The sequence below is a fragment of the Streptomyces sp. DvalAA-14 genome (genome assembly GCF_900091855.1).
In the GTDB taxonomy this organism is placed as follows: Bacteria; Actinomycetota; Actinomycetes; order Streptomycetales; family Streptomycetaceae; genus Actinacidiphila.
Window position 1 is genome coordinate 57,672 of the sequence record NZ_FMCH01000388.1, and the last position, 57,671, is coordinate 115,342.

Below are 57,671 nucleotides of genomic sequence, written 5' to 3' on the forward strand. Positions count from 1 at the left end.
TTGAACCCACGGCCTGTTCGTCCCGAATTCTCGGCGGGGCGGTCGGTGAGGTCATCTACGCAGGTCAGCGGTGTTAATGGGGTCGTTGAGGACCGCTGTCGACCAGGCCGGTTGCTGTACTTCGCTGCTGTACGGCGACGGCGTGGGCTGCCCGGCTCAGCCAGGTAGGTGCGACCAACAGCCCGTCTGGGTAATCTCGTCCGGGTGTACGACGACTGGTTCGAGGAAGACGAACTGGACAGCCAACAGCGGGCGTTCGTTGACGTTGTGAGGGATTCCGCCCCCTCCTGGCCGCACTGCCCGCCCAGTTCCGCCTTCGTGCTCGTGTTCGGGCCGGATGAAGGCGATGAGGAGGACGTACATGTGGCCGGACAGGAGCCGCGGTGGGAGCCTCCGGCCGAACATGCAGAGTACCTCACGGCATTGCACGATGCCGTCACCCGGGGAGAGGTGGTTCTCACCCTGATAGCGGACCTGCTCGATCAGGAGAAAAACCTGATCTACGGGACGCTGGGCGCGACGGTCCTCGGTGACAGGCTCTTCTGCAGCGAACGGCACAGCCAGAACTACCAGACGCCCGAGCCGATCCGAGACATCGAGCCGCTCAGTGCCGCCGGGCCTCCCGAACAGCTCGGGCGGATCGCCGCGGACTGGTTCGGGGAGATCCTGCGCCGCCCCGTGATCGGCACCCTCGGCCTGGGCGGAGGCTCGTTCGTCCCTCCGGGCACCGCACTTCCTCCCGGACACCGCTGGGTCCGCAACGCCCCCAGCGCCCAATGACGAAGCCGCCATGGGGACTTCCGCCGATCCCGCTGGGAGCGCGGAGGTGACGCGGCGGTTCCCTGAGGCGGGCCCGGTGGGGACCAGTCCTGCGGCCCGCGGATCGTTGGTCAACGGCCGTCAGCATCGGTCGCCGACGTGCGGCCCGGGCGGCCCCCGGATGCCCCAATGCGAGGTCGGCGGCCACCTCGCCGGAGAGCGTTGCGAGATGGTCGGGCCGTGCCGACATGGGTTTGCCGCTCAGCATCACCTGGGGCCGGGGGCGGACTTTCGGGGCCGGCCGCAGCCCGTGCCATTCTTCCCGGCGGGCCCCCGCCGGTCCGTGATCCGCCCGACCTCTCCTGGCAGCGGGAGTGTGCTCGGGGCGGCAGCCCGAGCCAACAACTCGAGCCGACGTGGCCGGGGCTCAGGACCGTGGTGAAAGATGTGGTTGTGCAGCTCCCTTACGTCTACCGCGTGACCAAGTACGACCCCGCCGACCGTGACGAACGCGGCTATTACGTCGGTTCCGAGGACGTCTTCAGCGACCATGGTGAGGTCGAGGCTGCCTATCTTCAGGCGGTCGCGGCCTTCGCCGGGGACACTGGCATCGATCACCTGGCTGTACGGGAACCGCAGGTCCCGTCCTTCGCGCATTTCGGCGTCGAGCCTGCGGTGGACGGCTTTGGGTTGGACGGACTCTTCCCTGACGGCCTGGCCGGTTTCCACGACGGGGCACGGGTACCACTGCCCATCGGGCTGGAGTTGGTGCGGGCCATGCTGCGTGACAACGGCGCCTGGTGCCGGCTGGAGACGGAGACCACGTTCGCGGTACATGTGGGATGGGACCAGTATGTCTACGTCGGCAGCAGTCGGCCGTGCGAGGAGGCACTGTCCCGAACCCGCGCGCTGGGGCTGTTCCCGGAACGCCTGGACTCCTCTCCGTACGACATGGAGACCGATGGCGAAGTTGTCCAGCGGCCTGGCGACGACGAATTCTGGGCCGGTATGCGCTGGGCCGTCGCCATCGGCCGCGCCGGACTCCTGGAAGAGATCTACCTCGAAGGCGCTTCCCGATGGCACCGCCTCTCCCGCGACACCATCGACACGGTCCGTACCAGCGTTACTCCCCGTGCCCGGCTGGCCGTGTGGCCGGACCTGTCCTCCGACATCGAAGCGGTCCTCGGTGCTCTCCCTGTCGAGGGTCTCATCGAAGGTGTCTGGCAGGACGAGGACGGCCGGATCCACAGCGCTGTCGCCGACGAGGACGATCTCCCGGAGTTGGCCGCCCGCATATCCAGCGCCCGCGCCGCAGCGCTCCTGCCGGTGTACGCCGACGACCGTGCGCCCTTGTTCACCGCTGTCATGCCTGACGGGGACGGCGTTGTACGGGCTCGTTGGCAGACCGAGCCGACGCCGAGTGACCGCAACTGGGCCTTCCTCAAGACCCTTCACCGAGGTGAGATCGTCACCGGCACGGTGACCCGCATCGCCGGCTTCGGCGTCACCTTCGTGGTTATTGACGGCTTCGAAGCAACGATCAACATCCCCGAGCTGTCATGGCGGCACGTCGACCACCCGTCCGATGTCGTCTCGGTCGGTCAGGAGGTGAACGCCGAAATTCTCGACGTCGACCTCATCCGTGAGCGCGTATCACTGTCCCTCAAGGCCCTGCAGGAAGATCCGGAGCGCTGCTGACCGTTCAGGGAGGGAGACTCTGAGGGCATCCAGGTCGGTGAGGCTGTCCTGGTCAGGGTCCTGGAACCGGGACAACTCTGGTGCAGGGCCCGGTGAGTCTGGGGCCCTGACCCGTCGCTCCAGATTTGGTTCGGGCGGGATTTGAACCCACGGCTCCTTTGTCCCGAATGAGGCCCTGATCGTTCCCTGACCTGCGGGATTCGGGAAACCGCAGGTCAGGGGGTGGGTGAGGGTTGGTCTGGATGGGTCTCGGGGGGCGGGTTTTTCATGATCGTCTCCCAATTTTCTCCCAGAGCTCTGGGGTCTGACCTGCCCGTAGCGCTGCCCGCAGAGGTAGGGCCTGCGCGCCGCGACGGCGTACCTGAGCACCAGGCGTCAGAGCTTCACGACCACGACGCGGTCTCCGCAGAGCTTGCGCATGTCGTCCTCGTCCGAGGTGAAGATGGTGACCCGGCCGGGCTGCCGCAGAGCTACAGCGGCCAGGGCAGCGTCGATCGCGTACTTGTGGCCGTGCAGTCCGGCATCCTGGAGAAGGTCGATGGCGTCGTTGGCGATCTGTTCGGTCACCGGCTCCACCCGCCGCGACAGAGCCCAGCGCCAGGCCGGCCGATGGAGCTTCGCGTGGTAGGCCTCGATGAGGGTCATCGACGTCGTGACCACGGGGATGTCGGAGCGGTCGGCGTCCTTGAGGCGGGCACCCATGCGACGGTCTCCCCGTACCCACTGGGACAGGCCTTCGCTGTCGAGCAGGTAGACCTGTCCGTCGCTCACGCGGCCTCTCCGGGCGAATGGGCCGTCTTACGGGCTCGCTCCTCGCGTTCGGCGTGGGCTCGCTCGATGTCTCTGCGCTCCGCCTCCGCCTCCGCCAGTTCCTCCGCAGTGACGGGGCCGTATTCGGTCTCCCACCAGTCGACGGCCTCGTGCAGTCGTTCACGCTCGCGCTGGCGCTCGACGGCTTGTGTGACGTAGCGGCTGAAACCGCCGGGGCCGACCTCGGAGCGGATCTCCTCGGCGAGCTCCTCTGGCAAGGTCACGGTGTACTTCTTCGTTGCCATACCATCGACCATACCGCCGGTGTGGCTGCGACGCCAGCATGAACCGACGTGCCCTCGGGTGAAGGAAGTCCCTCGAGCCCCGAGGACTCCATGCCGCCCAGGGGGCCGTGTGTGCCCAGGTGGGGGTCTCCGGCCGGTCTAGTCCAGCCAGATCATCATCGCGTCGCCGTCACGAGATGCGGCCTCGAAGAACGGCACGAGCGTTTGATAGTGGTGGATGACGTACTTCACCCACTGCTCGGCCTCGTCTTCCGCGATGCCCGGATACAGGTCGGCACGGGCGAGGTCTGCCGCGGTGACGTCCCGGCCGAGCACGTCGCTCGGTGTGCCGGCCAGCGCTGCGGCAGCGGCGCGGACCTGCTCGGGGGTGAGGTAGCGAGGCGGCCCGTACCCCCAGTCGTCGGCTCCTGGGATCCCCTCCTCGCCATGCACGATGTCGACGGGGAAGCCAATCCGCCGCAGCATCAAAGCAAGGGCGTCCCACGCCTTGCCGATGTCGAGGCAGCGGGGCTGGGAGGCGCCAGGCTCGTCCATCTCGGCATCGATCAGCTCCTCGATGAATTCCAGGGCCCAGCCTGGATCCGCGACCGCGCGTTCAAGTTCGGCCGGCGTCAGGCGGGCGTACTCACCGATCATGCTCATGGCCCGGATCGTAGAGGTTGGGACTGACACCGAGCCCTCGCTCAGCGGCTCGGCCTCTCCACGTCCCGCTGCGGCCGACACCGGGTCTGCAGAGTGCCGGGCCCTGCAGAACTCGTCGGACCCCGGCGTCGGGTCCACCTTTCTGCGACGCATCGGGAAGTCGTGCGGAATCGGAGGGTGGGCGGGATCTGCCCCTGGAAAGGGACCTTGGGTACTGGTCATCTGGCGCCGCCTCGACCTCGTCGTCGTCGCCAGGCAGCCGGCGCTCTCCTGGCGCCATCACCGGCTCACCGGGCTGGTCGGCCCCAGAGCACTCGCCGCCCAACGCAGCTTCGAGTCCGCAGCGACGGTGCCCCATGGCGCCCGTAATCGGCCCTTCGCATTGGCCGAGCAGCTCCTGTCCGACCTCGGGACAACGCAGGCGCAGCCGCCGGAGTGCGAGGGGCCAGGTGTCCCAACACCTTGAGGAGGAGTCGGCCGGATGCTCGCCGCGGACTGGTTCGGCGCCGCAGTGGGATCGGGCTGTGCGGCCACCTGACCTGCGAGTTGACCGGTGCTCCGCCCAATCAGCCCGAAGCGGGCGGTTCCAGCACCGGTTCAGCGGTCCTCGTAGGGAAGGTCCTCCTGGCGCACTGCGAGATAGGTTTCGGGTGTGGCCGATTCGAGCAGCCCGGGATGCTCCTCAAGGTCCAGCGTGGGCTCCTGCCCGCTGGGCAGCAGCTCTCGCCAGGTACGTTCGGCGCCTCGCTCGTAGGCGTTGCGAACGCGGGGTTCGATGCGGGTGCGGAGTTGCTCCTGCTGGTCGCGGAAAATGTGCCGTTCGCTGCGGCGGCGTTCCTCCTGGATGTACTCGTCGGCCGGTTCGTCAGCGACTCGCCGGTCTTCGGCGCGCAGGCCAGGAGTGCGTTCGGCGATAAGAGCGTCCTCTCGGTGGAGTTGGGCGCATGCAGCGAACAGCCGCCGGGACATGCCCAGACGCAACTCAGTGCCGGGGATGCGGTAGCTGAGGAAGTCGTCCAATCCCATGCTGCGGGAGAGGGCGCGGCGGCTGTCCTCGTCGTCGGTTCTGGCGCGTGCGGCCCGGCGTATCTCCTGGGTGGATGCGTCGTGCTCCAGTGGGGTGGTGAGGCCGCCGAACTGGGCGCGGCGGGTGGATCGGTCGGCACTCACACCCACGGCTCCCAGTCTCGGCGGAGGCGCGGAGCGCATGGCCAGATACATAAGCATCTGGGCGCGAGCGGCTCCCATGAGCGCGTCATCGCTGTCGCCGATGTGGTCCTCGGGCATTCCGGCCGGCTGTGAGCCGGTTCTGCGCTCTCCGCGCGCCGCGGAGGGCGGTTTGCCACCGTGCCGATCGTGATCGATGGTCAGGAAGAGGTCCCCTTGGCGTTGAACCGAGGCACCGCACAGGATCAGTCTGTGCTCGTAGGCGTGGAGGATCTTGCTGCCCTCCTTCAGTTGGTGCCAGCCCTCGTCCAGTGACTTCTTTCGGACGTTGCCTCCCTTGGCCTCGATCAGCCAGTAGGCATCCTCGCCGGCGTGCAGGCCCCACAGGTCCGGCAGGGTCCGAGCCGGGTCCTTGAAGAGATCGCGCAGGGCGGGATCGGGGTCGGGGCCGCCGTCCTCGATGTGCCAGGTCTGGCCCAGGCCCATGAGGTAACGGCAGGCCCACTCCGTCATCGTCATGCCCAGGCGGTAGCCCAGAGCACCCTTGGCGGTGCGCTCGGTCCCGTGCTCGTAGATCGCGTTGACGGTCAACCGGCGGCCCGCGTTGTCGGCGTGCTGGCCGGCGTAGGCGTGGATGCCGAGATACGCGTAGAGCGGGGCGACCCTGGCCACAAGTTCGCCCCGCGCCAGTTGCTCGGCCCGATGCAGCCAGGGTGTGACGTCGCGGCCCACTTCTGTGGCTGCCTTGACGATCTCCCGCCACGTTGTCGTAGGGAGATACCAGCCGTCCGACTCAGGGAACGTACCGGGCGACGACCAGGCGCCGTGGGCAGCCGTGCGCCACTGTCTGTACGGTCGTTTGGCCGGACCGTCGCGGAAGAGCACGGGGATGTCAACGCTGTCGGCATAGACCATCGGTGGGGCGTCTCTGACGTCACGGGGTATCACGCAACTACCTTGTCAGCGCGGCGCTTCCTGCGAGACGAGATCGCGAATCGGGCTGGCTCCCGCTTCCCACCCATGTGGCCCTTGCCATCCATCAGACCCTCCGAGCAGTCAGCGAGGGAGACAGGCAAACGACGTCAGTGACCGTCAATCTCCGAATGCCGTTGGTTCGGTATGAGGGCTGCGACGGCAGAGTGCACTGCCTCCGCTGCGCCGACGACGCTGGGGATAGCAGTGCCAGGTCGGTCACGCCGCCTCCTTGGAGATGCGATGCCAGGGCCAGGTCGTCGTGCGCATCGGATCGCCCGCGAGGCTTCGGTCATCGGAGGCCGTAGCCGTGTCAGAGCCTTCGGATAGCGTCCAGGGCGTTGGAACGATGCAGGGGAGTGGGGCGGCGTCATGGGTGCCAAGACAGGTCTGCTGATCTTTTCGGACGGGGAAGCGCCGCCCGCCCTGCGGGGTGCCCGCGTGGTTGACGGCGAGGCGACGGCCGAGCTGCTTCAGCGCCTCTACCCGGGCTGGGTGGTAGAGCCCGACGACGGCATGGCTCTGGGGGAGGCGACGTATCCGGCCGATGGGGTTTGCTACGCGGCCAGTTTCCCTGGCGTGGATGTCATCTGCGATCGGCGTCTGATGAGCCTCCGCCCGTCGGTCATGCCCGAGCACCTACTGGAAGCGAGCGGCGGGCGCCGAGTCTTCTTCCACGCGATGCACAGCGTCTCTGACGCCCTCACCTTCGCGGTCTGGGAGAACGGCGAGCTGGTGCGGTCGCTCAGCCTCTCGCCGGATGACGGGATCGTCGAGAACATCGGCGCCCCGTACGACTTCGAAGCCCCGTATTGGGCGGGAGAGCACCCCGTCGAGCCGGATCCGGACTGGGGTGACGGCCAGCCGGCGTATCCACTGGCTTTCCACCCCCTCGAACTGGGTGAGGAGGCGCTGCGGATGTTCGCCGGGTTCATCTTGGAGGGACGACGATCGCCTGCCGACGTGGACCCGGACGCGGTCCCTCTGAACGGCTACCGGGTCACCAACCCGAGCGGGCCCGACCCCCCCAGGGCCAGAGCGGAGATGCAAGAGCGAGTGGCCGCCATGCATCGACACCGGGTGCTGCGGGTCAACGCGGACGGCACCATCACCGCGGTGTAGCCGCCGTTCGACGGACCTCCGGGAAGCCAGCTGCCTCAGTTCGCGTGTCGCCGGCAAGCTGATATCGGCTTGGCGCACGTCTTACCCGGCATCGCCGACCGTGGCCTCGGAGCCACGGTTCTGTCCGGAGCAGCGATCAGGGGCTTGTTGGCGGGCGTATTCGAGGGCGCGACCGCCCGCTATGGGAAGGAATCCTTGCGCGTGACAGGCGACCGGGCGGGGATGGCCAAAGTTACCGCGCGTGCCGCTGCCTGACTGATGTCTCAAGGGCCGCTCTGGGGGCGTCCCCAACAGGTTCTGCTTGGTGCGGGCATTATCGTAGGTCGTCCACCAACAGATCGAGCGTGGCCTCCTCGTGGAGGGCGATGCTCAATGCTTCCATCGTCGGCGCGAGGTCGGCATCCCAGTCGGCATCGACGGGCTGTCCTGTCAGTGGGAGTTGCGGGACACCACGGGCCTGAGTGCGGGCGGCGAGTCGTTCGTAGTCCTCGGCGCTCATCCGCCATGGGCGAGCCCCGTAGCGCCGGATGATTCGGTTGGCCAACGCGATGCCGGGCCAGTCGAAGTCGCCGTGATAGGCGAAGCGGCAGTCCGTGGCGACGAGGGCGTCGAGGAGGGTGAGGACTGCGGTGGAGGCGCTGCCTGACGTGCAGACCAGCGGCTGCGTGCAGGCGGCGTCGGCCGCGGCCTCCAGCACGCGGGGATTTTCGCAGATGCGGACGAGCGTGCCAGGCGCCATGGTCAGGTCCAGGGTGTGCAGATCGCGCAGGGTGAGATGACTCTCGGAATGGTGGTCGGCCCGGTCTCGCAGGGCTCGTTCGCGCCAGTCGGCGCCGTCCGGGCGCAGGCCGTAGACGAGGACGGTGCTGGAGACCTCGTCCGGAGTGACGCCGGCCAGCCGCCACAGGGCGCGTCGTCCGGCGGCGTTCTCCGGGAGTTCCGCTCCATGGGCGAGTGCGATGCCCCGCTGGACGAGCCGGGCGAGCCACGTGCCGTCGTCCAGGCCGTGCGCCGACCCGGTCGCCTCCGTGGCGATCTCGCCCCGGCCGCGTGCGACGGATCCCGCTGGGCCGTGCAGCAGGACGAGGATCCCGGTGGCTTGGTGGAGGCTGCGTACCGCGTCGTCGAGGGACACGCCTCGGGGTACGCCCGAGCGTCGGAGCCCGTCGTACCACTGCGCCGCCCACGCCTCCTCGGCCAACGGGGATGCGTTGAGCGCGTCTGAGACCGACGACCACACCTGGTCACGTCGGGACAAGGCGTTGGCTCGAACCGCCCGGCGGTCGATGAGCGGCTGCCCGAGGGCTTGGACGGTGGCCACCAGCCCGGCCTCAGCAGCCGAAGTGCGCAGCCGTGCGTCCAACTCCTGCAGTCGCACGGTCACGCTCGTACCAGTGAGTGTCTTTCCCAGCAGTTGTGACACGGCGGTCCGTTCCTCCGCATCAAGGCCGGTCAGCCTCAGCGAGCCGGTTGCCCGGAGTCCGTTGGCTTCCAGACGCTTGCGCAGGCTCTCCCACAACCGCTGGAGGCCGGGGCGGCGGAGCCAATCCCGCGTCTCCGCCGGCAGCGTGCTCATACGGACACCAGCCGCCGGTTTCGGCCGTTCCAGGTGTAGTGGAGGGTGGCCACGCCGCGGACGTGGGGATCGCGCAGGCATTCGTAAATGTGCAGCGACGGCACCTCGGCCCAATTGCCCATCAGCCGTTCGCTCGTGAGCACGAAGTCGAGATCCAGATCGACCAGGATGTGGCCGAGCCGCCCATGGGTGGGTTCGTCGACCTTCGCGAAGGCGTCGTCCAGGAGGATCAACCGAGGAGCGTGCGGGGCAGATTCCCCGAGGGTGGTGAAGTGGGACGCGGCGGCGGCGAACAGGATGAGATAGGACAGCACACGTTGCTCGCCCTGGCTGAGTCCGGTACGACCGGTCAGGCGCCGCCTGCGCCCGGGGTGGGCGTCCTCGACGACGAAGGTGTGGAAGCGGAACCAGTCCCGGTAGTCGAGGGCGGTCCGCAGGTGTGCGGCGTAGCCGGCCGAGGGATCAGCCCGGCGGGCATCTTCGATCTGCCGTTGCAGTACCTCGCGGAGCTGCTCTGTCTGTTCGCGCGTCCGCAGTCCGGAGGGGCTTTTCAATAGCTCGACGGCTGCGCGCACATCGGCATCCACGTCCTCGTTCAGCTTCCACTGCAGTTCCACACCCAGGCCGTGGGAGGTTCGGACGGTCCGCAGCGTGTCGTTGAGGGCGGTGACCAGGTTGGCGGCGGCGATGACCTGCGTCGACAGATGGTCACCGAGTTCGCCGGTGAGGAAGCGCTGGAACACCTCGCTTTCGCGTTCGGTCAGCCGGCCGCGTGCCTCGGTGGCCTGGGCGGCGATACGTTCTCCGACCATGGCGACGTCATGCGAACCGTGGTCGTCCAGAAGCCGGCAGACCTTGATTCCGTTGTCTTCAACGAGCTGCGCGTCGTAACCACCGGCAAGGGCGTCGCGCAGCGTGGTGTGCCGTTTCATGAGCGTGTTGTCAGAGACGTCGCCGGCGGACCGGTCGAGTCGACTGTCAACGGCTTCGGACAACTCCCGCAGCAGCCTGATTCTGCTGCGGACGTCGTCCGCGGGCGCATCCGCGGTCCGGTCCGGAAGCGCTGCCCTGTCCAGCCCCGCTCCGCGCAGGACTTCCGGGCGGTCGACGGCCCTGCGCAACGTACTGCCGGCGCTGACGACCGCCGACTCCTGGAGCGTCAGTTCTTCGCGGAGATGCTTCTCCGCCTCCTCGGCGCGGACTCGCGCCTCCCGTGCGCTGTCCATCTCGCTTCTCGCATGCGGCAATTCACCGGCGGATGCCTCGATCAGTTCCTTCACGGCGTCCTCGCGCGCCAGGATCTCTTCCTCCCCGGAACCGATTGACTCCACCAACGTCGCCAATTGCTGGCGGGCAGGTCTGAGTTCGTCGAGCCGGGAGCGGTAATTCCCTTCGGATCCCAGACGGCCCTGGTGAGCTCTCTCGTATGCGTCCCGGGTCGACCCGCCGTTGTCGAGTGCGGAGCGGCTGCGATGGACGGCCTTCGCCAGACGTACCAGGCCGGTGTGGACGGCGGTGAGGGAGGCAGCGATACCGGCGAGGGTTTCAGAGTCGGTGGGAAGGTCGTGGGCGGTGGCGGCGGCTTCCGCCACATGACGAGCCGCTACGGCGGCGGTGCGCGCGTCAACCGCCGCCCTCGCGGCCGACGATGCTTTACCGGTCAGCTCCCTTACCGAGCTTTCTTTGCCGGTGCTCTCGGCCCAGGCGTGGGACAGGAGCCGAGAAGACGGGAACCGCCGCAGGGCGGCACTCAGGCCGTCCCGGCGGATATCAAGGTCAACCAGCTTTGCCCGCTCGTCGGTGAGCCGCCCCCCGACGTCCGCCAACTGCTCCTCAAGTTCGCCCAGCTTCCGGCGCCTTGTCTCGGCGCGAACGGCAGCGCCCACGAACTCGGCGGTCGGCTTGCTGCTCCGTCCTGTCAGCGCGCCAAGGCGCCAGCTGCCGTCGACGTACACAGTGCTGGGGCTGTCGGTGTCCGTTCCTGGTGCCAGGGCGATGGACGACAGAACATGGTGGACGCGTTCGGTTGAGACAACTGCGCCGGCCCTCTCCACCGGGCGTAGGGCCGCTGCCAGCGTCGGGCCTTCCGGCGCGGCCGAGCCAGGGTCGAGCAGGGTGTCGAGCGTGCGCGGATCGAGAACGCTGCCATCAGCACTTACCCACGCGTCCAGCAGTCCACTGGCTTGCAGCGCTGCTTCGAGGTGGGCCCGCTGTGTGTCGGACAGGCCGTCCGCGAAGTCCACCAACTGGTAGAAGGGCGCCCCGGTTCCGGCGGAGCGCGCGGCCGAGCGGGAGGAAGGCGCCGGGGGTTCCGGATCGGTCCGTCCCTCCCACTCCTGCCGCTGCCGCTGCAGTTCGGCAAATGCCGTCTGGAGTTCCCGAACCGAGAGGGCGACGTGGTCGCGCATTGCTGACAAATCCTGCTCGTGCGGATTGAGGACAAGGTGTGCGGCCTGCGCTGCCTCGGCGTCGACGTCGGCGGGGAGCGTCCTCTCCGCCAGCGGTGCGTCGAGCCCCGGCTCAAGGGCGGCGACTGCCAGGACCGGGGCCAGATCAGGACCGCCGGGGGCCAAGATCGCCGTCACGCGCTTCACCCAGTCCGAGACGCTCGCCCCGTAGGAGGTGCTCTCTTCCACCACGCGAGCTCGCGCGGTCTCAAGGAGAACCACAGCCTCCTCCAGGTCCAGCTCCAACCGCTCCCGCTCGGTGTCCGCGCCGACGGCCTCCGTGAGTGCCTTGCGAGCGAGACCGGAGAGGCGCTGGACTTCAGCGACGGCGCGCGAGCGGTTCTTGGCGACGCTCTGGCCGGCCTCCAACTGGCGGGCCCAGGATTCCAGCGCTTGCGCTGTCGCTGCGGTGTCAACGCTCACGACGTGATGGTGGCGCACGGTTTGCGGCACGTCGTCCGGGTCCGGCACCTCAATGTCGCATGGGCCGGCGAGTTCGGTCTGCTGCGCGATAACAGCATCACCGAGATGAGCCGTGGGCAGGCCGACTTTCTCGGCTTCCGATCGCAGGTCCCCGTGCTCTGCGGCCAGGCCGGCAAGGCGTTCTGCCAACTGCCCGAGGTCGCCGGACAGCCGCCCCGCCGCGCCTTGCTCGGCTTCGTGTGCGGTCAGCAGTGCCGAGTGGGCTGATACCGCTGCCTTGTGCAGTGCCTGGACTGTCGTGCGGCGTTCCGACAGCTCCTGCACGCCGCGGTAGCTGTCACTGACATGAAGGGCATTGAGTTCCGCACGGGCCGATTCGAGCGTCTCCGAGACAGCGGTGTGACGCTCGACTGCCTCCCCTTCGGCCTTCCGCCAGCGACTGACCTCCTTCGCGGCATCCCCGGCTTTCCTGCGTCCCTCGGTGAGCCGACCCAGTTCGTCACCCACGCCAACTGACGCCCTGCGCAGAACTCCGGTCAGATAGTGGTGGTAATCGACGAGGAAGTCGCGCAGTGCGCGGTCGGTCTTCTCCAGCCGACCCAGTTCACTGCGGACCGCGTCCAGGTCGTGCAGGTTCCGGGCCACCTTGTCCACGACCTCGTCGTCCAGACCGGGCAGGGTTTCGCTCAACAGGAGCGCGAGACCCCCGGATTCGATGCGATCGCCGACGGTGGGCCGACGCAGCCGGTGGAGGAGCTGGGTGACGTTGCGGAAGCGGGTGACGTCGGTGATGCCGAACAGCTCGCGGGCGACGCGAGCGCGGTGGTCCACGGCCCTTTCGGAGACGTTCGCTTCGCCGATCCTGTCCTTGAGTTTGTCCACGGACAAGGGGCGACCCGCTTCGACGAGTTGCAGGTCCTCGCCGACTCTGAGCGGGGTCACGAAGAAAGCCGGCACTGCCCTGTTGGTGGATTTGGACGCCCGGATCGCGGCGCCGAGAGTGAGGTACTGGTGCCCGCCTTCGTCCTCGGACGGCCGGCGGAACTCGACCCAGAGGTAGCCCAGCCGGTTGGTCTGCTCGAAGCCGTCCAGCATCAGCCAGACGAGCGTGGTGCGGCCGGTGCCTGTCGCGTCGAGCGCCCGGGAGTCCCCGTCGAGCAGATAGGGCAGCAGCATTTCCAGGGCCTTGGACTTGCCTGCCCCGTTCTTGCCGCGCAGCAGCAGGCGGCCGTCCCCGAAGGCGAACTCCTGCTCGTCGTACTGCCACACGTTGCGGATCCCTGCCCGGTGGAGCCGGAACCGGGTCGTGGCCGGTGCAGTGGCGCGCTGCAGCGGGATGGCGGTGGTGGTCTCGGCGATCATGAGGGCAGCTCCTGCGGTTCGCCGCTTTCACTGGCGGGTCGTCGGGCGGTGCGTACAGTGACCTGTGTGGCGTATCTGGCTGCGGCGGCCAGCAGGATCAATCGGCTGCCGGAGGCTCGAGCCTCGGCGACATCGGTGACGGTCCGCCCTTCGGGGGCTGCTCCGTCGTGGCCTTCGGGCAGCCCCGCGCCTTTGGACCGCAGAGGGCCGTCTCGGGCCACGAGGCGCATGCGAACGAGCAGGTCGATCGCCGCTTCTCTCAGGGCATCCGGATCATCTACGAGTTCACGCTTCCAGTTGCTCCGAGACCCGTAGGCGCTGACGAGTTCCGCGAGGATCGCGTCCACCAAGCCGTCCGGGACGGGCACCCCGATCACGAGGCGTCCGCCGGTGGCGGGGTGACCGGGATCGTCGGGCCGTAGTCGTTCCACCAAGCGCTCCAGCAGCAGGAGCGCGGCTTGTGCCAGCGTCCCGCTGCCGGGCAGGTGCAGGTCCGACAGTTCGTCCTCCGGATCGATCAGGGCGGCGCCCTCAGCTCGAATCTCCATTTCCAGGCCCAGAAGCTCGGAGAACGCCTGGGACTCGCGGCGCTGCCGGGTGCGGAGCCAGTCGCGTTCGGCGTCGGTCAGTTCGTCGAGGTAGAGGACCGGCGTCTCCACGAGCATCCGCCGTACATAGGTGCGCGGTCCGGCAAATCCCGGGTCGGCGGCCCGCCGCACGAGATCGGCGCCGTTCATGCTCTGCGAGAGGGGACCGGCGACCACTGCCCGAGCGATTTCCCGGTCCACCGAGATCAGTGCCTCACCGCTGTCGTCCTGCTCCACGGCCGCCACACTGCCCTCGGTCTCGGTGAGCACACCCCACTCGACCAGTTGCCGGAGCGCGGCGCTCAGCGTCCGCTTCTGGGTCACCCTGCCACCGGCTTCCCACTCCATACGGGCGTCGGCCGCTGCTGCCTTGATGTCGGCAACCAGCTGGGAGAGCAGTATCTGCTCGGGCGCCGTCACCAGCACGGACAGGGCGAGGGCCAGGCACGCATAGGTGCGTGGCGTGAAGGCGGCGCCGCTCGAACGCTCCAGGCGGCGACCTGAGCCGACGCCCAGGCCGGCTTTGAACAGGCGCGCGTGGGAGGTGTCGACCAGGAGGCGGTATCCGAGGACCTGCTGAAACCGCCCGGTGAGCCAGTCGGCATGCCGGCGGATGAGCGGGAAGAGTTCGGCATAGGGGCCGTCGGAAGTCACCAAAGGGCGGGCAAGGAGCAGGCGGCCCGCGGTGCGGCGCACCGCTGCAAGGGCGACGTCGTGGGCCGAAGGCAAGGTCACGACGCGCTCACCCTCGTCTCCTCGGCCGGGACCTGTTCCCCGATGCCTACCAGCGTGATCTCCAGGTCGTCCAGTGTCAGGTCGCCGTCTGTTGAATGCAGCACGGTGGCGGCGCCTTCCACCCGCCGGACCGTCAGACGGATCCCCAGCTCTACTTCCTCGCTGCAGGCGGCCTCCACGGTGAAGCCCGGACTGTGCTCCGGGTCACGACCCGCGGTGCGCCGAAGCTGCGCGTTCCCCAGAGCCGTGGCAAGCAGCTCCAGTAGCAGCGACAGGGCAGGGGACGTCAGCCGTATCTGGGTAAAGCGGCCGGACCCACTACGGAGCTCGTCCGCCGCGGCGCGTCTGGCTTCCGCCTCGGCCCGGGCCGTCCCCTGCAGCCGTCGCTTCTGGTCGGAGTGGTCCTCGACCACGCTTGCCCTGCCTCGCTGGGCACGGCTGCCCCGTTCACGGAGTGACACAGGTACTTCGACCACCGGACCTGTCCACCAACTGGTGTAGGCGGGAACGGCCGTATCCGTCACCGGCGGGATGCCCACATGGCGCGCGCTGTACAGACCGAAGGCGGCCACGGCGATGTCGTGGGCGTCCTCAGGAGTAGCTTCATCGAGCCACTGGGCGAGCCGCAGCAGGTCCTTCCGCCGCGACATCTCTCCCGATGCCGACCGCAGCATCCGCTTCGCGTTGGCCAGCAGCGACTGCAGCGCCCGCATCGTGGCGTCGCGCAGCTGATCGACCTGGCTGCCGCGGCCCTCCGTATCGGCGAACCAGCCACGCAGCCCTTCCCAGTCGGCAAGCTCGCGGCCGCGGCTGCGCTGCACTCTCGTGGCCAACTGCCCGTCCGCGCCCAGCGGACCGCCGGACAGGCCCCGGCTGTGAGAGTCGAGGAGGCTCAGCAAGCTCGGCAGCTGGGGCCACAGGGTGTTCAAGATCGATGCGATCCGGGGAGCCCGGAAGGACACGTCCTCCGTGATCGCCTCGACGTAGTCGAGAAGGAGTTCTTTGAAGCCCTGGTACTCGGCGCTGTCCAGGTCGTACCGCGCCAGGACCTGCCCCAGATAGGCGTAGAAGTCCCGGATGGAATCGGCGAACTCGGTGAACTGGACGAAGATCGTACTGACCCGCTCCAGCGCCTCCTGCGGCTCCGCCCCGCCCGGCTGGGCCACCAACTCGCCGAGCTCACGCAACCCGCGCTCGACCAGCGCCAGCAGCTCGCTGCTCACCTCACGAGCCGCGTCCGCTCCGGCGAGCACCTCGTCCGCGTCGCGCTGGATGCGCTCACCCAGCTTGGACAGTTGGTACCGGGACCGGGCGCGCTGGTACTCGCTGATGCTTGAGGCTTTCACCGTGTGCGTGCTGGGCAGCAGGTTCCCCCACTTCACCAGCTGGTTCAGCCGCGCAGACAGCGTGTCGGCGTCCCATCGCGCCGCCGGGCCGGCGGATCCCGCGAGCTTGTCCAGCACGTCGGGCACGGCCAGGTCCGCCAGCAGAGTCCCGCAGAAGACGCGCATGATCGCGATGTGCTCAAGCCGCTCCGGTGCACTGAGGTAGGCGTAGGCGGTTAGCCGCTGCCAGGATGCGTCGCGTTCGGCCTGCATCGAAGGCTCTTGTGCCGATTCCTCCATGGGGATGAGGCTACGCAGGACCACTGACAATGGCGGGGCTTTGACTGAAGGCCTATCACTAATCGAACATATGAACTATGAGTTCTTCCGCTTTTTCTACCTGGCCGAGAGCCACGCCTCCTTGGCTCGACACATCGATCCGGGCACTCGGGCGGCCCAAGTCCCTTTGCTCGTCTCCATGTGCGTCTCATGGAAACCTGAACGCTCCCCGGCACGTGGGAGGAAGCGACACGATTGCCCTGTCGCATTCACCCTTCGCTGAAATGGGAGACGCTATGACTGGGTACGGCCGGACTGACGAAGACTGGGAACTGCTGACCCGGGTCGGGCTGGAGTTCCTGAAGGAGCGGGCGCGGCTCGCCAGACTCACCTCGTACACCGAGCTCAATGTGAGTCTCGAGAGCAGAACCGGCTTGGCGCGGTTCGACTTCGAGCAGGCCAGTGAACGGGCGGCGCTGGGCCACCTGCTGGGCCTCATGGTCGAGGAGGACTATCCGACGTCAGGGTTGATGATCTCCGCCCTCGTCCAATACCTCGACGCCAACGACGCGGGCCCCGGTTTCTACATCCTGGCCCGCCAGCTCGGCTTGCTCGCTCCTAGTACCTCCAAGCAGGCACAGTGGGATTTTTGGTGGCAGCAGGTCAAGGCGTTGCATCAGCGCTATCAGGCCCCCTCGCGCCCGACTCCCGCCTGACGCGGTCTTCACGCCGTGCCGTTGTGACCTTACATTCAGTAATGGGCGTGTGCCGGGGATGAGCCGCGGCACCCTCGAAGGCAAGGTGCGGCCGACAGGTCCGTACGGATGCCTCCGGCCGTCTTTGCCCGTCAGGGGGCGGGATGGTGTCACGGGCGGGGCAGCGCGGCACGTACGAAGAGGCCGTTCTCGCTGCCGTTTCGGCTTTCGGTGGCGAAGTGACCCCGAAGTTGAAAGGCAGCGGTTGGAAGGAAGACCAACTACGTGGCCCGCTCGAAGGCTTGATCCGAGCTGCCGGCCGGAATCTGGGACTCGACCTCACGCTGATCGGTGAGGTGCCGCTCGTCGATCTGCGCGCGCGACTCGACTACGGGGTCTCGGTGGACGGCGCGCTGGTCGGGTACATCGAACTGAAGCGACCGGGCTACGGCGCAGATCCGACGACCTTCACCGGGGAGAACGCCGCACAGTGGCAGAAGCTGCGGTTGCTCCCCAACGTCCTCTACTGCGACGGCAACGAGTTCGCCCTGTACCGCAGCGGTCGGCTGGTCGGCGGGATCGCCCGGATGAAGGGTTCGATTCTCTCCGCCGGGGTCCGGCTGGCCCCGGTGGACGGGGCCTTGGCCCGAATCCTGCATGACTTCCTCTCCTGGCAGCCGCAGCCTCCCCGCAGTACCGCCCAGCTGGTCCGGTCGGTTGCGAAGCTCTGCCGGCTCCTCTGCGACGAGGTGACCGAGGCCATCGCGCTGGAGAAGGCAGGCCGACGGCGACGCGTCTTCCTCGAGATCGCCGAGGAGTGGCGCCGACTGCTCTTCCCAGAGACGACCGAGGAGGAGTTCATCGAGCAGTTCGGCCAGACCGTGGTGTTCGCGCTGCTGTTGGCCAGAGTCGAAGGCATCGCCTTCGAGGGCGAGTCGGTGCACGGCATCGCCCTGAAGCTCGGGAAAAGACACTCGCTGATGGGCAAGGCCCTCGACGTCCTCACCGAGGAGTCCGCGGCGGTCGGGTTGTCCACCACACTGGACACCCTCCTGCGGGTGATCGGAGCCGTCGACTGGGGCCGGCTCGACGACGGTTCAGGCGACTCGTACCTGCTTCTCTACGAGGACTTCCTCCAGATCTACGACCGGGATCTGCGCAAGCGGACCGGCTCGTACTACACGCCGCACGGCATCGTCGAGGCGATGGTCCGGCTGACCGAGGTCATCCTGGAGCGATCCTTCGGTATCGCCTCTGGCTTCGCGTCACCCGAAGTGGTCGTTGTCGACCCCGCCATGGGCACCGGCACCTTCCTGCTGTCCGTACTGAAGCGAGCAGCGGCCACGATCGCCGAGGACGAAGGCCCCGGGGCGCTCGGTCCCCAGCTGCGGCAGATGGTCGGACAACGACTCATCGGCTTCGAGCGGCAGATCGGCCCCTATGCCGTGGCCGACCTCCGCATGCACGCGCTTCTGAAGGACTACCGATCCGCGGCCCCCAAGGAGGGGCTGCGGCTCCTGGTGGCGGACACCCTCGACAATCCGAGGGCCGAGTTCAACTGGATTCCCCATACCTACAGGCCGCTCGCGGAGTCCCGTCGGCAGGCCAACAAAGTCAAGCGGGACGAGCGCGTCATGGTGGTCATCGGCAACCCACCGCACGACGCCGTCTCCCGAGGCGCCGGCAAGTGGATCGAAACCGGCGACCCCAACGTCGGGGAGCCGGCCCCCCTCGACGCTTTCCGCCTGGCCGGCAACGGAACCTATGAGTCGAAGATGACCAACCTGTACGTCTACTTCTGGCGCTGGGGCACCTGGAAGGTGTTCGACGCCCACGAAGATGCCCCGTTCGGCGTGGTCGCCTACCTCACACCCAAAGCGTGGCTGAAGGGGCGTGCCTTCGCCGGCATGCGCCGCTATCTCCGGCGGTCCGCAGACGAGGGCTGGATCATTGACCTGTCCCCGGAAGGACAGCGACCAGACAACGCGACCCGCCTCTTCCCGGATGTCGCGCAGGAGTTGTGCATCGCCGTCTTCGTACGTCGCCGGGACAGCCGAGGCAGTACTCCAGCCGCCGTGCACTACTTGCAAGTCCACGGGCACCGCGACGAGAAGACCCAGCGCCTGCTGACCGTTGCTCTGGATGATCCGCAATGGCGGGACTGCGCTGGCGGCCTCACGGACCCCTTCCTGCCCGAGGGCAGTGATCTGTGGGAGAGCTCACCGCAGCTCAAAGACCTGATGCCGTGGTCTTCCCGCGGTGTCACGCCGGGACGGGTCTGGGTGTACGCGCCCGACAAGGCGACGCTCCGCGAGAGATGGCGCCTCTTCCTCGGCGCCGACGGCGAAGAGCGCAGAGGACTGTTGGGCGAGGCTCGAGATCGTACGGTCGACACCCGCGTGGTGCCGCTACCGGGGACGACGGGATACGACACGACGCCGCTGAGGACGGAACAGAGGGAGCAACCCGAACCGGTCGAGGTGGGCTACCGCTCCTTCGACCGCCAGCTGATCATCCCGGACCACCGACTCATGGTGGTCGGCCGCCCGGACCTCTGGGCGGTACGGGGACCCGGCCAGATGTTTACCGTGGAGCAGAACGCTCACGCAGTGGTGAGCGGCCCGGCCTTGCTGTTCAGCGCTCTCATCCCGGACATGGACTACTTCAATGGGCGCAGCGGATGCGTCCGGCCGTTGTACCGCGACAGTCGGGGAGAGATGCCGAATGTCGCACCGGGCTTGCTCGACCTGCTCTCGCAGCGTTTGTCCATGGCGGTCATCCCGGAGGACTTCCTGGCCTACGTGGCGGCCGTAGCCTCTCATCCCGCCTACACGCTCCGTTTCCTCGACGATCTCAAGGACCCGGGCGTCCGTATCCCCCTCAGCGCCGAGGCCGACCTGTGGCGGGAAGCGATCCGCATCGGTCGCCGCATCCTGTGGCTGCACAGCTACGGCGAGAGGTACGCGGACCCTGCCCAGGGCCGGCGAGCCGAACGTCCCCGCCTCATCTCGAATCGTCCGCAATGCATCGACGAGATCCCGGACACCGTTGAAGGCATGCCCGAGGCGCTGCGCTACGACCCGGAGGCCGAGCAGCTTTGGGTAGGCTCTGGCTGCATCGCTCCGGTGCCTCGGTCGACGCGGGAGTACGAGGTCTCCGGCATGAATGTGCTCGATAAGTGGTTCGGTTACCGCCGGCGTAAGCCCGCAGGAAAGCGTCGCTTGGAACTGGACGGCGTAGTGGCCCAAAGCTGGTCCCCAGACTGGACCACCCAACTTCTCGAGCTCCTCAACGTCCTGGGCCTTCTCGTACAAGAAGAACCAGGCCAGAGGGAGCTGCTGGACGCCATCTGCGCAGGTCCACTCGTGCCGGTGGGGAAGTTGACGGAATTGGGCATCCTTCCTGTGTCCGCGAGTGAACGGCGCCCGATCAAAGTCCGGCCTCCAAACGAGGGCGATCTATCCCAGTTTTGACCCTTCGGCCGGATCCGAACTGGTAGGGCTGACGAACTTCGCCACCGCTCACGCATCGGTGTCTACTGAGAGAAGCGCTGGCCGTCCGCAAGCTGGTTCTCGGAGCTGGTCTGGTCAATGGACGCACTGGACCGGATTGCCTGCACCGCACGAGATGATTCAGAAAAACCTGTGTAGGCTGTCAACGGGTTCTGACCTGTAGGAATAGTTGCGGTCCGTGTACGCTGGGACTATGACGGACAAGGTTGCTTCTTCTATCGGCCCTCTTGTCACCGGCTCCGAGATCGCTCGGCTGGCCGGAGTCACTCGGGCTGCTGTCTCCAACTGGCGTCGGCGCTACGACGACTTCCCCGCGCCGGCGGGAGGAGCCGCCAACAGTCCGCTGTACGCGCTCGCCGAGGTTCAAGCATGGCTGGACCGGCAGCGCAAAGGCCAGGAGGTATCACTTGAGGTCGAGTTGTGGCAGGCCATGCGGGCTGCTTACGGGGAACAGATGATCGCAGGTCTGGCAGAGGTGGCCGGGGTGCTGGCCGGTGAGCATGGGTCTGGACTGCCGGATGATGTCGCCGGCCGCGTGCAGGGGCTTGCCCAGACCGAGGCGCCCGTCGACCTCGTAAATGGTCTGACGGGACGTTTCATGGACTCCGCTCGGCGCGCGGGGTCGGACCAGGTGACTTCCGAGCGCGTGGTGCGTGCTGTGTGCCACTTCGCTCCCGAGCTGTCGGCCAATGCCACGGTATTTGATCCCGCCTGCGGAATCGGGGTGCTACTCCTGTCTGTGGCCCCCGAGGGGGGGAGTTGCTGGGGCCAGGACGTGGATGCTGACAGTGTCCGCTTTGCGCAGCACCGCGCGGGAATCACGGGGCAATCAGGTGTGCGCGTTGCACAAGGTGACTCCCTGCGCGCGGATAAATGGCCGGATCTGAAGGCGGATCTAGTCGTCTGCGATCCCCCAGTCGGCCTGACCGAGTGGGGACGAGAGGAGCTGTTGCTCGACTCTCGTTGGGAATTCGGTGCCCCGTCCAAGGCCGAAGGAGAACTCGCCTGGCTCCAACATGCGTACGCGCACACCGAGCCCGGCGGTCAGGTCCTCATGGTCATGCCGGCGTCAGTTGCTTACCGCAAGGCAGGCCGACGCATTCGAGCAGAACTCGTGCGCCGGGGCATCGTTCGCCAAGTGGTCGCTCTGCCACCAGGGACAGCGACATCTCATGCGCTGCCAGTCCACCTGTGGTGCCTGCGGCGGCCCGAGAATAGCGGGGGTACGGATACCAACCACGCCGTGCGCATGGTTGACCTGACCGGCAACAGCCCGGACGGGAGCCTGGAACCCCGCCCCGATCAGATCGCCGACGTGCCGTTGATCGAGCTCCTGGACGACATCGTTGACCTGACGCCAGGCAGTCATCTCAGGGCCCGGCACCGTGACTATCCCGGTGAATACGCGGCCCTGCGCAAGGAACTGGGGGACGAGCTCCGCCGACTTGCCGCCATTCTGCCCGAGCTCTCGCCGGCCAGCGGATCGGGGTCATTGGACGGCGCCACTACCAGCGTTGCGGATCTCGCCCGCGCGGGATTTGTCGAGTACGAGGGCTCCGAACCTGTCTCGGCCAGCGAGCAACTTGACACGGACTTTTTGCAAGGATTTCTCCGTAGCTCGGCCAACACTCGCCGGTCCACAAGTGCCAGTGGGACCTATCGATTTGACGGTAAGGGTGCACGGATTCCCCGTATGGGCATCGACGAGCAGCGTCGGTACGGCTCGGTCTTCCGAGCTCTCTCTGCGTTTGAGGAAGGAACGCGCAAGGTCGACGAACTGAGTCGGCAACTCGCCGAAGTCGCCCGTGACGGCCTCGCCTCGGGCAGCCTGGCGCCCGAGGAATGAGGATGGTGCGGGACGCCCCCAGTGGGCGCCCGCACAGGTCCGCGTACGGTGGTTGTTCAGGCAGGGCGTGGTAGGAACGGGCTCGGGGTTCCGCTCCACGTCACACTTAGCGCTTCGCGAGCGCGAGTGCATGCGACGAAGAGCAGGCAGCGCTCACGGAGCAGGTCGGCGTCATGCTGCACCGGTTCCGCCTCGCGTGGGGTGATCCCACGGGTGAACGGGACTGAGCCCTCGTCGACGCTGAGGACGGACACAGCACGGAACTCCAGCCCTTTCATCGCGTGCATCGTTGCCAGACGGACTCCCTCGGTACTCTGGGTGATCTGCCCCTTGACCCTTAGCACCGGGATGCCGGCGGCCTTCAACTTCTCCTCGGCCGCGTCCAGAGAGAGGTTGAAGCGCGCACACACGCCGATCTCGCGCGGTGCGAGGCCCTCGGCGAGCAACGCCCGGATTCGGTCTACCAGGGATTCGATCTCCTCCTGCCGGGTCGCGTATCCCTGCGCCTGGGGGCTTCGCCCGTGCAGCAGGGAGCGGTAGCCCGCCAGCGAGTCCGTTCCCTCGCCGTCGAGTGCGTCGACGGTGACGGGGGCGAGGAGTCGCGCCGACCAGGCGAGGATCTCCTCGGTCGAGCGGTAGTTGACACGCAGCCGGGAGCTGCGGCCGGCAGTGGAGATGCCCAGGGAGCCGAGCGAGACTCGGGAGTCATAGATTCGCTGGTGCGGATCGCCGGTGACGAACAGGTCGTCCTGGCCGGGGGACACGGCGGCGCGCAGCACACGCCACTGGGCGGGGTGCAGGTCCTGGGCCTCGTCGACAACAACATGGCTGTACGGAGCCTGCTCATCGATGAGGAGTTCCGCCGCATGAGCGCAGATCCGGAGGTGTGTCGTCTCCCCGCGGTCGCGCAGGTACTGTTCGAACCGCTCTACGCCGTTCCACACTTCTTGGCGGCGTGTGGGACCAAGGCCGGTTCCACGGCCTCGGCGGCTTGCGCCGAGGTACGTATCGAGGCTGCGGAGGTTCTGGCCGAGAATGATGTGCCGGTACTCCTGGGCCAGGAACCGGGCGGTGAAGGGCAGATCGAGCTGCTTGACGGCCTTCTCCCACAGCTGCAGCTGTTCCCGGTCCCCGACAGGTCTGGGCGTAGTCGCCGACTTCGCGCGCACGATGCCGTTCGCATAGGCGTCAACCGTCGTTACGTCGACCCGGGCCAGCAACCTCTCGTCCTGTTCGAGGAGCAGGCCGAGCAGGTCACGCAGTCCTGCGGCCAGCGCGTTCGTGTACGTAGTGAGCAGGATGCGGCCGTCCTCGGAACGGCCGAGCAGGTGCTTGATCCGATGCAGGGCAGCGACGGTCTTGCCTGTCCCGGGCCCGCCGGTGACCTGGACAGGACCCCCGTACGAGGTGCGGTAGGCGACGCGCCGTTGGGAGGGGTGAAGGAAAACCCGCCAAGCATCGAATGGCTTCTCCAGGATGTCCTCCAGCTCCTGCGGCCCGGTGACCAGGCGGATGCGTGCCGGAGTGTTGGCGATCACTGTGGCCAGATCCTCGACCGGTTCGGCGGGCGCATCGGCAGGCCGACGGACGGCCACCACATCCCGGTAGACCTCTTCCGGGCTGAAACCCTCGGCCAGGTACTGCAGCACCTCCAGCTGATCTTCCGGCAGGAGTAGGGAGAACGCCTCCAGTTGGGCCTTGTCCACCAGTGAACGCGCGGCGCGCAGCACTTGGGCATCGACGCCGAGCTCGCGCAGCGTGCCGTCGGAGATGCCCGCGAAGAGCAGCCGTGGAGCCGTGCGTGCGGCCGTCTCGTACAACGGCGTCAGCTCGTCCAGGGCGACGGCGTTGCGTACCTCCAGGGCGCGGGTTGCGGAGTTCGCGCTGTACAGACGTTTCGCCGCCCACGTATAGGCGTCGTCGTGCGGCAGGACATTGACCAGGAGGAACGTGTCGCTGCCGTCGTCGGGTGCGAGGACGACGCCCCGCCAGAAGCCGGTGATGCGAATGGTGCGCATGCGCGGGTCACGGGCGTTCTCGACGGACTCCAGGTGCAGGCCCTTGTCCGCGTTGAGCTCGGCGACGCTCAGGGCCTGGAATTTCGCCATGGCCTTGTGGACTCCGGCTCGGATGAGCTTGTCCAGGGTGTCGTAGCCGTCCCAGAAGCTCTGGGCGAAGGCGAGCCGGGGCATGAGGTCCTTCCTTCCCTTCCTGCCTGACGGTGTTTCATCATCGTGGACGTGGGGTGACTGCGGCCAGTTGTTCGGAGATCTTCCGGAGAGCCGAAAGGAGCTGTTTGGGTTCACGGGAGAGGTCGAGGCTGTGCTGGTGCAGCCGCACTCCCCATCCGTCCGGCCCTGCCGTCGTTCCGCGCACCTCGTGGAAGCGCTCGGGCGTTCGCCCAGCCGCGTACACCAGGTGTGCCTCGCGCAGACCGAGCACGGTGGCGTACGCGAGCGCCTGGTACAGGTCGGCGTTGAGGAGTCCGTCGGCCTTCTCGACCTTGTATTTGGCGTCGACGACAGCAAGCGGAGTGCGGCCGTCGCCTGTGCGGACGACGAGATCGGGGCGCACCCGTACGAGACCTGCGGTGTCGAGGTGGTGGAGGTCCTGGAGATTCGCGGTCAGGCCGTGTTCCCGAAGGGCCTCACGCAGGGCGACCGTGACGAAGTCCTCGAACAGCTTGTTCATGTCGAGCAGGAAGCCGTCGATGGTGAGTGGTTCGGGCCCGGTTGGGCGGTGTTCCGGTGAGGTGCCGTGCAGGACCGCCTCGGCGAGCCGCAGCGCGGGCTGATAGCGGGAGTTCAGGCGCGACGGCCGCCACCGTGGCAACTCCTGCCCCCGCACCAGTGGCAGCGCGTCTGCGAGACGTACCCGCTGATGGGCCAGGCGCCTCCGGACGGGGCCGGGAACCCCCGGCAACCGCAGCAACCGCTCGACGGCAGCACGCAGGATACGGTTCTCCGCGGTGTCCGCGCTGTACGCGTCGTAGACGATCTCCACGGGCGGTGTTCGGCCGAAGTGCCGTCGAATCTGTTCGGCCTCGCGCAACCGCCCGCGCACCACCAGTGCGGATTCCTCCACCTCGCGGTAGCCCTGGAGGACCCCCTGCCGGAGCGCGGCGTCGATCTGCCGCTCCACAGCGTGCGCGAGTGCGGGGACAACATCGTCGTACGTGCCGATGTCGACGGTGCCCTCTCGGCTGTCGCGCCATGCGCGTGCTGGCGCGAGGCTGAACCCGAGGAGGAAGAACAGCCGGCTCACGGGGGTCTTGGGCGTGATCCGTACGACCGAGCCGTCCGGTGTGCGTACGGCGCCGACCCAGCTGCCCGCCCGCAGCAGCCAGTGCCCCTCCCGGCCGGGATCCGGGGTGGCGCTGTGCAGGATCCCGGAGGCGGCGAGGGCCCGCCCGGCCTCGGAGCCGAGCGGGACAGAGACTGCGGGCCCGTACTCGCGCAGCGTCACTTCCATCACGGTCACGGGCGCTGTTCGCGCAATGAGTCGAGACCGTAGCGGGCGGTGACGTCGAGGCCCTCGCCGTAGTGGTGCTCCTCGAGCAGCGGGAGAATCTTGGTTCGCCAGGTCCGTTCGAGACCGCCCTCGCGGTACACGCCCGGCTTCATCAAGTACGACGGACCGATGGCGAAGTCCGCGTCGTCGATGCGGGCATTGAGGGCATCGAGGAGGTTGGCGGGCTCCGGATCCCTGCCTTCGCGCTTCAGCCAGCGAGCGAGCAGTCCGGCGGTCGGCTCGGTGCGGGGGGACAGCTCAACGAACGCGAACCGGCGCCGCATCGCCGCGTCGACCAGGGCGATCGATCGGTCGGCGGTGTTCATCGTCCCGATCACGAACAGATTCGGCGGAAGCGCGAAGTCGTCCCCGGAATAGGTGAGGCGGACGGACCTCGTGCGGTACTCCAGTAGGAAGTACAGCTCACCGAAGACCTTGGCCAGATTGGCGCGGTTGATCTCGTCGATGATCAGGAAGTGCGGGAGGTGCCGGTTGCCCTCGAGTGAGGCGAGATCGGCGAGTTCCCGGAGCGGGCCCGCGGTCAGCCGGAAGGCAACCTCCCTCGTCTCGGAATCTTCCGCGGGCCGGAACCCTTCGAAGAAGTCCTCATAGGCGTAGGAGGGATGGAACTGCACGATCTTGACCTGTTCCGGGCCGCCGCCGAAGTACTCGGCCAGCTTCATCGCCAGATACGTCTTGCCTGTGCCCGGCGGCCCATAGAACACCAACTGACGTTCATCGAGGAGCAGTTCACGCATCTCGTCGAGCCAGGACCGGTCGTGGACGAGGAGGTCTGCGGCAAGCGCTTCGGTGGTGTCCGGCAGTGACAGCTCCCTCTGTGTCGGCCGTTCGACAGCGGGGTGCTCACCGGTGCCATCGGCAGCCGCCGGGACCGCACGCGCTGAGAGCTCGGTGAGCGCGCCCAGTGCGTCCAGAACGCCGGTCAGGTCGACGACATCATGCTGAACGGACAGCTTCTGCTGTACTTCCTCCGGCAGTTCCTCATACGCATGGCTCTGCGGCAGCCACGCGACAGTCCGTCGCAGATTCGACAGCCCGCCCGGCGACGAGGTCTGGAGGGCCTCCCCGGTGATTAGCCCTACGTGCAACCGGCCGTCGCCGATGGCGGCCACCGTGTCGTCCACACGCATCTGCGTCAGGAATGCGTGCAGATCGTCGACGAGGCCCTGCTTCTGGTTGTACGAGGCCGCGCCCTCGTATCCCTCCTCCACGTAGCGGCGCAGGGCGCTCTTCGTCGGGTCGTTCTCCTCCAGGGGCGGCAGGTGTACGCCGGCAAGCGAGACGAACCCCTCTTTCAGCCACAGTTGCCGCACCAGGTTGTGCCCCGAGACGTTGGAGCCGCGCACCAGCCACGCCTTGCGTGGGGCACGCCAGCCGGTGGACAGATAGTCCGCGAGCGGGTGGTTCTCGGCGGTGCGCCAGGACTCGGGGCCGGACGCGTCGTAGCCATACACCAGCGCGGCGGCAGCCGAGGAGGAGTTGCAAATGATGTCCCGGGTCGCCACCCAACGCGGCGGAGCCTGCGGGTTGTCAGGATCGGCGCGGGTGTCGGCGAGCGCGTTGCTCGCCCGCAGATCCGCGCGGATCCGATGTGCGTAGTCACCGAGCCCGGGCCACTCGTCGGCGGCCACCGTTGAACCCTCTCGCAGGAGGAACTTGTGCGTGCCGTTGCCGCCGAACTGAGTGAGCAAATATCCGCGCGCCTCTCCGCCGTTTTTGGGAAGCTTGATGCGGAATTCGGGGGCGCCGGGGAGGCGATCGGGGTGCGGCATGGGTGACCTTCCGTCTAGGTCGAAGCCTGCGCGAACGCCAGCCACCTTACCTGTTGACACTGTCAAACTACTAATTCTGTTGACAGTGTTCACGGGTCGGTCTTAGTGTGTAGCTACGCCGGGCTGGCTCGTTCGAGCAGAATCGGCGCTCGGTCGCTGGAGTGGGGGCGCTATGGGTGGGGACTCGATGGCCGGGGTCGAACGGGTCACGGTCGAGGCGGAGTTGCCGTTCGTCATCGAGAGGCTGAAGCGGTGCGCGTCTCGTACGGGCGTTGTCAGTCAGCAAGCTTTCGCTCTGGAGGCGGGTCGACTCGGGCTGAGAACCGCGGAGCAGCAGCGAAGGCTTCGCAATGGGCTAGCTGTTTTCGGCATTCACGTGAAGCCTTCTCCCCGGGGAGGCTCGAGCCATCGCGCCGGGCCCGTCTCCGACCTTGAGGTGCAGGCTGCGACGCCGTTAACGAAGACGCCCGCTCCACCGGTTGCCGCCCCTGAACCAGGGCTCGGTGCAACCGAGGCGGCCGGACGCTTGGCCCAGGCCCGTCGCATGTTGGCCCGCTACGCCGATGGAGACGGCGCCGTCAGCAAGCTCGCCCACGACGGTGTGGCACGGCTCCACGGCCTCAACCCTACCGAAGTGCGCGAGCTGACCGCTGACTTCCGGATCAGCCGACCCGGAACGCCCAGCGTGCCCGCTGAACCGCCGGAGCGTCGTGAGGGCCGCCCTGTCGGGTCTGTACTCGCGCCGACCTCCAGGGTCGCACGTGTGCGGGCGCCGATCGTCAGGAAGGGCGCCCGAGTTGCCTCCTACGCCGTGGACGCGCGCCCGGCCGATGCCGTTCGCGTTGCCCGAGTCGTTGTGGAAGAAGACCGGTGGCGGCGTGACCCGGCCAAGGTGGTGCTCAAGGCGGAAGAGGAAGTCGGCCTGGCCGTTCTCCTCCGTGGCGGTACGCACCTGCTCGGTCGTGATGTTCCGGTGGACGAGATTGCGGCGCTGCCCCGCGACGGTGAGCGATGGCGCGCCTACGAGTGCCTTGTCCTGCACAACCAGCGGCTCGTGTGGAAGATCGCGCAGGGCTATCAGGGACACGGACTGGACGTCGAAGACCTCGTCCAGCACGGAAGTATCGGACTGCTGCGCGCGGTTCGCAAGTTCGACGCTACTCAGGGGTACAAGTTCTCGACCTACGCAACCTGGTGGATCAAGCAGTCAATGACGCGGGCCATCGCCGACGAAGGCACCCTGATCCGATTGCCTGCGCACCTCCACGAAAAGGTCACCAAGGTCGCCGCGGCCGAGCGGAAGCTGCTGGGTGAAGGGCGTGCCAGGTCCGTTGAGAACGTGGCCTACGTCACCGGCCTCACCTTCACGGAAGTGGAAAAGGTGCGCAGGATCAGCCGGCCCACGGATTCCCTGGATCGGATCATCGGCGACGACGCCGCCCTCGGTGACCTGGTTATCGGGCCGAGCCGACTGCCCGGCCCTCCCACCGTACTGATCCGCAAGGAGTTTCACGCGCGCTTGCGGCACGTCCTGGAGCACCTCTCGGAGCGTGAGCGGCACATCCTCATCAGGCGCACCGGCCTTGACGGTGACGAGCCGGACACGCTGGAGGACATCGGTGTCGTCTTCGGCGTCACCCGTGAGCGCATCCGGCAGATCGAGTCGAAGGCCAAGCCGAAGTTGCGCGACGAGCTGGCCCGTCACGGGCTCATTCCGTCCTTCCGCTGAACGCACCACCCCCGACAGATCACCGCCGTCCCCTCAACATCCGATACCGGACCCGACCTGATCCGAAGGAACTCGCACATGGACCCGCGCCAAGAGCTGGTCGATTACCTCTCCCGGCACCTCGTCGGGCCCGCCCGTGGGGATGACGAGGTGCTCGACGCGCCGCCGGACCAGCAGTACCTGATGGGCACGCTCTATCCGCAACAGGCAGATCTCCTGCGGCAGCTCGCCCGTGCGGCCGACGACCCCGACGCACCCGGCGCCGAGCAGGACGCCCCCGACGTGGATCCGGCCTCCGACCCCGTGCCCGAGACCAACAGCTGGCTTCCCGCTTCCCTCGGCGTGAGTTTCTACACCGACGCTGGACGCGTCGAGGTGACATGCACCGGTGCCCGCTACGAGACGTTGAGGAGCGAACCCGGCCGCGGGCGGCGCTGGCGGCGTGTCCCTCACATGCCCGAGACGCACACGATCGGCACCGACCGGGAGACCGTGCCCGTCCTCGACGGCCGCGCGGAGATCCGGGTGCGCTGCCGCCCTTACGGCAACGGCACGCTGGTCACGGTGGCCCTGGTCAACGCCGCTCGCCATGACGGTTCCGACGGTAAGGCGCCGAGCTGGGACGACATGCTGTTCCAGTGCGGACTCACGGTCCGCCCGGTCGGCGGTGCCGTGCTTCCCTATCCCAGCGTCCGACTCGCCAGTCGTGACCCCGAGGAGCGTGAACTGCGCCTGCAGTACCGGCACGTCGTCACCCACGCTGTCGGGCACGGCTGCGCCGTCCGAGAGGAGCCCACCGAGGGAAGCGGCGTCGTACTCCTTGCCAGCGAAGCCCTGCCGCGTGCCGAAGTGCCCGCCATCCGGGCCGGCGGCCCGCTCGACGCCCCCGCGCTCACCATCTCGCACCTGGCCGACCCGGCCGTCAGCGGCGACCAACTCCGCGAGGAGCTGGCCGATTTCGCCGCGTCGTACCACGCCTGGTACGTGGGCCAGCGATCCGTCGAGGTGCCGGCCTGGGGGCAGGAGGCGGCGGAGCGGATCCTCGAGCGCATCCATCAGGCAGTCACCCGCATCGAAGCGGGCGTGCGCACTCTGTGCGACCCGAACCGCCCCGAACTCCTCGACGCCTTCCGCATCGCCCAGCGGGCCATGCTGCTGCAGATGCGGCATTCGGCCCCGGACCAGGCCGGAGAGCGACGCCGCCGCTCCGAAGCCGTGGCCACCGACCCGCCGGTGGACCCCAAGGCCACCTGGCGCCCCTTCCAGCTCGCGTTCTTCCTTCTCGCCCTCGACGGCGTAGCCGAATCCGGCCACCCCGACCGTGAGACCACCGATCTGCTGTGGTTCCCCACCGGTGGAGGCAAGACGGAGGCGTATCTGCTGCTGGCCGCCTTCGCGATCGCGCTGCGACGGCTCCGCGGCGAAGGTGGCGGCACCGCCGTACTCAGCCGCTACACCCTCAGCCTGCTCACCACCCAGCAGTTCCAGCGCGCCGCCACCACGATCTGCGCCCTCGAACATCTCCGTCGCAGCGAACCCGGACTCGGTCTCGGCGACGAGCCGATCACCGTCGGCCTGTGGGTCGGGGAGACCACCACCCCCAACAAGTTCGAGGCGGCCAAGGACGCTTTCGACCAGCAGCGCGAGGCCACCCACCCCGAGGACGTCTTCATCCTCGACCGCTGCCCCTGGTGCGGCACCCGCATCCTGCCGCCGAGCCACTCCAGCGTCCGCTCCGACTACGGAGTCCGCGCCGAACCAGACGACTTCGCCTTCTTCTGCCCACGCGACGAGTGCGCCTTTCACGACCTTCTGCCCGTTGCCGTGGTCGACCAGCACCTCTACCAGCAGCCTCCCACCTTCGTCCTCGGCACCGTCGACAAATTCGCCCGGCTCGCCTGGGAGCGCGACTCCGGACGCCTCTTCGGGGCCGGCACCGGTAACCCACCCCCGTCCTTGATCATCCAGGACGAGCTGCATCTGCTCACCGGGCCGCTCGGCACCACGGTCGGTCTCTACGAGGCGGCCATCCTGGAGCTGTGCACCGACCGGAACGGCCGGCGGCCCAAGATCGTCGCCGCCACGGCCACCATCCGGCGCTCCGCCGAACAGGTACGCGCCCTGCACCACCAGGACGTCCAGCTCTTCCCGCCGTCAGGAGTCGACTCCCGCGACAGCTTTTTCGCCGTCCCCGACCACAGCCGCCCGGGCCGCCTCTACCTGGGTGTCATGGCGCAGGGCCACACCGCGGGCCGGGGGGCCGTCGCCACCACGGCGGCCATGCTGCAGGGCGTCCACCAGCTTCCCGAAGAGCACCGAGACGACTACTGGACGCTCGTCGCCTACCACCACAGCCTGCGCGAACTGGGCCGAACCGTAACCGCGGCCGGCGACGAAATTCCCGCTCAGCTCCGCGGACTCGACGAGGGGGCCGGCGTCCGCGCGCTCGGCAACGGCGACGTACAGCAACTGACCAGCAATGTGCCGGAGCGTGCCGAACAGCCCGTCCTGCTCGACCGCCTGGAGAAGCCCTGGACGGACCCCAGGTGCGTCTCGCTCCTGCCGTGCACCAACATGCTCTCCGTTGGTGTCGACGTGAAGCGGCTCGCCTACCTACTCATGCAGGGCCAGCCCAAGACCACCGCCGAATACATCCAGGCCACCAGCCGCGTCGGCCGCCATCAGGTGCCGGGACTCGTCGTCACCTACTTCAACGCGACTCGGCCGCGTGACAGGTCCCACTACGAGACTTTCCTGGACTATCACCGCGCCCTCTACCGTTACGTCGAACCCGCCAGCGTCACCCCCTGGTCCCTGCCCGCGCGCCGCCGCGCGCTGCACGCCGCTCTTGTCATCCTGGTCCGCCACCGGCTCGGTCTGGCCGCCGAGAACCAGGCCGGACGGATCACCCTCCACAGGGACGAGGCCGAGCGGATCGCGGACGCCCTTGCCGAGCGTGCGGCGATCGCCGAGAGCGGCGCCTCGGGAACCGACAGCGATGCGGTCCGCGTCGACGTCCGCGCGGAACTGGGCTACCTCCTCGACGACTGGCACCAGCAGGCCAAGGCAGCCGCCGCCGAGGGCAAAGACCTCTACTACCGCAGCCAGGGCAAGGGCCAGCACAACCTGCTCAAGACCTTCGAGCAGCGCTATGGCCTGTGGGAAACCCTCAACTCCATGCGCAGTGTGGATCGCGAATGCCAGATCACCGTGACGGGAGCGGGAAAGTGAAGCGCAAACTCCGGGTCCGCCAGGCACAGACGGTGCTGCCGTTCGGCGTCGGCGCCATCCTCGATGTCCAGGGGGAGTCCTTCGTCGCCGCCGGCATCGAGTCCTGGCCGCGGCAGAAGACCGCCATCACTTCCGAACGGCTCGCCACTCGGCTCGGCGTCCAGGGCTTCTTCGCCGCACCCCCTACCCTCAACGACCGCTACGACCAGTCCGACCACCCCGGCGTCCCGTATGTGCGATTTCCCGGCTGGCTGTTCTGCGGCTCCTGCCGGGCCATGGTCCGCTTTCTGCGCGAGAACGAGAAGCCCGGTGAGCCGCCCGTCTGCACATCCTGCGCTGCCGCACCGCGTCTCACCCCGATGCGGTTCGTCCGCATCTGTCCGGACGGGCATCTCGACGACGTGGACTGGTGGTACTGGGCCCACTCCCAGCTCCCAGCCGAACTGCGGTCCTCCTGCTCCGAGTCGAAGGACGCCTGGAAGGCACGCCGTCTCAGTTTCCGCGTGGCCGACCGCGCTTCCGGACTCGAAGCGCTTTCGGTGCGTTGCGGGGCGACCAGGGCGGACGGCAAGCCGTGCGCCGCCGAGCGCGACCTGCTCGACATTCTCGGACCCCGGGGCGGACGGTGCTCGGGTGGCAATCCGTGGCAGCGCCGAAAGGAGAACGCCACCTGCGGCCAGCAGACACACATTGTGCAGCGCACCGCCGGCAACGTCTACTATCCGGTCGTCTACTCGGCTCTCGACATCCCCCAGTCCCGCCGAACCCCCACGCCTGGAGCAGGACGCCGGCGAGGCCGTGCGCGGCCATCCGTACTGGCTGATCCTGCTGGGTGCACTCGGGACGGGTCGAGCCGATGCCTTCCGCGACATGATCAAGGAAGACACCGGCGCCGCCGACAGCCTCATCGATCAACTCGTCGCTGAAGCCACGGGCGCTCCGGCGACGCCGTCCGGCGGTCGACCAGAGGCCGGCGACATCGACCTGAGCCGGGACGAGTGGTGCGCCTTCGATGCTGTCGAACATCCGGAGCCTACGAAGGAGTTCGCGATACGCCGAAGTGGTCTCGGTCTTGACGGTGAGACGGAGGAGCCCTGGGCCACCCTCGACACGCACATCGATGGCATCGTCCTCGCCGACCGCATCCGCGAGGTGCGGGCGCTGACCGGGTTCCGTCGCCACACTCCGGACGGCACCCTTGTTTCCGCCGACACCAGTGGGCGCCTGCGCTGGCTGCCCGCGACGGAGGTCTACGGCGAGGGCATCGTCCTCACCCTCGACGAACAACGCCTGATCGCCTGGGAAGGCGACCCTCGCGTTCAGGCGCATGTGCGGGGGGTCCGTACGGACCTCGACGCGTCGTTCCGGGACGAACAACTCGCCGATACCGTGGGCAGCGAACTCTCACCCCGCTTCTTGCTCCTGCACACTCTCGCCCACCTCCTCATCCGCCAGCTCTCCTTCGACTCCGGCTACACCACAGCAAGCCTCTGCGAGCGCGTTTACGGCCGCCCCGAGTACGGCCAGCGCGGGCTGCTGATCTACACGGCCGCCGGTGATGCGGCAGGCACCCTCGGCGGCCTCGTCCGGCAGGGAGAAGCACCGCACTTTGCCGAAACCCTCATCCGGATGCTGGAGGCGGCCGCCTGGTGCTCTGCCGACCCGCTGTGCGCCGAGCACACCGGACAGGGCTTCGGAAACCTCAACCGCGCCGCCTGCCACGCCTGCGCCCTGCTGCCGGAGACGAGCTGCCAGACTGGCAACACCCTGCTGGATCGCGCCCTGGTCGTCGGCTCCGCGGGCGTTCCCGGCTACTTTGCCGACGTCCTCACCGCGAGCCGCGAATTCGCTGCCGCCACCGTTCTGGGGTCACAAGAATGACCAGGGCGAAATCCCCCGTTCTCCACCCCGACCTCACCTCCGCCCAGCGCGGCTGCCTGGACGCCCTGCCGCTCAAGGGCAACCGTGTCGTCAGCGGCTCGCCCGGCAGCGGCAAGAGCTTGCTCGCCGCGCATCGCGCCGTCCATCTCGCCCTCACCGGCCGCCCACCCTGCTGCTTTCGCGCTCAAACCTCCTGCGCCAACTCCTGGACGACACCCTTCAAGGCATCACGGTCCCGGGCGCACCCGTCGAAGCCGCCACCGTCCACGGCTGGATCCTGCGCCACTTCGGCCGCGACGCACCGCGCACCACGGATGGCTGGTTCGACTGGACGGCCCTCACCCACCGAGCCGCCGCCACCTTCGGCGAGACCGACGCGTCCGCACCCCACCTCGTCATCGACGAGGGCCAAGACCTGCCACCGGGCTTCTACCGGCTGGCCCGCCTCGCCGCCGCCTCGGTCACGGTGTTCGCCGACGAGTGCCAGCGCCTCACCGAGACGAACTCCACCCTGAGCGAGATCACCGACGCCCTCGGCCGCTCCACCGGACGCGTCGAGGTTGCCGGCAATCACCGCAACACCCGCGAGATCGCCTCCCTCGCGGAGCACTTCCGCACCGGTGGCACCCGCCCGGACATGCCTATCCGCAGCGGCTCCTTGCCCGTCATCCGTCACTACTCCAGCAACAAGGATCTCGCAGACGGCATCGCCACCATGGCCGCCCGGCACCCGCAGGACCGCATCGGCGTCATCGTCAACGCTTCGCGCACCACGGTCGAGCTGATGCGACACCTCGAACGGGCCGGCCTTGCCCACGAACCCCAGCTCTACAGCTCGGCGGCGTCGTTCGGCCGCTACCGTGACCTCGACCTCGCCCGCCCCGGCGTCGTCCTCGTCCACCGCGCCAGCGCCAAGGGCCTCGACTTCGACACCGTCGTCATCCCCGACACCGAGACCGACGCCGCCACCGACCCCACCGAGGCGTCCCTGCGGATGGCCTACTACGTCATGATCACCCGCGCCCGGCAGCGGCTGGTCCTGGGCTGGCAGGGCAGCCGACTGCCGGGGCACCTGGAGGGGCTGAGGGGCTGGGTGACGATGCGCTGAAGGCTCGACTTATGCGAACGCTTTCGTCACACCATGTTGCGGCGATGACGCTCGCTCGACTGAGGTCGACCCGGAGTTTACTGACCTTCTGACAGATTGATTGGACCCAACGCGAGGCAGAATTAGTGAAAGTCGGGCTCGGGGATCGACTGCACATCTCACTGGATTTCCGATACAAACCTACGTGCACTGCAAGTTGTCCTCTTCGCGAGGTGCAACGGACCTGGAGGGGAAATTATGAACCACGCAGCGGACGAGCTCGAACCGTCTCGGCTCCAGAAGGCTGTCGAGGCCATCGTCATCACACCGGAGGCGGCCGCTGAGCTCGTGGGCGGTTACTGTGCGAATTTCGAGACAAAGTTCAATCGGAAGCCCGAGAATCTGGAGGACAAGAGCCGGATCGCCGCCAAGATCATCGGCCGGTACTCCAAGTTTTCGGCAGCCGCCGGGGCGGTCACCGCAGCCCCGAGCATCATCCCTGGGGTCGGGACGGCGGTCGCAGTCCTGGGCGGTGGTGTCACTGATATCGCCATGTCACTCAAGCTCCAGGTAGACATGTGCATGTGCCTGGTTGAGGTGTACGAGACCGAGTTGAAAAGTGAAGACAAGAAGCACCTCGCCTTCGTGCTCGCGTTGGCAGGTTCTGCAGAGCAGATGGCGGCGAAGGGCGGCAAGGCAGCGGCCCAGAAGATCGCCCAGAAGTTGGTCTACCAGTACCTGCGAGGGCCCGCCTTGATCACGATCAAGCAGTTGTTCAAGCGGGTGTCCATCACGTTCACCCAGAAGGCGGCGGCAAAGGCGATACCAGCCGGCGTAGGTGTTGCTTTCAGCGGCTCAACCAACTACGTCCTGACGAGGGTGGTGGGCAAGGTCGCCGTGGCGGTCCTGGCCAAAGATGTGAAGTAGCAACGCTGCATCGGATCCCGTATAGCCGACTCAGGATCAGCCGTACCGCAGACGTTTTCCGTCCGTGTGGACCGAGCGAGACTGCTTGGCACCGAGGACCTTTTCCGACGTCTACCAACAACTGCGGGAGCTGTCCAGCGGAAGACCTCCGGCATGTCACCAGCCCGAACACGGTGCGACGGGCCGGCTCACCGTGCGTTCCTACCTCGGCCCCGTCCGCAAGCGGGGACTGGGTGCTTCGACGCTTACCCGCGCGGAGCGAATTCGCACCAGACGACTTTGCCGGGCGTCCGCTCGCCGACATCCCACTTGTCCGCCAGGGCGTCGACGAGGAAAAGGCCCCGACCCGACTCCATTTGGTCCGGGTCCGGGCCCCGTTCCCCATCCGCCTGGGTGGGCAGGCGGGGCCGGCCGTCGCCGCTGTCGTGGACCTCGATGCGCAGCACGCCGCCCGCGTCCCGGCTCAGCTGGAGCATGAACCCGCGCCCGGGCGGCACACCGTGCAGCAGCGCGTTGGTCGTCAGCTCGCTGACGCACAGCAGCACGTCGTCGGCCCGGCTCGTGCAGCCCCAGTCGACCAGCGCCTCGTACGCGAACCCCCGCGCGGCGGGCACTGAACGTCGCTCCCGGCGGTAGAACCGCTCCCGGAGAGCTTCCTGTTGTGGCTCTGTGTTCATGAAACCCAGCGTCGCGCAGGGTAATCGCGATATACCAGTCTTGTTACTCGTACATCGTCGATGTACGGGTAAGGAGCGATACGGCACGGGTTGAAGTGGGGTAATCCAGAGCCATGGCACCACGAAGGCGGCGACTGCCGAGGAAGAAGAATCCGACACCGTTCGAGTCGCTGGGCGCGCAATTAGCCCGGGCACGCATCGCGCGAGGCTTCACGCAGGTCCAGTTGGCCGAGGCGGCCATCATCAGCCTGGCCAAGCTGGAGTCCATCGAGCAGGACCGGCGGCCGTTGACGCTCGACCTGGCCCGGCAGTTCGACGAGGTGCTGGGCACGAACGGCCTGCTGGAGGTGGGCGTGGAGCATCTGCCCGATGCCGACAGCGTGATCCCGGTCTGGGCCTTGGCCTTCGTCGACTTGGAGCGCGACGCCATCGCCATCTCGTCGTTCGAGAACCAGGTACTGCCTGGCCTGCTCCAGACCGAGGAATACATGCGTGCGGTCTTCGACAGCCGCGTGCCGATCCTCGACCCCGACGAGATCGCCTTGCAGATCGCTGTACGACTGGAGCGGCAGGAGATATTGCAACGCAGAGTGCCACCCGTCGTCAGCTTTGTCCTGTCGGAGGCCACCGTCCGTGACCGACTCGGCGGCGACGAGGTCTACCGGGGCCAACTCCGACACCTACGCGCTTGCGCGGACGTGCCGGGCATCGCGATCCAGATCCTGCCACTCGGCCTGACCGGTCACGCGGGACTTTCCGGGCCGTTCGTACTCGTGGAAACCCCAGAGCACGAGCACCTCGCCTACGCTGAAACGCAGCGCGGCAGCCATTTCGTGCACGACCCGGATGAGGTCAGCATCTTGGCGGCGAGGTATGCCATGCTGCGCACGCAGGCCCACAACACCTACGAGACGAAGGGCCTGTTGGACCAGCTGGTAGGAGAGTAATGAGCGAGTTCCTGAAGTGGTTCAAGTCCAGCTACAGCAGCGAGGACGGCGGCAACTGCGTCGAGGTCGCCGCCCACCCCGGTGCCATCCACGTGCGGGATTCCAAGGACCCCGAGGGCCCCGCCTTCACGTTCGACCCCGCCGCGTGGTCCGCGTTCACGGCGTTCGCCGCCGCGCAGGACGCCTAAGCGCCCACAGGGCGCTGCCCCGTCCCGCTGCCCGAGCCGGCCTCTCGCCACTTGGTCGGCGGGGCGGTCGTGTCTGCGCTCAGAGTGCGCGTACGTGCACTGTCAGCTTGCTGCTCTGGAGGGACTGCCCTCGCTTTGAAATGAGGGGTGCTTCCGTTTCCACGCGGCCGGCACGGCGGCTACTCGGAGGGAGCGGGGGTCTGTTGTGCCGTGGCTCATACCGGTCTACCCATCCGAAGGCTGGCGTTACGGCATTGAATCCTCCGAGTCAGGACCGAGTTGTGCCTCGTCCTCGTGAGCCCCGCCGGCCCAGCTCGACGGGGGAGGTCCGAAGATGGCGCGTGCGGACCTGATCGTCAGTCGCCCGACGACATGGTTGCCTCCGGCCCCGAGCGCCGTACCGATACCAAGGGGCACCTGTTTGCCCAGCACGAGGACCCCTTGCTTGGTCCCGTACTTGGTGACGAACCGATGACCCAGCACATCGTTGACCCGGTTGATCGCGGTCATCGGGATCGCACTAACGATGCGCCGTGCCCAGTAGGGGCCAGTACGCCCGACGGCTTTGTCCAGAGCCTTCACCGCTCCGTCGCCGAGGAGGACGGTCAAGACCAGGAGCTTGCGTCGCTCGAAGTCCTCAGGATGCAGGTCGTGGACCTCAGCCAGCGACAGCGTGTACAGCACTGACGCTTCGGTGAAGACCATGACATCAGCCAGCGCCGTCGGTATCCCGGCACCGGGCACGATCCCTGCCATGCCCGATGCTCCTCCGGACGCGGTGACGCTGGCAAGGAAGTAACGATCTAACCGACGGATCAGCTCCTGTGGAGTGTCGCTGGGGTGAACTCGCCGAAGGCGCTCGAAATGCTTCCTCGCCAGCGGCTGCTGGGCGACCAGCGCCTTGTCGAGAACCCGTTGGACCAGGCTCTTGGCGTCATCGACCTTGCTCATGGGGGTTGTGGTCCTTTCGGATCGAGAGCGCCTTGAGGGCGTGGGTTCCCTCGGGCGCCGGGTGGCGGGGGCCGTGGCCGGGGGGCGGGGTGAGGGTGGAGCGGTAGGTGCCGCCCTCGCCCTCGGTGAGCGGGACTTCCAGGGTCAGCCCGGCGGCGGCCATGCGGTCGTACTCGGCGAGGATCAGTTCCTTGGTGCGGTACTCCCCGAATTTGGCGATCTCGTTGTTCTTCAGGCCGCCCGACTCCGTCTGGAAGGATTCCAGGATGTAGTCGGTGTCCTCACGGGAGATCCCGTAGAGGTGGAAGAAGTATGTGTCCAGCTCGGCGCGCAGCTGCGCTCGGCGGTCCTCGCCCCACTGGAAGGGCTCGCCTGCGTCGTCCAGGTCGCGGGCGAGCGGGGTCATGTCGTAGGCGGTGTAAACGAGTTCGAGGACGCGGGGGACGAGGAAGGGGAGGTGGGGTTCGAGGGTAGTGGGGGTGTGAACGGGAAGCTGCTTCCAGATGAAGAGACTCATGTGGGCGGCACTGACCTTCTGACGGCTCACGAAGTCGAAGATCACGGACGATTGGGCTGCGATCAGGGCTGTGACCAGCGAGGGTTTGATTCTTGGCAACATCAAGGAGAAGGTATTACCGACCCCTGTACGCGGCAGGAAAGCAGGGACGGCGGTGCGCTCGTTGGTAGAGGCGGTTACGTCGCACCAACCGCAGAGCCATTCGCGGTCCCAGTTCTCCTCGGCGAGGCTCAATTCGACCCCTTTGACATGAACGTCCTTGCCCCTGCGTCGAGTGGGAATCATTCCATGCCGCTGAATCCAGTTAAGCGGCAAAGCCAATCGCGCAGGATCCTGCAGTTCTTCGGTGAGCAGGTATTTTGGCTGGTTCTGCCGACTGACCGCAGTCAAGCTCTTGACGACATCAGCGGCGCGATGGTTGAAGAAATTCGCCATCTTCGCCTCATAAAGCGGCAGCATGCGCTCCGTCCCGCGCTCGAAGACGTTGCCCCGTAGTTCCCAGCCCTCAGTCTCAAGCCGCTCGCGACTGCGGAAAAGGTCAGAGTCGTCGGTCAAGTCGAAAAGGCGTTTGAACGCCATCCCCCACGGGTTGCCGTCCCGAAGCCCTTCGTTCCACAGTACGGGAATTCGTCGGTACACATCCGCAGTGATGTCTGCGTCGCGTTGCGAACGAAACACGGGGAGGGTGCCTGTGTTCGGGCTGATCCGGGCCAGGTCCTCCGGGTTCAGCGCGAAGACACGGTTCGGGTCATTGATATCCGTGGTGTCGGAAAGGAAGAAGCCGATGCGGGTAGCGTCCGCGTGCGCGGCCCGGCCAGTGAGGGAGAGCAGACAGAACTTGTAGCTGGAATGAACGCTCTCGAACCACTTGCCACCCTTGGGAAGCATTGCTGACTTGGGGCGACGGTTCTGGAAGTCGTAGAGCGATGCCAGAATTCCCCGGCGGGTGAAATCTGCGAACAGATACTGGGTGCTCGCGCCGGTCGCGATCGACGTCTGCAAGATCAGGCCGAACCGTCCCTCGGGTGCCACCACGTTCGCCATCCGCTCGGCGAACAGCGGATCAGTCTGAAGCATGGTAACGCCCTTGACCGTCAGACCTTTAGCGCAGAGTGGGAACGCCCCTGAGTCGCCTGCAAAGTGGAACGTCCTCTTAACAGCGTGCCGGGCATCCCGGTATCGTCTCCCGTCCTTCGGGTTTTCCTGCTCCCATTCGGCGATGCGGGTGCGGCGGGCGGTACCGGAGATCGCCGCAATCTCTGGTGCGATCACGCTGAAGTACTTCTTGTCCTCGAAGTCGACTTCGTCCCAGGGCGGGTTGCCCACTACACACGAGAACCCACCGGCCCACCCTGTCCCCGGATCGACCGCACCGGTCTCTGCCGGCATGCCACCGTCCTCCGGAACCGCGAAGACCTCGGGAAACTCCAGGTGCCAGTGGAAGAAGACGTACTGGTCGCGCAATCGCACGATCTCGTCGTGCGTCGACTGGGGCACCGCGTCGCCCTCAGGGTCCTCCAGGCCGCGGAATAGTTTGTGCGTGAGAGTCGGCGGCGCATCCTCGCGTTTGACCCAGACGAAGGCCGCACACCAGGCGTCCGCCAGATGCAGGGCGCTCAGGTACTCTGCCGACGTGGCCCAGTCGCGGTAGGCCGCCTCCTTCCGGCGGACGTCCGTGAGGTTTTCGGCGGGGGCGGCGGTGATCTGGCGCAGGCCGCGGGCGAACGAGGTGTTGGCGACCTTTGCGTCGGCCTCTATTTCGAACAGGTTTCCCTGGCCCCTGCGCTCCAGGGCGTTGCGGTTGAGCAATTGACGAGCCCACGCCTCGTCGTCTCCCTCGGTCTTCTTGAACGCCCGGTCCGGAATTCCGTCCCGCATCAGGGCGGGCGTCGCCCCGATCAAACCGTTGCCGTGCCTGATGCGGGAGTCGAGGAACCCGAGGGGGCGGCCGGGCTCCATGGCCTCCAACCACAGGGATACCTTGGCCAGCTCCACCGCCATGGGATTGAGGTCCACGCCGTACACGCAGCTCGCGACGACCTCATGGAGGGAGTGGCGTATGGCCTCCGCCGTGGGCTCAGGGTTGCGCTCCCGTACGGCGGCGACCCGCTTGGCGATGCGGCGGGCCGCTCCCACGAGAAAGTGGCCTGATCCACAGGCAGGGTCGCAGACGGTGAGGGACAGGAGTTCCTCGACGATTGTGTCCGCGGGGTCCGGGCGGCCCTCGGCGCTCGCGCGCTGCTCGCCACGCCTGACAGCGTCGTCTATCACCGGGTTCAATGTCGAGTCGAGCAGGGTCTCGGTGAGTGGGGTCGGAGTGTAGTAACTGCCCGTCTTCTTGCGGTCGTTGCCGATACGGTCGACCAGTTCAAAGGTGCGGTCGGCGGCACTGTGCTTCGGCACGAGCTCAAGCAGCGCCTCGTACACCGAGCCGAGTTCCTCGGCGCCCATGTGCAGGTAGTCGACCGGACGCCAGCGCGCCGAGCCCGCGTCCCGTACGCGGGCCAGGTGCTTGACGGCCTCGAACAGGTGGCGGTTGGTCAGCCTGGCTCCGAACAGGGGCTCGTCAGCGGCGGTGTCGTTGAACAGACCGCCCAGGCCCTTCAACCCCAGCTCGGGCCGGCCCTCCTCGGAGCCCAGCGCCTCGATCAGCAGATTCAGGGCGCGGTACTGGTCGTCGTGCGCGGTGCCCAGGCGACGCAGGGCGTTGCGGCGGAGGCGCGCGGTCGAGAAGTAGCGGCTGAAACGCTCGCGCGTCTCCTCGTCCGCCTTGGGGTCCAGCAGGGCGCCCCGGTCCTCGGCGACGAAGAGGAAGATCATGCGGTAGGCGAGCCGGAGCAGCGCCGTCTGGAGTGCGTGGACGTCGAGCTGTTCGCGAAGCTTGTTGTTCTGCGGGTGGCTCAGGAACCCGGTGCCGAGGACCGTGAGGGCGGCCTGGACGCCGTCGCGGAAATGCTCGAGCGCCCGGCTGCCGGACTCGATGGCGATCGTCCGCCACTTCTCCAGCCAGCACCCCGCAGCCGCCGTCCCCTCCGGCACCGTGAACCGGGACGCGTGCAGCACGGAGTACAGCAGTACGAACTCGCTGAACAGCTCACCGTCGAAGATGGCTTCGAGGTCGAAGTCGACGTAGGCGGCGGTCGCGAAGGACGACGAGTCGCGCAGCAGTCGCAGGCGGCGGCCGTTGGTGAGCATCGCCCACAGGTGGGCCTCGGTGCGGTTGAGGCAGTCCTGGAGCATGGACTGCGCGGGGAGTTGACCGGGGGCCGGGCGTTTGTCGAGTTCCTGGTTCCAGCGCAGCAGGTGGACGAGGGCCGGGCCGTGGTGGTGGGAGACCGGGAAGTGCTTGTCGGGGTCGGAGTCGGCGGGGATGCCGTTCGGGCCGACCTCGGTGAGTGCGCCGAAGTCCAGCTTGCGGAAGAGCTGGGCGAGCCAGTCGGTGCCGGCCCGGCCGGTGGGGTCGGCGGCGGGTGCCCCGGTCACGGGGTCGGAGGGTAGGGCGGCGCGCAGCTCGCGCCAGAGCGGCTTGAGGTACTCCCAGGCGCGCTCGGCCTCGTCCCGTACGGGGACCGACGCGGGCATGCCGTAGTCGGCGGCCTTGGTGCCCGGCAGGTTCCGCGCCTCGGCGATGCGCAGCAGCATGTCGGCCGGGAGCAGCCCGCCGACGGTGGTGACGGCGGTGAAGGCCAGAGCGGTGCGGGTGGCGGCGGACATCAGGCTTCGGCTCCGGACACGGTAGAGGCGGCGGGGGCGGCGGGCTGCTGCGGCAGGTAGACGTACACGCCGAGGACGTCGGCCGGTTCCTGCGGTACGACCTTCAGGCCGCGGACGATCTCCTCGTTGGCCCTGCGGACCCGGCGGTGCGAGGCGTCGAGTTCCGCGGCCAGGCCGGCGCCGTACTCGGTGAGGTGCGCGGACAGGTCCCGCAGGCCGTCCAGGGTGCGGGAGATGTGGTTGCGCGCCGACTGCTCGTGGGTGTTGGCGGTGGCGCCGGCCGCGAGCAGGGCGGTGGCCGCGTCGTCGTCCAGCCAGCGGGCGCGCGCAGGAATGCCCTCGTAGGCGAGCAGGCGGGCGTCCTCGGCCACCACCTGCCGTTCACCGGTGCGGGACGGGAGGGTGAGGTGGAAGCGGTAGCGGACCAGCAGGAGCGTGGTGCGGGTGGTGACCGCGTTCGTGGTCACCACACCGCAGCGGCGGGCGGGCCGGGGGCCGGGCGTGTTCGCGTCCAGCGCCGAGTCCAGGACGTAGGAGGCGATGGCGCCGATCGCCGGGTCGGTGCGGACGAGGGCGGCCTCGCCGCGGGCGGTCGCCGGGGAGCTGCGGAACGCGATCTCGCGGTCCGCCTCGACGAGCCGGCCGCCGAGGGTGGCGGCGAGTGCGTCCCGCAGGCCGGCCGGGGCGCCGCCCGCCTGGGCGGTGAAGTCGCCGCTCCCGTCGCGCGGGTCATGGACCAGTGCGTCCAGGTCGCGCAGCGCGTCCAGGGCGAAGCTGCGGACCTCCTCCGCGCCGCCGAGGGCGGCCCGCACGGCGGCGACCTCGCGGGCCACCTCCTCCGGGTGGATGGCGCGCTGGGCGTACTTGGAGCGGGAGGTCTTCTCCCGTTCGGCGGCCGAGCTCCACTCGCGCTCGATCCGGTCGAAGGACTCCTGATGGCCGCCCATGTCGAACAGGCTCTCCTGGCTGCCCTGCCGTCCGTGCAGCAGCAGCCACTCCACGAGGGCGTCGGTGACGCCGGAAGCGGTCTCGTCGGGCACGGAGACGGAGATGCCCAGGTCCTTCTTGATCTGGCGGTGCTTTGCGAACAGCACTTCCAGGACCTTGCCGTCGATGCCGTTGTCCTCGCCGAACATCGTGATGACCCGGACCTGGTCGCGCTTCTGGCCGTAGCGGTCGACGCGGCCCTCGCGCTGGTCGTGGCGGGTCGGGTTCCACGCCAGGTCGTAGTGGACGACGGCGTCGAAGTGGTGCTGGAGGTTGACGCCCTCGGACAGGCAGTCGGTGGCGACCAGCACGCGGCGGACGGCCGGGTCGCCGGCCTCCCCGGCGGACTCGGCAGCGAGCTGTTCGATGCGCTCCAGGCGCTGCTGCGGGGAGACGGTGCCCGTCACGGCGGCGACCTTAGTCTTCTTGCCGAGCTTGCCGTCGAGTTGCGCGGCGAGGTATTCGGCGGTGGGGATGTAGCGGCAGAAGACGATCGGGTTGTAGCCGTTGGCGATCAGGTTCTTCAGGTGCCTGGTGAGCGCCTTGAGCTTCGCGTCCTGGGCCGGACCGACGAGCTGTGCGGCCCGCCCGGCGAGTTCGAGCAGCCGGGCGCCCGCGTCCTCCGACTCGGCGGCGCCAGGAGCGACGTCCATGCCTTCCAGCCGGTCGTTGTCGGCGGAGTCGGCGGCCACTGAGGAGCCGAGGAGGTCCGCCTCCTGCGCTGTGCGCGCGGTGGCCGACTCGGAACGGGTCTTCAGCGTCTGCGCGGCGGCGGCCGGCGAGGAGACCATCGAGCGCAGCAGCGCGATCACCGACCACCAGGCGATCCGGGCCTCCCGCTTACCCTGCTCACCGGCCGCCTGCACGCGGTCCCTGGCATAGGCGATGGCGTCGTCGAGCAGCGCACGGTACTCGGGGGTCAGCTTGTACGGCTCGTCCTTGGTCCAGCGGTCGGACGGGAAGGCAGTCCGCTCGGCCAGGGAGTCGTCGGCGAGGCCGTCCTCCTTGGTGAGGTACGTGCGGATGTCGGCGCGCTTGCGGGCGACGAAGTGCTCGGCAAGCCGTGCGCGCTCCGCAGGCGATTCCAAGTCCAACGTCGCCAGTTCGGGCCGGACCAGGCCGAGCAGGTTGCGAAAGGCGGACTCCTTGCCGGAGTGCGGGGTCGCGGTCAGCAGCAGCAGGTGGCGGTCGGGATCGGCGGTGACCTTCCGCAGCAGCTCGTAGCGGAGCTGGTTCGCGCCGGAGGACGCGGCGTCGTCGGTGGCGACGCAGCTGTGGGCCTCGTCGACGATCACCAGGTCCGGGCAGTGCCGCACGAAGTCCTCGCGGTGGCGGGTCGACTTGATGAAGTCCGTCGAGATGATCGTGAACGGGTGTTTGTCGAACAGGGACTGGCCCAGCTCCAGGCCGCGTTCCAGCCGCGACACCGTCGAGGCCAGGACCAGTTCGGCATCAATGCCGAACTTCTCCCGCAGCTCGCCCTGCCACTGCTCGGCCAGCGAGGGCGAGCACAGCACGGCCAGCCGTGTCGCCTCACCCTGTGCGAGCAGCTCCTTGGCGATCAGACCCGCCTCGATGGTCTTACCGATACCGACATCGTCCGAGATCAGTAGCCGCACCGTGCGCTGCCGCAGCGCCATCAGCAGCGGGACGAGCTGATAGGCGCGGGGCTCGACCGCGATGGAGGCGAGCGAGCGGAACGGGCCCGCGCCCGACCTGAACCCGATACGCAGCGCCGTGCGGAGCAGGCCGGCGGCGCGCTGATCGCCCAGGTCGTCCGCGCTCGGCGCCGCGAATTCGGCGGGACGCACATCCTCGAAGGCGGGGAAGACGGCCGCGATGTCGTCCTCGCTTCCGCCCAGGGGGCGCAGCACCAGCATGTCGGAGGCGCTCTCGGGCAGCACCACCCACTCCCGGCCGCGGGCGGCGACCAGGGAGCCGACTGTGTACGTGAGGCTCATGAAGTGTCTCAGTTCCTTGAGGTCGGGAGCCGGTGATGCGATCAACGGAGTTGGAAGTAGGCGGCGTTGTTGTCCGCGATGGCGTCCCAGTCCGTGTCGGTCGGGAACCGCAGTACGTCCCAGCCAGCATCCTCCAGGCGATACCCGGCCTCGACATCACGGGTGGAGTCGGCCGTTTGGCCGGGGAGGTCGACGAAGACGGCGAGGTTGGCACCGTCCAGGCGGAAGACGAGGTCGGGGCAGGCACCCGCCTCCGGGACAAGGGCACTTGTCTCGTCCGGCAACCGGTAGGCCTTCGCCTTGAGCCAGCCGAGCAGGTCGCCCTGTGCGACGAGGGCCGTCAGATCCGTCTCCAGCGGGGTCAACGAAGACGCCTGGCCGTTACGGGGCGCGGCCTTCCCGCTGCTGACCGCCGGGGCGAGCCTGCGGAATTGTTCGCTGCGGGACTCACCGCGGTCCTCCCGCTCGGTCTTGGCGCCTGCCAGCCGCGCCAGCAGAGGGCGGGCCGCGTGGCGGCTCAACTGGCGGTGGTGCGTCTGGTTGGCGTACGTCAGCAGGCAGGCGTAGCAGCCGCGGGCGCACTTCTCGTGGTCCGTCGGTCCGCCCTGGTCCTCGCCGCTCTCGGCATCGAAGTGGCAGATCTCCAGCGCTGTCCGGGCTGCCTTGGCGAAGGCGTCCTTGTCATGTTGGATCCGGCGCAGGACACCGGCGCCGCCTTCAGCGGCCTCCGTGAACAGCATGCGTCGGTGCGGGCCGCTGGCCGGAGGCAGCAGCTCCGCGGTCAGTTCGGAGTCCTCCAGCTCGAACGCGGCCTCGATGCCCCGCTCCAGCGCGTACAGGAACGACAGGGCAACCGGCTCGGGCTGCGCCTCGTCCAGGGTGACCACGAGGATGTTGCGGCGATCCTCTACATAGGGCAGGACCCGCTTTTTGCGGTGCTTTTCGTTGCCGTCCTCGTCAACCACCGGCATGCCGGTGCCCTCGATGGCGTCCGCGGCGGCCCGGTCGTTGAGCCAGCGTCCGTCGCTCAGGTCGAGCCAGTAGCCGTCCGTTTCCCCCGGCTTGTCGCGGACACGGCCGAGATTGGTGATGCGGATGGTCGCCGAGTCGCCGTAGTCCAGGTCGAGGACGGGGCCGCCGTCGGCGTCGCTCACATGGGAGGTGAGGCGTCCCTTGCGGGTCCCGTGGTCCTGGAACGCGTACGAGGTTTCCAGACGGAAGCCGGCCCGGCGGCGTTCCTCCTCGTCGGAGGAGATCCGCTCGCGCGGGGTGGTGTACACGGTGTGCAGGTGCAGCAGACCTGTCCGCTTGCCCACCAGCGGCTCCCCGCACATCGTGCAGACGTCGGCGCCGACCTTGACGGCGTAGTGGTAGCCGCATCCGTCGCAGCGCCGCGCCTCCGCCGTCGCCGGGTCGCCCGAGGCGTCCGGTGGGAGTTGAACCCGGGTCACCTGGTAGCGGGCGCCCTCGTGGTAGATGAGCGCGCCCGGGCCGAACTCGCGGATCGCGAGGAACCGGGGACGCTGAAGGTAGTCGCCGTCGGCGTTGCGGCGGTTGCCGGAGCGCGGGATGTACGCGGCCAGGGGAAGTCGCGGGAAGCTGTAGCCGGGCAGGAACCCCTCGGACGCCAAGTAGCGGTACGGGTTGAAGTCGCTCATCATCGACTTGTTGTCGCTTGAGCGGTTCAGCAGCAGGTTCGTCTGTGTCTCGGCTTCGAATCGGCGGCCCCGCGCCCGGCCCTGCTCACCGGGAGAGAGGGTGTGGTCGACGACACGCCTGTTTTGTTCGTACTGGTCTATGACGGCGGCCCGGAACAGCTCACGCCATCGGTCGAAGGAGGCGTCGAACTCCTTCTGGGCCCGCTCGATCCGGTCTTCGATCCATTCGTCGTACCACCAGGTGGTGGCCTCGAAGTCCGTGATCAGCGGCGCGAGGATGGTGCGGGAGGTGGCGACCGCGCGTCGGCGGGCATCCTCATCCAGGGACAGATCTTCGATGTGCGGGAGCAGCGGCAGTGGCAGTGTGGGGGTCGGGCCGGTCGCCGGTCTTCGGGTCGTAGGCGACATCCACGGTTTCCGGGATAGCGGAGCCCAGCTTCATGCCGGTCTCGGCAAGCCAGATGCCCTGCAGGTGGGAGCGGACCAGGTCCTCGTTGGCAAGGTCCAGGCGCGGCGGTGCCACCTGCCCGGAGACCATGTCCTGGGAGCGGCGGAAGTAGTACTGGTCGTGGCTGTTGCCCGTCGCGCAGTATGTGGCCACCAGCGCGGGCTGGCCGGAACGGCCCGCCCGGCCGGAACGCTGCGCGTAGTTCGCCGGTGTCGGTGGCACATTGCGCATCAGCACGGCATTGAGCGAGGAGATGTCCACGCCGAGCTCCATCGTCGGCGAGCAGTACAGCAGGGGCAGATCCGCGGTGCGGAACAGCCCTTCGCGCTCCAGCCGGTCCTCCGGAGTGACCTGCGCGGTGTGCTCCCTCGCGAACAGACCGGCCAGCTCAGCCGATGCGGTCTTGTACAGGTCGCGGAAGAACGGGTTGACGCGCGGACCTTCACCGCTGCTGTAGGTGCGTGCCAGCGGGTCGACGGCGCCTCGTTCGCCGCTCCCGGCATGCCAGATCAAGGCGGCAGCCGAGACCCGGTAACCGGTGCGCTTCTCCGCCGCACGGCGGCGGAAGGCCGGCCCGGAACGTTCGGGGGCCACGTCCACCTCGTTGACCAGTTGCGCATCCCGCAGCACCTTCAGCAGATCCTCGATGACGCACTGAACGTCGTCCAGGGGCAGATCGCGGAGTTCGGGCATGTTCCGCCGCAGGTACTTACCGAACTTGCCACGGGCCGAAAGGAACTGCGCGGAACGCTCCATGCCCGGCCGTGAGCCGTACGGGTAGGCGGTTCCGACGGCCGGCCGGTCGCTCTCGCCCAGTACCCACGGCCCGGTGAGGCGCTCCTCGCTCGCCCGCTGGAGTGTGTCGAAGTCGTCCCGGAAGTACTGCACGTCGATGGCGAGGGCGCGCCGCATGTAGTCGAGAAGTGCCCGGGCGATCTCCTCGCGCAGCGCGGGGTCCGCGCCGCGTAGCACGTCGTGGGCGGACTGCCAGCGCTCGGGCTTTTCCGCGATCCAGTGCAGGTCCTCGTAGTCGATGCGCAGCAGGCCCGTCTGCTCCAGGTTCGGCATCGTGATGCGCCAGCCACGCTCCAGGTCGCGGTAGAGGCGGAAGCCGACGATGTCCCGGAAAGCCTTGACGGCCCGTCGCTCCATGGACGGCGCCAGGTCCTTGCCAGCCGCGTACGCGGCCGGCGAGAGCCCCATAACTTTAGTGACGGCCTCCGCGAGGTCGTCGTGATGCAGCCCTTCGTCGCCCGCCCCCAGCGCGGCCTGGTACAGGGCGCCGCGCAACTGCGTCACCTGCGCGAAGTCGTTGAAGTGTCCGGCCTGCAGTGAGGCGTCCTGCCGGTTGTCGACGAAGGTGAGCAGCTTGCGCGCGTCCTTGCTGAGGCTCTCCGCAGGCACTGCTCGCAGGGACTTCAGGATCGATGCGGAGATCAGTGACGTGGCCGAGGACCGCCCTTCCTGGTCCAGGGCAGCCAGTTTGGCGAAGTCCCGGCCGCGGGTCTGCTCGTAGGAGACCTGGCAGTGCACACAGAAAAGGAATGGTGCCGGGACGAAAGCTGCCACCAATCCCTCGGTGGACTCGTTTCCGCGAGCGTCCACCACGACACGCTTGGGTACGCGGGGCCGGTACGACTTCTTGACGACCGTCATGCCCTGCGCGTCCGGTTCCAGCCATGACTCCGGCAGCCGCCTGTCGTCCACGGCCTTCTGCGGATCGGCCGGCCACTCGTAGTCCTCCCCGGGCATGCCCAGGTAGAGGTATCCCTCCCCGTCGCGGCCGCCGGAAGCGGCGGTGTTCCTGCGCGGCTCGTACTGGAACGCGCCGTCCTTCTCGGTGCGCCAGACCGTCAGGTACTCCTGGCCGCACTCGCGGCAGAATGCCATCGGGTACAGCGGCTTGCCATCACTGTCCGGCTGCTCCAGCTGGTACGTGCGGGTCAGCGGTCGAGTGAGCGGATCCTCGAGCGTCGTGTAGACGGTGTCGCCCTTGGAGAGGAACTGGTGCAGCCTGAACGCGAACAGCGGCCGTTCCGTCACCGGATTCTTGGCCTGCGCGCCCGCCTCCAGGGTCGTCTGGATCGCCTCACGCACGCGCTCCTCGGCCACCCCGTACTGCGCGGAGAGCTCACGCGCCACTGTCTCGATGGTGCTGGGGGGACACCGGCGCAACCGCCCCGTGCCCTCTTCGCGTTCCAAACCGAACCGGGACTCCACCCAGCGGGCCAGGGGGTCCTTCGTGAGGGCTTCGTACGAGCGGGGCGCTGCCGGCACTCGCAGCCGCTCGGCTGGCATGGTCGCAGGTGCCTCTTCGGTCGCCCGAATCAAGGTTTCGCCGATGACCCGCTCCGGCAGCACCGTCGTACCGAACAGCCGGCCGGCGACCTTCGCCACCTCGCGCCGCTGTTGCTTCCAGGACCCTTCGGTGGACATGGTCGCCGAGGTGCCGATGCACTGCAGGGTTGCCGAGGCCCGGCAGGCCTCCCGGACCCGGCGGATCAGGAACGCCACATCCGCGCCCTGTCGGCCGCGGTAGGTGTGCAGTTCGTCGAAGACGAGGAATTGCAGTCCCTCGGCCATACGGATCAGGCTGGACCGGTCGTCCGGCCGGGTCAGCATCAGCTCAAGCATCACGTAGTTGGTCAGCAAGATGTCCGGAGGGTTCGCACGCAGCTCCCGACGCTGCTCTTCGGATTCCTGGCCGGTGTAGCGGGCGAAGGTCACCGGCTCGTTCCCGGCTCCGAAACCGTGGCGCAAGTACTTCTCGAGCTCCATCAGCTGCGAGTTGGCCAGTGCGTTCATCGGGTAGACGACGATCGCTCGCACTCGACCCGGAGTTCCGGGTCCAGCCGCCTGGCGCTCCTTCAGTACCCGGTTCACGATCGGAACGATGTATGCCAGCGACTTGCCGGAACCGGTGCCCGTAGTGAGCACGTAGGAGTCACCCGCCTGCGCCGCCTCGATCGCCTCCCGCTGGTGAAGGTGGAAGGTCAGCGGGCGGCCGTCCGGACGGAGAGAGGTCGCCTTCTTGCCGGCCTGGAAGATCTCCGCGCACTTGGGGTGCAGTATTCCGTCGCGCACAAGGTCGGTGACCTGGCCACCGTCGGCGAAGAACGGGTTCAGAGACAACCACGGGTCTGGCCACTGCGACTTCGCGGCGAGGTCGTCCTCGACGAAGCCGGTGATCCGGGCGTCCCGGATCACCGTCGCACTCTTCGTGAAGCTCATGTATTCGCTGATCAGGTCAGCATGAATACCGAAGACATCCATGGCCTCGGGCAGGCGCGGCTCCCTGCGCGGCACCGGCGTCGACGCGGCGGGGGCGCGCTCGGGAAGCAGGGCGCGCAGCCGCGCCACCGGGTCCATCACCTGCCAGTGCGGAGCGAGCAGGGAGGCCGTGCGGTCCGGCGCGAGCGCGAGGGGGACCAGCACCTCCCGGACCAGGGCGGCGTTCTCGGGCCGCAGTTCGGCGTCCTTCTCCAGGAGGCGGTCTACCAGCCGGACCAGTTCGGAGGGCAGATCCGGGCGTACGAGGGTCAGCTGCGGTGGCTGCTCGTGCTGGTGCTGTTCGGACAGTTCGTACGGCGTCTTGGCGGAGAAGGGGGGCCGTCCGATCAGCAGCTCGTACAGGATGCAGCCGAGCGCGTAGAGGTCGGCCAGGGCGGTGACCCGTTCGGCACGAAACTGCTCGGGCGCCATGTATCGGGCCGTGCCAACGCTGACGCCTGTGCTGGTCAGGCGCGTCTGGTCGGGATCGTCGACGATCGAACCCATGCCGAAGTCGAGGATCTTGACAGTGCCGTCGCGGGTCAGCATCACATTCGCCGGCTTCAGGTCGCGGTGGACGACCCCGGCGGTGTGCGCGGCAGTGAGGCCGGCGGCGATCTGCGCGCCGATCGCGGCTACCCAGGAGATCGGAAGTTGGGGCTCCTCGTCGATGAGGTCCGCCAGGGGATGGCCGTCCAGCAGCTCCATGACCAGGTAAGGCAGTCCGCTGCCGCCCGGAGCCGGGTCCACGCCGCCGTCGATCAGCAGGGTGAGGTTCGGGTGCCCCTGGGAGAGCATCCGCATGATCCGTACTTCGCGTCGGAACCGGGCTACCTCTTTGCCGGGTCCCGATGTGTCGACCGCGACACCGGTCCGGCCGCGCAGCACAGTCTTGACGGCCACCTTGCGGTGCGGCGAGTCCGGGGCTGCCTGGAGGTCCTCGGCTCGGTGCACCTCGCCCATGTTCCCGCGCCCCAGGATCCCCGTGATCCGGAACCGTCCGTCGACCGTCTCCATGCCCACCGACCCTCCCTTGTGCCTCGTCGCGTGCAGGATGGCTACTTCTCGCGAGGAGTGTACACCTGAACTACGTGAAAGAGAGTCACATCTCTCCGTTGACACTGTCAACGGAGAAGGCGCAGTCGGCGAGCGACAAACACGTAGCACTGGCCTGTCCAGCAAGTCGCTGGCGTCGCCACGGGCGTGAGCGCGAGAGTCGTGGACGGCAGCGTGGTCATCGCAGTCGTGTACACACCCCTCGCTGGCCCAGGAACCACACGGGTGGGTCCGTCAAGCGAACGGCTCTGCCACAGAAATGGCCACAGCGTTGTGTGGTGATCATCGGAGAAGGAGAAGGAACGGGCTCTGTGCCCGCCCTCCAGCGTCAAGATCTGGCGCTCTGCTTCATCATGGCCGATGTCAATGGACGATGGACGCATATCTTCTAACCCCGCGGTCAGGCGATGGGGTTGAGGCAGGCGTGTTGGTTTCCAGGTATCGAGGATGCGCTGTTCTATGGCTGGCCCATCAACGCCCCACGTACCAGGGTGAGCTGGAGCAATGTGCGCTCTACCGCCGGCGCAAGCGCTCCGCTGTGCTGGTTGCCGGATGGCGTGAACCCGGACTTTGTGGCTTGGCAGGGGGTTGCGTCCTTGGAAGTGGTGTAGCGGGTTGGACCTGATCCGGGGGTTTGCTCCCGCGTTCGGGTTGGTGCCCGCATAGACGAACGGCCACCGGCTGATCTTCGAAGTGTCGAAGCCTCGAAGGAGATCAGCACGATGACCGCACCTGACAGTCTGCCCCTGTACGCCCTGAGCGAGGACAACCTCGCTTCGGCGAGTCCGGATCTGCTGCGCGCGATGGTCAAGACGTTCGCCGACGCGCTCATGTCGGCGGAGGCCGACGCCCTGTGCAACGCCGAATACGGGCAGGTCAGCGACGAACGCGTCAACCACCGCAACGGATACCGCCCGCGCGAGTGGGACACCCGCGCCGGCACCGTCGAACTCGCCCTGCCCAAGCTGCGGCAGGGCAGCTACTTCCCGACCTGGCTCCTGGAACGCCGCCGCCGGGCCGAACAGGCCCTCATCTCGGTGGTCGCCACCGCCTACCTCCTGGGCGTCAGCACCCGCAGGGTGGAGAAACTCGCCCAGTCCCTCGGCGTCACGCAACTGAGCAAGTCGCAGGTCAGCGCCATGGCCAAGCACCTGGACGAACAGGTCACCGCCTTCCGCAACCGCCCGCTGGACGCCGGGCCGTATGCGTTCGTCTGGGTCGACGCCCTGACCCAGAAGGTCCGTGAGGAAGGCCGGATCATCAACGTCCACGCACTGGTCGCGGTCGGCGTGAACGCCGACGGGCACCGCGAGATCCTCGGCCTGGATATCGCCACCGCTGAGGACGGCGCCGGCTGGCTGGCTTTCCTGCGCTCGCTGACCCCCGCGGCCTGGGCGGAGTCCAGCTCGTCGTCTCCGACGCCCACACCGGCCTGGTCAACGCGATCGGAGCCGTCCTGCCCGGCGCATCCTGGCAGCGCTGCCGCACCCATTACGCCCGAAATTTGCTGTCCCAGGTTCCGAAGTCGGCCCAGCCCTGGGTGGCGACGCTGCTGCGGACGGTCTTCGAGCAGCCCGACACCGACGCCGTCCACGCCCAGATGCGGCACGTCCTGGACGCTCTGGAGGCCAAGTTCCCCAAGGCCGCAGCCCATCTCGACGCCGCCCAGGCCGACATGCTGGCCTTCACCGCGTTTCCCCGTGAAATCTGGCGGCAGATCTGGTCCAACAACCCGCAGGAGCGCCTGAACAAGGAGATCCGCCGCCGCACCGACGTCGTCGGGATCTTCCCCGACCGCACCGCCGTCATCCGCCTGGTCGGCGCCGTCCTGGCCGAGCAGAACGACGAATGGACCGAAGCCCGCCGCTACATGAGCCGCGAACTCCTCACCAAAACCCGAACCCACCCGAACGGGTCACAAACCAACGAAACCACACTGCCCACCGAACTCACTGCATAGCCTCACAACAAGATCACCGAGTGGCCGTCAATACACCACTCCCGCGGACGTGACCTGGCAGGGAGGAGCGTTGCGGAAGCCGAGTTCAGGCTCTGCTATGCGCTACGGCAGGCAGTACGCGCGCCGATAGTGCCGTTCGAGATGAACCTCGCCCTGCTTGTGCTGCCGCCGCGTCTGAAAATCGGTGACCAGCGTCGTCAGCGGCCAGGAGGTTCGTTACCTCACCGACTCCGTCGAGGCCTCCGCACCCTGATCACCGAAATCAAGGCGGCCAAAGCCGACCACTTGCTCTGACCAGGCCCGTCTTGCGGCCAGCACGCTCAGGGGGCGGTCGCGGGCGGCGGGAGAGGGGCGATCTCGCGGTCGAAGAAGCGGGCGTACTCCTCGCCCTGTGCGTAGAGCTCGTCGAAGCCCGCCGAGGTCTCTGCGATCAGCCCTGGGTCGGCGTAGTGGTTGGCCCCGTCCGCGTTGCCGTCGTCGTCGTACTGCACCTCGAACATCGCCACGTCGCCGAGGATCACTACCTCAGGGACAGGGCGGTGCTTCTCGATGTCCCGGATCGCCCTCGCGTCGAGCAACCGGATACGGTCTCCCACCTCGACCCGCAGACGCAGCACGTGCAGTTCCCACTGCACGTAGGGGGTCACGGGGAATTCGACTACGCGGAGACGCCGCTGCAGCACTCCGAGGCGTTCTACTTCCTCGACCTGCTGGACGTAGGCGTCGCGCCTCTCCTCGATGAGCGAGAGCGCCTTGTCCCATTGTCGGGATGCGAATGCTTCCCAGCTCGCGAAGCCGCGTTCCTTGAAATTTTGGCCCCGCTCAAGCTTGTTGAGGTGTCCGATCCCGCTCTTGAGAGTGCGGTAGTACTCCTCGTGGTAGCTCGGACGGGCGAGGCGCGTTGAGACTCCATGGGGGAAGGAATCAAACACTGGGGATGTCCGGCTTCGCCGCGATGAGCATGCTCCTGGGGATCACCACAAGGCGCTCGTCGGGCCCGATCGACACACCAGCCGGCAGCTTCGCTCCGAGAGAACTCGACAAGTCCCGCCCGATGACTGCGACATCGCCGTTGTCCAGCTCCCACATGTCGGGGCAGTCGGGGGTGTCAGAGGTGACTCCCAGTTCTTGCGGCGATTTGCCGATCCGCCGTAAGAATGTTGTCTCCGGATCTGCTTCCCACGATCTTGCCACAGCATCCTCCCTCGGCTCGGAGACCGAACGGAGCAAAGCTAGCACCGTGCGTGACCGTGGCGATCGGATTTCGCAGGGGCTTCGCAAGGAACAGGCCATCTGTACCGTGCTGCTGTGCGGATCGGAACTTACTCTTCTTATCCCGTGCAGCCCCGACGTGCTCCCCATGGGCGGAGACTTGTGAGCGGAGTCGGTGACGCGGAATCGCGGGTGTCGACGCCCGCGTGCCCTCTACGTAAAGTAGTCGTTGAGTCGCCTGGTTGGGGGGAGAGCCATGGATCCGGAGATCACTTCACTTGCTCAGGGCGGCGGAGCCACCTTGGTCACCTTGATGGCGACTGACGCCTGGCAGGCGGCCCGCGAGGGGTTCGTCCAGCTGTGGCGGCGCATGCAACCCAACAGGGCCGAGGCGATCTCTGCGGAGCTGGACGCGGGGCACGCGGAGGTAGCGGCCGCGGTGGTGGTGGATGACCAAGGGGTGCTGAGCGAGGTGCGCGCCGAATGGCAGGGCCGGTTGCGACGGTTGCTCGTCGGGCGGCCCGAGGCCGTCGCAGAGTTGCGCCGACTGCTGGACGAGATCGCCCCGCTGGCGCTGGCGGGCGTCCCTGCGGTCACGCAACGTGCAATCGCATCCGGACATGCCAGGATCTATCAGGCCGGTCGAGACCAGCACATCACCGAACAATGAGCGGCGCCATGGACGGCCGCGCCCAGAACGACGGCCGTGTGTACCAGACGACCGGTGACCAGCACGTCACCGAACACCACCACTACGCGGGCGGCGGGCCCGGTGCCGTTGGCGGACCCGACTCCGTCCGCCGCCCGGCGGTCGGCCGCACGCCCTTGGCTCTGCGCGACCGCAGCGAGGTCCTAGCGCGCTTACGTGAAGGTCTCACGTCAGGCCGAGGCGCCGAGGTGTACGTCCTGCACGGCATGGGGGGCGCCGGTAAGACCGCCCTCGCACAGGCGTTCTTCGACATCGCCACCGCCGAGTACCGCCGGGTGGGCCTCTGGGTCAATGCGGCCGACCGAGCCGCTCTACGGGCCGGCATGCTCGCTGCTGCGGCCGACCGAGGCGCCCTTGACGGCGAACTCCTGGCCGCCCACCAGGGACACCGTCCCGCAGCGGATCTCGTGTGGCACTACCTGGACCGGTCGGTTGAGCCGTGGTTTCTGGTGCTCGACAATGCCGACGACCCGGCCATCCTCCGCGACGGCAGTTGGCTGCGCGGCAGTCCGCGCGGCACGGTTCTGGTCACGACCCGCCGTGCGGCGGCCCGCTGGTGGCCTGGTGCTGAGTTGCAGCACATCGGCGTACTCCCACGTGAGGACGCTGCGCGTGTGCTGTGCGACCTCGCCCCGCACAGCGGCACTTTGGCGCAGGCAGCGGAAGTGGCTGACCGCTTGGGACGACTGCCTCTGGCGCTCACTCTTGCGGGCGGTTTTCTGGCCCATCAAGTAATCGATCCCTGGACCATGGACCTGTACGGGCGCAGGCTCGAAGACGACGAAGCGGTAGAGCTCATCGATCAGGGGGCGGATGCCTTGACCGAAGAGGATCCTCGGCATTTAGTCAGCCGAACCTGGCAGTTGACACTCGATTCGTTCGAGGAGCGTGGCCTGCCCGAGGCGGTCTCGCTGCTGAGGCTGTTAGCTCGGCTGGCACCCGAGCCGTTGCCCCTAACCGTGCTGAACGGCCCGGAAATCGCCGCGGTTCTCCCTCCGGCCCGCACCGAGACCGCGCTGGCAGCGCTGCTCGACCATTCGCTGACCCAACTGGTCG

Annotated in this window: 35 protein-coding genes and 1 pseudogene (1 of these 36 only partly in view); 17 read left to right on the forward strand and 19 right to left on the reverse strand. The window is 67.7% G+C overall.

What is annotated here, in order from left to right; translation table 11 throughout:
• The first annotated feature begins 204 nt into the window (after positions 1-204).
• A complete protein-coding gene (locus GA0115240_RS20190) occupies positions 205-780 on the forward strand; it encodes a hypothetical protein (RefSeq protein WP_093738207.1) in 576 nt (191 codons plus the stop codon).
• A gap of 456 nt (positions 781-1,236) precedes the next feature.
• The gene (locus GA0115240_RS20195) at positions 1,237-2,457 is read left to right on the forward strand and encodes a S1 RNA-binding domain-containing protein (RefSeq protein WP_256069899.1); all 1,221 of its coding nucleotides are present in this window, start codon (positions 1,237-1,239) and stop codon (positions 2,455-2,457) included.
• A gap of 375 nt (positions 2,458-2,832) precedes the next feature.
• Here the strand turns inward: GA0115240_RS20195 and GA0115240_RS20200 are convergent, their stop codons facing one another.
• The 4 genes from GA0115240_RS20200 to GA0115240_RS20215 form a co-directional block, all read right to left on the reverse strand.
• Entirely contained in the window at positions 2,833-3,228 is a 396-nt protein-coding gene (locus GA0115240_RS20200) for a hypothetical protein (protein WP_093738211.1), read from the reverse strand.
• Positions 3,225-3,512, reverse strand: a complete 288-nt coding sequence (locus GA0115240_RS20205; protein ID WP_093738213.1) for a hypothetical protein — start codon at positions 3,510-3,512, stop codon at positions 3,225-3,227. The genes GA0115240_RS20200 and GA0115240_RS20205 overlap by 4 nt, the downstream gene beginning before the upstream one ends.
• A 138-nt stretch (positions 3,513-3,650) precedes the next feature.
• Positions 3,651-4,154 carry a YfbM family protein gene (locus tag GA0115240_RS20210; RefSeq protein WP_093738215.1) on the reverse strand — a complete coding sequence of 168 codons (504 nt, stop codon included), beginning with the start codon at positions 4,152-4,154 and terminating at the stop codon, positions 3,651-3,653.
• A 597-nt stretch (positions 4,155-4,751) separates the two neighbouring features.
• Positions 4,752-6,236, reverse strand: coding sequence for a gamma-glutamyltransferase (locus tag GA0115240_RS20215; protein ID WP_093738217.1), 1,485 nt, complete (start codon positions 6,234-6,236; stop codon positions 4,752-4,754).
• Between the two features lie 429 nt (positions 6,237-6,665).
• Here GA0115240_RS20215 and GA0115240_RS20220 point away from each other — a divergent pair, with 429 nt between their 5' ends.
• Entirely contained in the window at positions 6,666-7,415 is a 750-nt protein-coding gene (locus GA0115240_RS20220) for a DUF6928 family protein (RefSeq protein ID WP_237555041.1), read from the forward strand.
• A 313-nt stretch (positions 7,416-7,728) separates the two neighbouring features.
• Here GA0115240_RS20220 and GA0115240_RS20225 read toward each other — a convergent pair whose 3' ends face one another.
• Genes GA0115240_RS20225 through GA0115240_RS20240 form a run of 4 tightly spaced genes read right to left on the reverse strand, consistent with a single transcriptional unit; the run spans position 7,729 to position 16,170 of the window.
• Positions 7,729-9,072, reverse strand: coding sequence for a TIGR02679 family protein (locus tag GA0115240_RS20225; protein WP_256069900.1), 1,344 nt, complete (start codon positions 9,070-9,072; stop codon positions 7,729-7,731).
• Entirely contained in the window at positions 8,988-13,223 is a 4,236-nt protein-coding gene (locus GA0115240_RS20230; RefSeq protein ID WP_093738221.1) for a TIGR02680 family protein, read from the reverse strand. Before GA0115240_RS20230 ends, GA0115240_RS20225 begins: the two co-directional genes overlap by 85 nt.
• Positions 13,220-14,545 carry a TIGR02678 family protein gene (locus tag GA0115240_RS20235; RefSeq protein ID WP_093738223.1) on the reverse strand — a complete coding sequence of 442 codons (1,326 nt, stop codon included), beginning with the start codon at positions 14,543-14,545 and terminating at the stop codon, positions 13,220-13,222. The genes GA0115240_RS20230 and GA0115240_RS20235 overlap by 4 nt, the downstream gene beginning before the upstream one ends.
• On the reverse strand, positions 14,542-16,170 hold the full coding sequence (locus tag GA0115240_RS20240; protein WP_093738303.1) for a TIGR02677 family protein: 1,629 nt from the start codon (positions 16,168-16,170) through the stop codon (positions 14,542-14,544). Before GA0115240_RS20240 ends, GA0115240_RS20235 begins: the two co-directional genes overlap by 4 nt.
• A gap of 275 nt (positions 16,171-16,445) precedes the next feature.
• Between GA0115240_RS20240 and GA0115240_RS20245 the strand changes: the two genes are divergently transcribed.
• The 3 genes from GA0115240_RS20245 to GA0115240_RS20255 all read left to right on the forward strand — a co-directional run bounded on the left by GA0115240_RS20245 (position 16,446) and on the right by GA0115240_RS20255 (position 22,202).
• On the forward strand, positions 16,446-16,865 hold the full coding sequence (locus GA0115240_RS20245) for a hypothetical protein (RefSeq protein WP_176725119.1): 420 nt from the start codon (positions 16,446-16,448) through the stop codon (positions 16,863-16,865).
• A gap of 143 nt (positions 16,866-17,008) precedes the next feature.
• Positions 17,009-20,317 (forward strand): type ISP restriction/modification enzyme, encoded by a 3,309-nt coding sequence (locus GA0115240_RS20250; protein WP_093738225.1) that lies wholly within the window; start codon positions 17,009-17,011, stop codon positions 20,315-20,317.
• Between the two features lie 232 nt (positions 20,318-20,549).
• Positions 20,550-22,202: an N-6 DNA methylase gene (locus tag GA0115240_RS20255; RefSeq protein WP_176725120.1), complete on the forward strand. Its 1,653-nt coding sequence runs from the start codon at positions 20,550-20,552 to the stop codon at positions 22,200-22,202.
• 56 nt (positions 22,203-22,258) lie between these two features.
• Here the strand turns inward: GA0115240_RS20255 and GA0115240_RS20260 are convergent, their stop codons facing one another.
• The 3 genes from GA0115240_RS20260 to GA0115240_RS20270 are packed head-to-tail and all read right to left on the reverse strand — an operon-like array spanning position 22,259 to position 27,505.
• Positions 22,259-24,394: a UvrD-helicase domain-containing protein gene (locus GA0115240_RS20260; protein ID WP_093738229.1), complete on the reverse strand. Its 2,136-nt coding sequence runs from the start codon at positions 24,392-24,394 to the stop codon at positions 22,259-22,261.
• A 37-nt stretch (positions 24,395-24,431) separates the two neighbouring features.
• Positions 24,432-25,673, reverse strand: a complete 1,242-nt coding sequence (locus GA0115240_RS20265; protein ID WP_093738307.1) for an McrC family protein — start codon at positions 25,671-25,673, stop codon at positions 24,432-24,434.
• Positions 25,674-25,678: 5 nt separating this feature from the next.
• Positions 25,679-27,505: an AAA family ATPase gene (locus GA0115240_RS20270; RefSeq protein ID WP_093738231.1), complete on the reverse strand. Its 1,827-nt coding sequence runs from the start codon at positions 27,503-27,505 to the stop codon at positions 25,679-25,681.
• Between the two features lie 187 nt (positions 27,506-27,692).
• On the opposite strand from GA0115240_RS20270, the gene GA0115240_RS20275 reads away from it, so the two are divergent.
• The 6 genes from GA0115240_RS20275 (at position 27,693) to GA0115240_RS20295 (ending at position 36,360) form a co-directional block, all read left to right on the forward strand.
• The gene (locus GA0115240_RS20275; protein WP_237555042.1) at positions 27,693-29,234 is read left to right on the forward strand and encodes a sigma-70 family RNA polymerase sigma factor; all 1,542 of its coding nucleotides are present in this window, start codon (positions 27,693-27,695) and stop codon (positions 29,232-29,234) included.
• Positions 29,235-29,312: 78 nt separating this feature from the next.
• Positions 29,313-32,465 carry a helicase gene (locus tag GA0115240_RS20280; protein ID WP_093738234.1) on the forward strand — a complete coding sequence of 1,051 codons (3,153 nt, stop codon included), beginning with the start codon at positions 29,313-29,315 and terminating at the stop codon, positions 32,463-32,465.
• Positions 32,462-33,391, forward strand: coding sequence for a hypothetical protein (locus GA0115240_RS38385; RefSeq protein ID WP_237555043.1), 930 nt, complete (start codon positions 32,462-32,464; stop codon positions 33,389-33,391). The genes GA0115240_RS20280 and GA0115240_RS38385 overlap by 4 nt, the downstream gene beginning before the upstream one ends.
• Positions 33,336-34,346: a DUF1998 domain-containing protein gene (gene drmB, locus GA0115240_RS38390; protein WP_237555044.1), complete on the forward strand. Its 1,011-nt coding sequence runs from the start codon at positions 33,336-33,338 to the stop codon at positions 34,344-34,346. The genes GA0115240_RS38385 and drmB overlap by 56 nt, the downstream gene beginning before the upstream one ends.
• Positions 34,282-35,454: a hypothetical protein gene (locus GA0115240_RS20290; protein WP_237555045.1), complete on the forward strand. Its 1,173-nt coding sequence runs from the start codon at positions 34,282-34,284 to the stop codon at positions 35,452-35,454. Before drmB ends, GA0115240_RS20290 begins: the two co-directional genes overlap by 65 nt.
• A gap of 237 nt (positions 35,455-35,691) precedes the next feature.
• A complete protein-coding gene (locus tag GA0115240_RS20295) occupies positions 35,692-36,360 on the forward strand; it encodes a hypothetical protein (protein WP_093738236.1) in 669 nt (222 codons plus the stop codon).
• A gap of 245 nt (positions 36,361-36,605) precedes the next feature.
• Here the strand turns inward: GA0115240_RS20295 and GA0115240_RS20300 are convergent, their stop codons facing one another.
• A complete protein-coding gene (locus tag GA0115240_RS20300; protein WP_093738238.1) occupies positions 36,606-37,037 on the reverse strand; it encodes an ATP-binding protein in 432 nt (143 codons plus the stop codon).
• Between the two features lie 113 nt (positions 37,038-37,150).
• Between GA0115240_RS20300 and GA0115240_RS20305 the strand changes: the two genes are divergently transcribed.
• Both GA0115240_RS20305 and GA0115240_RS20310 read left to right on the forward strand, forming a co-directional pair.
• The gene (locus GA0115240_RS20305; protein ID WP_093738240.1) at positions 37,151-37,984 is read left to right on the forward strand and encodes a helix-turn-helix domain-containing protein; all 834 of its coding nucleotides are present in this window, start codon (positions 37,151-37,153) and stop codon (positions 37,982-37,984) included.
• Positions 37,984-38,172 carry a DUF397 domain-containing protein gene (locus tag GA0115240_RS20310; RefSeq protein ID WP_093738242.1) on the forward strand — a complete coding sequence of 63 codons (189 nt, stop codon included), beginning with the start codon at positions 37,984-37,986 and terminating at the stop codon, positions 38,170-38,172. The genes GA0115240_RS20305 and GA0115240_RS20310 overlap by 1 nt, the downstream gene beginning before the upstream one ends.
• Positions 38,173-38,418: 246 nt before the next feature.
• On the opposite strand, the gene GA0115240_RS20315 is transcribed toward GA0115240_RS20310, so the two are convergent.
• From GA0115240_RS20315 to GA0115240_RS20330, 5 genes are read right to left on the reverse strand one after another with little or no spacing between them, the layout of a single operon-like run.
• Positions 38,419-39,123: a hypothetical protein gene (locus GA0115240_RS20315; RefSeq protein ID WP_176725121.1), complete on the reverse strand. Its 705-nt coding sequence runs from the start codon at positions 39,121-39,123 to the stop codon at positions 38,419-38,421.
• Positions 39,107-43,354, reverse strand: coding sequence for an Eco57I restriction-modification methylase domain-containing protein (locus GA0115240_RS20320; RefSeq protein ID WP_093738244.1), 4,248 nt, complete (start codon positions 43,352-43,354; stop codon positions 39,107-39,109). The genes GA0115240_RS20315 and GA0115240_RS20320 overlap by 17 nt, the downstream gene beginning before the upstream one ends.
• Complete coding sequence (locus tag GA0115240_RS20325; RefSeq protein ID WP_093738246.1) at positions 43,354-46,302, reverse strand: DEAD/DEAH box helicase; 2,949 nt, start codon at positions 46,300-46,302, stop codon at positions 43,354-43,356. Before GA0115240_RS20325 ends, GA0115240_RS20320 begins: the two co-directional genes overlap by 1 nt.
• A 41-nt stretch (positions 46,303-46,343) precedes the next feature.
• Complete coding sequence (locus GA0115240_RS39325; protein WP_346267958.1) at positions 46,344-48,368, reverse strand: DUF1998 domain-containing protein; 2,025 nt, start codon at positions 48,366-48,368, stop codon at positions 46,344-46,346.
• Complete coding sequence (locus tag GA0115240_RS20330) at positions 48,277-52,695, reverse strand: protein kinase domain-containing protein (protein WP_346267959.1); 4,419 nt, start codon at positions 52,693-52,695, stop codon at positions 48,277-48,279. Before GA0115240_RS20330 ends, GA0115240_RS39325 begins: the two co-directional genes overlap by 92 nt.
• Positions 52,696-53,456: 761 nt before the next feature.
• Between GA0115240_RS20330 and GA0115240_RS20340 the strand changes: the two are divergent.
• A pseudogene (locus tag GA0115240_RS20340) lies at positions 53,457-54,694 on the forward strand (IS256 family transposase).
• A gap of 320 nt (positions 54,695-55,014) precedes the next feature.
• On the opposite strand, the gene GA0115240_RS20345 reads toward GA0115240_RS20340, so the two are convergent.
• Positions 55,015-55,626: a DUF6879 family protein gene (locus tag GA0115240_RS20345; protein WP_093738248.1), complete on the reverse strand. Its 612-nt coding sequence runs from the start codon at positions 55,624-55,626 to the stop codon at positions 55,015-55,017.
• Positions 55,619-55,888: a hypothetical protein gene (locus GA0115240_RS20350; RefSeq protein ID WP_093738250.1), complete on the reverse strand. Its 270-nt coding sequence runs from the start codon at positions 55,886-55,888 to the stop codon at positions 55,619-55,621. The genes GA0115240_RS20345 and GA0115240_RS20350 overlap by 8 nt, the downstream gene beginning before the upstream one ends.
• Positions 55,889-56,162: 274 nt before the next feature.
• Here GA0115240_RS20350 and GA0115240_RS20355 point away from each other — a divergent pair, with 274 nt between their 5' ends.
• Together GA0115240_RS20355 and GA0115240_RS20360 are read left to right on the forward strand one after the other, a co-directional pair.
• Positions 56,163-56,576 (forward strand): hypothetical protein, encoded by a 414-nt coding sequence (locus tag GA0115240_RS20355; protein ID WP_093738252.1) that lies wholly within the window; start codon positions 56,163-56,165, stop codon positions 56,574-56,576.
• Positions 56,573-57,671: the 5' portion of a tetratricopeptide repeat protein gene (locus tag GA0115240_RS20360; protein ID WP_237555046.1), read on the forward strand. 1,064 nt of this gene lie beyond the right edge of the window; the window shows 1,099 of its 2,163 coding nt (coding positions 1-1,099); its start codon is at positions 56,573-56,575; its stop codon lies off the right edge, out of view. The genes GA0115240_RS20355 and GA0115240_RS20360 overlap by 4 nt, the downstream gene beginning before the upstream one ends.

What these genes read in the sequence shown, in the direction of transcription:
- GA0115240_RS20205 (WP_093738213.1), bottom strand. Translation starts at nt 3,512, where the DNA reads ATGGCAACGAAGAAGTACACCGTGACCTTGCCAGAGGAGCTCGCCGAG.
- GA0115240_RS20210 (WP_093738215.1), bottom strand. Translation starts at nt 4,154, where the DNA reads ATGAGCATGATCGGTGAGTACGCCCGCCTGACGCCGGCCGAACTTGAA.
- GA0115240_RS20215 (WP_093738217.1), bottom strand. Translation starts at nt 6,236, where the DNA reads ATGGTCTATGCCGACAGCGTTGACATCCCCGTGCTCTTCCGCGACGGT.
- GA0115240_RS20220 (WP_237555041.1), top strand. Translation starts at nt 6,666, where the DNA reads ATGGGTGCCAAGACAGGTCTGCTGATCTTTTCGGACGGGGAAGCGCCG.
- GA0115240_RS20225 (WP_256069900.1), bottom strand. Translation starts at nt 9,072, where the DNA reads ATGCCTGCGCGATCCCCACGTCCGCGGCGTGGCCACCCTCCACTACAC.
- GA0115240_RS20230 (WP_093738221.1), bottom strand. Translation starts at nt 13,223, where the DNA reads ATGATCGCCGAGACCACCACCGCCATCCCGCTGCAGCGCGCCACTGCA.
- GA0115240_RS20240 (WP_093738303.1), bottom strand. Translation starts at nt 16,170, where the DNA reads ATGGAGGAATCGGCACAAGAGCCTTCGATGCAGGCCGAACGCGACGCA.
- GA0115240_RS20245 (WP_176725119.1), top strand. Translation starts at nt 16,446, where the DNA reads ATGACTGGGTACGGCCGGACTGACGAAGACTGGGAACTGCTGACCCGG.
- GA0115240_RS20250 (WP_093738225.1), top strand. Translation starts at nt 17,009, where the DNA reads ATGGTGTCACGGGCGGGGCAGCGCGGCACGTACGAAGAGGCCGTTCTC.
- GA0115240_RS20255 (WP_176725120.1), top strand. Translation starts at nt 20,550, where the DNA reads ATGACGGACAAGGTTGCTTCTTCTATCGGCCCTCTTGTCACCGGCTCC.
- GA0115240_RS20260 (WP_093738229.1), bottom strand. Translation starts at nt 24,394, where the DNA reads ATGCCCCGGCTCGCCTTCGCCCAGAGCTTCTGGGACGGCTACGACACC.
- GA0115240_RS20265 (WP_093738307.1), bottom strand. Translation starts at nt 25,673, where the DNA reads ATGGAAGTGACGCTGCGCGAGTACGGGCCCGCAGTCTCTGTCCCGCTC.
- GA0115240_RS20270 (WP_093738231.1), bottom strand. Translation starts at nt 27,505, where the DNA reads ATGCCGCACCCCGATCGCCTCCCCGGCGCCCCCGAATTCCGCATCAAG.
- GA0115240_RS20275 (WP_237555042.1), top strand. Translation starts at nt 27,693, where the DNA reads ATGGCCGGGGTCGAACGGGTCACGGTCGAGGCGGAGTTGCCGTTCGTC.
- GA0115240_RS20280 (WP_093738234.1), top strand. Translation starts at nt 29,313, where the DNA reads ATGGACCCGCGCCAAGAGCTGGTCGATTACCTCTCCCGGCACCTCGTC.
- drmB (WP_237555044.1), top strand. Translation starts at nt 33,336, where the DNA reads ATGATCAAGGAAGACACCGGCGCCGCCGACAGCCTCATCGATCAACTC.
- GA0115240_RS20295 (WP_093738236.1), top strand. Translation starts at nt 35,692, where the DNA reads ATGAACCACGCAGCGGACGAGCTCGAACCGTCTCGGCTCCAGAAGGCT.
- GA0115240_RS20300 (WP_093738238.1), bottom strand. Translation starts at nt 37,037, where the DNA reads ATGAACACAGAGCCACAACAGGAAGCTCTCCGGGAGCGGTTCTACCGC.
- GA0115240_RS20305 (WP_093738240.1), top strand. Translation starts at nt 37,151, where the DNA reads ATGGCACCACGAAGGCGGCGACTGCCGAGGAAGAAGAATCCGACACCG.
- GA0115240_RS20310 (WP_093738242.1), top strand. Translation starts at nt 37,984, where the DNA reads ATGAGCGAGTTCCTGAAGTGGTTCAAGTCCAGCTACAGCAGCGAGGAC.
- GA0115240_RS20315 (WP_176725121.1), bottom strand. Translation starts at nt 39,123, where the DNA reads ATGAGCAAGGTCGATGACGCCAAGAGCCTGGTCCAACGGGTTCTCGAC.
- GA0115240_RS20320 (WP_093738244.1), bottom strand. Translation starts at nt 43,354, where the DNA reads ATGTCCGCCGCCACCCGCACCGCTCTGGCCTTCACCGCCGTCACCACC.
- GA0115240_RS20325 (WP_093738246.1), bottom strand. Translation starts at nt 46,302, where the DNA reads ATGAGCCTCACGTACACAGTCGGCTCCCTGGTCGCCGCCCGCGGCCGG.
- GA0115240_RS39325 (WP_346267958.1), bottom strand. Translation starts at nt 48,368, where the DNA reads ATGTCGCCTACGACCCGAAGACCGGCGACCGGCCCGACCCCCACACTG.
- GA0115240_RS20330 (WP_346267959.1), bottom strand. Translation starts at nt 52,695, where the DNA reads ATGGAGACGGTCGACGGACGGTTCCGGATCACGGGGATCCTGGGGCGC.
- GA0115240_RS20355 (WP_093738252.1), top strand. Translation starts at nt 56,163, where the DNA reads ATGGATCCGGAGATCACTTCACTTGCTCAGGGCGGCGGAGCCACCTTG.